Source organism: Photobacterium sp. (genome assembly GCF_057456235.1).
Genome location: NZ_JBVCPH010000002.1, coordinates 1 through 57,671 on the forward strand (window position 1 = coordinate 1; position 57,671 = coordinate 57,671).

At 47.1% G+C, this 57,671-nt stretch carries 47 protein-coding genes (1 of these 47 running past the window's edge); 19 read left to right on the plus strand and 28 right to left on the minus strand.

Going from position 1 to position 57,671, the window contains the following annotated elements; translation table 11 throughout:
- Window positions 1-386 precede the first annotated feature (386 nt).
- From AC2204_RS02730 to AC2204_RS02740, 3 genes are read right to left on the minus strand one after another with little or no spacing between them, the layout of a single operon-like run.
- Complete coding sequence (locus AC2204_RS02730) at window positions 387-1,067, minus strand: 3-oxoacid CoA-transferase subunit B (RefSeq protein ID WP_318923945.1); 681 nt, start codon at window positions 1,065-1,067, stop codon at window positions 387-389.
- Window positions 1,068-1,071: 4 nt separating this feature from the next.
- Window positions 1,072-1,722, minus strand: a complete 651-nt coding sequence (locus AC2204_RS02735; RefSeq protein ID WP_318923947.1) for a CoA transferase subunit A — start codon at window positions 1,720-1,722, stop codon at window positions 1,072-1,074.
- A gap of 15 nt (window positions 1,723-1,737) precedes the next feature.
- Window positions 1,738-2,952 (minus strand): acetyl-CoA C-acetyltransferase, encoded by a 1,215-nt coding sequence (locus AC2204_RS02740; RefSeq protein WP_318923949.1) that lies wholly within the window; start codon window positions 2,950-2,952, stop codon window positions 1,738-1,740.
- Window positions 2,953-3,289: 337 nt separating this feature from the next.
- Between AC2204_RS02740 and AC2204_RS02745 the strand changes: the two genes are divergently transcribed.
- Entirely contained in the window at window positions 3,290-4,039 is a 750-nt protein-coding gene (locus tag AC2204_RS02745) for a sulfite exporter TauE/SafE family protein (RefSeq protein WP_318923951.1), read from the plus strand.
- On the opposite strand, the gene AC2204_RS02750 is transcribed toward AC2204_RS02745, so the two are convergent.
- Both AC2204_RS02750 and AC2204_RS02755 read right to left on the minus strand, forming a co-directional pair.
- Complete coding sequence (locus AC2204_RS02750; RefSeq protein WP_318923952.1) at window positions 4,028-4,912, minus strand: LysR family transcriptional regulator; 885 nt, start codon at window positions 4,910-4,912, stop codon at window positions 4,028-4,030. The two genes, AC2204_RS02745 and AC2204_RS02750, sit on opposite strands and share 12 nt — an antisense overlap.
- A gap of 93 nt (window positions 4,913-5,005) precedes the next feature.
- Window positions 5,006-6,448 (minus strand): sugar porter family MFS transporter, encoded by a 1,443-nt coding sequence (locus tag AC2204_RS02755; protein WP_318923954.1) that lies wholly within the window; start codon window positions 6,446-6,448, stop codon window positions 5,006-5,008.
- A 567-nt stretch (window positions 6,449-7,015) separates the two neighbouring features.
- Between AC2204_RS02755 and iolE the strand changes: the two genes are divergently transcribed.
- From iolE to AC2204_RS02795, 8 genes are all read left to right on the plus strand, one after another.
- Complete coding sequence (iolE, locus tag AC2204_RS02760) at window positions 7,016-7,909, plus strand: myo-inosose-2 dehydratase (protein ID WP_318923956.1); 894 nt, start codon at window positions 7,016-7,018, stop codon at window positions 7,907-7,909.
- 137 nt (window positions 7,910-8,046) lie between these two features.
- Complete coding sequence (gene iolD, locus AC2204_RS02765; RefSeq protein WP_318923958.1) at window positions 8,047-9,918, plus strand: 3D-(3,5/4)-trihydroxycyclohexane-1,2-dione acylhydrolase (decyclizing); 1,872 nt, start codon at window positions 8,047-8,049, stop codon at window positions 9,916-9,918.
- Window positions 9,919-10,032: 114 nt separating this feature from the next.
- Window positions 10,033-11,208 (plus strand): Gfo/Idh/MocA family protein, encoded by a 1,176-nt coding sequence (locus AC2204_RS02770; RefSeq protein WP_318923960.1) that lies wholly within the window; start codon window positions 10,033-10,035, stop codon window positions 11,206-11,208.
- Between the two features lie 12 nt (window positions 11,209-11,220).
- Window positions 11,221-12,216, plus strand: a complete 996-nt coding sequence (gene iolC / locus AC2204_RS02775; RefSeq protein WP_318923961.1) for a 5-dehydro-2-deoxygluconokinase — start codon at window positions 11,221-11,223, stop codon at window positions 12,214-12,216.
- A gap of 210 nt (window positions 12,217-12,426) precedes the next feature.
- A complete protein-coding gene (locus AC2204_RS02780) occupies window positions 12,427-13,299 on the plus strand; it encodes a 5-deoxy-glucuronate isomerase (RefSeq protein WP_318923963.1) in 873 nt (290 codons plus the stop codon).
- Window positions 13,300-13,311: 12 nt separating this feature from the next.
- On the plus strand, window positions 13,312-14,139 hold the full coding sequence (locus tag AC2204_RS02785) for a class II fructose-bisphosphate aldolase (RefSeq protein WP_318923965.1): 828 nt from the start codon (window positions 13,312-13,314) through the stop codon (window positions 14,137-14,139).
- A 77-nt stretch (window positions 14,140-14,216) separates the two neighbouring features.
- Entirely contained in the window at window positions 14,217-15,062 is an 846-nt protein-coding gene (locus AC2204_RS02790; RefSeq protein ID WP_318923967.1) for a MurR/RpiR family transcriptional regulator, read from the plus strand.
- 131 nt (window positions 15,063-15,193) lie between these two features.
- A complete protein-coding gene (locus AC2204_RS02795) occupies window positions 15,194-16,072 on the plus strand; it encodes a DMT family transporter (RefSeq protein ID WP_318923968.1) in 879 nt (292 codons plus the stop codon).
- A gap of 173 nt (window positions 16,073-16,245) precedes the next feature.
- On the opposite strand, the gene AC2204_RS02800 is transcribed toward AC2204_RS02795, so the two are convergent.
- The gene (locus AC2204_RS02800) at window positions 16,246-17,106 is read right to left on the minus strand and encodes a MurR/RpiR family transcriptional regulator (RefSeq protein ID WP_318923969.1); all 861 of its coding nucleotides are present in this window, start codon (window positions 17,104-17,106) and stop codon (window positions 16,246-16,248) included.
- A gap of 565 nt (window positions 17,107-17,671) precedes the next feature.
- Here AC2204_RS02800 and AC2204_RS02805 point away from each other — a divergent pair.
- The 4 genes from AC2204_RS02805 to AC2204_RS02820 all read left to right on the plus strand — a co-directional run bounded on the left by AC2204_RS02805 (window position 17,672) and on the right by AC2204_RS02820 (window position 23,551).
- Window positions 17,672-19,579, plus strand: coding sequence for a bifunctional 5-dehydro-2-deoxygluconokinase/5-dehydro-2-deoxyphosphogluconate aldolase (locus AC2204_RS02805; protein WP_318923970.1), 1,908 nt, complete (start codon window positions 17,672-17,674; stop codon window positions 19,577-19,579).
- 51 nt (window positions 19,580-19,630) lie between these two features.
- Window positions 19,631-21,142 carry a CoA-acylating methylmalonate-semialdehyde dehydrogenase gene (locus tag AC2204_RS02810; RefSeq protein ID WP_318923971.1) on the plus strand — a complete coding sequence of 504 codons (1,512 nt, stop codon included), beginning with the start codon at window positions 19,631-19,633 and terminating at the stop codon, window positions 21,140-21,142.
- 354 nt (window positions 21,143-21,496) lie between these two features.
- A complete protein-coding gene (locus AC2204_RS02815) occupies window positions 21,497-22,198 on the plus strand; it encodes a hypothetical protein (RefSeq protein WP_318923972.1) in 702 nt (233 codons plus the stop codon).
- A gap of 384 nt (window positions 22,199-22,582) precedes the next feature.
- Entirely contained in the window at window positions 22,583-23,551 is a 969-nt protein-coding gene (locus tag AC2204_RS02820; RefSeq protein ID WP_318923973.1) for a hemolysin, read from the plus strand.
- A 378-nt stretch (window positions 23,552-23,929) separates the two neighbouring features.
- On the opposite strand, the gene AC2204_RS02825 is transcribed toward AC2204_RS02820, so the two are convergent.
- On the minus strand, window positions 23,930-24,709 hold the full coding sequence (locus AC2204_RS02825; protein ID WP_318923974.1) for an AraC family transcriptional regulator: 780 nt from the start codon (window positions 24,707-24,709) through the stop codon (window positions 23,930-23,932).
- 218 nt (window positions 24,710-24,927) lie between these two features.
- Between AC2204_RS02825 and AC2204_RS02830 the strand changes: the two genes are divergently transcribed.
- On the plus strand, window positions 24,928-25,914 hold the full coding sequence (locus AC2204_RS02830) for a universal stress protein (protein ID WP_318923975.1): 987 nt from the start codon (window positions 24,928-24,930) through the stop codon (window positions 25,912-25,914).
- A 10-nt stretch (window positions 25,915-25,924) separates the two neighbouring features.
- Here the strand turns inward: AC2204_RS02830 and AC2204_RS02835 are convergent, their stop codons facing one another.
- Window positions 25,925-28,759, minus strand: a complete 2,835-nt coding sequence (locus AC2204_RS02835) for a cation:proton antiporter (protein WP_318923976.1) — start codon at window positions 28,757-28,759, stop codon at window positions 25,925-25,927.
- A gap of 175 nt (window positions 28,760-28,934) precedes the next feature.
- Between AC2204_RS02835 and AC2204_RS02840 the strand changes: the two genes are divergently transcribed.
- Both AC2204_RS02840 and AC2204_RS02845 read left to right on the plus strand, forming a co-directional pair.
- On the plus strand, window positions 28,935-30,785 hold the full coding sequence (locus tag AC2204_RS02840) for an adenylate/guanylate cyclase domain-containing protein (protein WP_318923977.1): 1,851 nt from the start codon (window positions 28,935-28,937) through the stop codon (window positions 30,783-30,785).
- A gap of 40 nt (window positions 30,786-30,825) precedes the next feature.
- Window positions 30,826-31,962, plus strand: a complete 1,137-nt coding sequence (locus AC2204_RS02845; RefSeq protein WP_318923978.1) for an ABC transporter substrate-binding protein — start codon at window positions 30,826-30,828, stop codon at window positions 31,960-31,962.
- An 87-nt stretch (window positions 31,963-32,049) separates the two neighbouring features.
- Here the strand turns inward: AC2204_RS02845 and glgB are convergent, their stop codons facing one another.
- The 13 genes from glgB to AC2204_RS02910 form a co-directional block, all read right to left on the minus strand.
- A complete protein-coding gene (glgB, locus tag AC2204_RS02850) occupies window positions 32,050-34,230 on the minus strand; it encodes a 1,4-alpha-glucan branching protein GlgB (RefSeq protein WP_318923979.1) in 2,181 nt (726 codons plus the stop codon).
- Between the two features lie 159 nt (window positions 34,231-34,389).
- Complete coding sequence (gene glgA / locus AC2204_RS02855) at window positions 34,390-35,916, minus strand: glycogen synthase GlgA (RefSeq protein WP_318923980.1); 1,527 nt, start codon at window positions 35,914-35,916, stop codon at window positions 34,390-34,392.
- Window positions 35,906-37,123: a glucose-1-phosphate adenylyltransferase gene (glgC, locus tag AC2204_RS02860; RefSeq protein WP_318923981.1), complete on the minus strand. Its 1,218-nt coding sequence runs from the start codon at window positions 37,121-37,123 to the stop codon at window positions 35,906-35,908. Before glgC ends, glgA begins: the two co-directional genes overlap by 11 nt.
- A 352-nt stretch (window positions 37,124-37,475) precedes the next feature.
- Entirely contained in the window at window positions 37,476-38,153 is a 678-nt protein-coding gene (locus AC2204_RS02865; RefSeq protein ID WP_318923982.1) for a TIGR00153 family protein, read from the minus strand.
- Window positions 38,154-38,324: 171 nt separating this feature from the next.
- Window positions 38,325-39,182, minus strand: a complete 858-nt coding sequence (locus tag AC2204_RS02870) for a F0F1 ATP synthase subunit gamma (protein ID WP_318923983.1) — start codon at window positions 39,180-39,182, stop codon at window positions 38,325-38,327.
- A complete protein-coding gene (locus AC2204_RS02875) occupies window positions 39,179-40,693 on the minus strand; it encodes a F0F1 ATP synthase subunit alpha (RefSeq protein WP_318923984.1) in 1,515 nt (504 codons plus the stop codon). The genes AC2204_RS02870 and AC2204_RS02875 overlap by 4 nt, the downstream gene beginning before the upstream one ends.
- Window positions 40,680-41,429 (minus strand): F0F1 ATP synthase subunit delta, encoded by a 750-nt coding sequence (locus AC2204_RS02880; protein WP_318923985.1) that lies wholly within the window; start codon window positions 41,427-41,429, stop codon window positions 40,680-40,682. The genes AC2204_RS02875 and AC2204_RS02880 overlap by 14 nt, the downstream gene beginning before the upstream one ends.
- Before the next feature lie 50 nt (window positions 41,430-41,479).
- A complete protein-coding gene (locus tag AC2204_RS02885; RefSeq protein WP_318923986.1) occupies window positions 41,480-41,746 on the minus strand; it encodes an ATP synthase subunit c family protein in 267 nt (88 codons plus the stop codon).
- Window positions 41,739-42,386 carry a F0F1 ATP synthase subunit A gene (locus AC2204_RS02890; RefSeq protein WP_318923987.1) on the minus strand — a complete coding sequence of 216 codons (648 nt, stop codon included), beginning with the start codon at window positions 42,384-42,386 and terminating at the stop codon, window positions 41,739-41,741. The genes AC2204_RS02885 and AC2204_RS02890 overlap by 8 nt, the downstream gene beginning before the upstream one ends.
- 54 nt (window positions 42,387-42,440) lie before the next feature.
- On the minus strand, window positions 42,441-42,710 hold the full coding sequence (locus AC2204_RS02895; RefSeq protein ID WP_318923988.1) for an AtpZ/AtpI family protein: 270 nt from the start codon (window positions 42,708-42,710) through the stop codon (window positions 42,441-42,443).
- 4 nt (window positions 42,711-42,714) lie between these two features.
- Entirely contained in the window at window positions 42,715-43,062 is a 348-nt protein-coding gene (locus tag AC2204_RS02900) for a F0F1 ATP synthase subunit delta/epsilon (protein WP_413466659.1), read from the minus strand.
- 53 nt (window positions 43,063-43,115) lie between these two features.
- A complete protein-coding gene (gene atpD, locus AC2204_RS02905; protein WP_318923990.1) occupies window positions 43,116-44,504 on the minus strand; it encodes a F0F1 ATP synthase subunit beta in 1,389 nt (462 codons plus the stop codon).
- A gap of 199 nt (window positions 44,505-44,703) precedes the next feature.
- On the minus strand, window positions 44,704-45,219 hold the full coding sequence (locus AC2204_RS02910; protein ID WP_318923991.1) for a lipocalin family protein: 516 nt from the start codon (window positions 45,217-45,219) through the stop codon (window positions 44,704-44,706).
- A 661-nt stretch (window positions 45,220-45,880) separates the two neighbouring features.
- Between AC2204_RS02910 and AC2204_RS02915 the strand changes: the two genes are divergently transcribed.
- Together AC2204_RS02915 and AC2204_RS02920 are read left to right on the plus strand one after the other, a co-directional pair.
- Window positions 45,881-47,290: a hypothetical protein gene (locus tag AC2204_RS02915; RefSeq protein WP_318923992.1), complete on the plus strand. Its 1,410-nt coding sequence runs from the start codon at window positions 45,881-45,883 to the stop codon at window positions 47,288-47,290.
- Between the two features lie 64 nt (window positions 47,291-47,354).
- Window positions 47,355-48,374, plus strand: coding sequence for a helix-turn-helix domain-containing protein (locus AC2204_RS02920; RefSeq protein WP_318923993.1), 1,020 nt, complete (start codon window positions 47,355-47,357; stop codon window positions 48,372-48,374).
- A gap of 281 nt (window positions 48,375-48,655) precedes the next feature.
- On the opposite strand, the gene gloA2 is transcribed toward AC2204_RS02920, so the two are convergent.
- Entirely contained in the window at window positions 48,656-49,039 is a 384-nt protein-coding gene (gene gloA2, locus AC2204_RS02925; protein WP_318923994.1) for an SMU1112c/YaeR family gloxylase I-like metalloprotein, read from the minus strand.
- Between the two features lie 485 nt (window positions 49,040-49,524).
- Here gloA2 and AC2204_RS02930 point away from each other — a divergent pair, with 485 nt between their 5' ends.
- Window positions 49,525-51,276, plus strand: a complete 1,752-nt coding sequence (locus tag AC2204_RS02930; RefSeq protein WP_318923995.1) for a sensor domain-containing diguanylate cyclase — start codon at window positions 49,525-49,527, stop codon at window positions 51,274-51,276.
- Between the two features lie 334 nt (window positions 51,277-51,610).
- Here AC2204_RS02930 and AC2204_RS02935 read toward each other — a convergent pair whose 3' ends face one another.
- The 6 genes from AC2204_RS02935 to AC2204_RS02960 all read right to left on the minus strand — a co-directional run.
- Entirely contained in the window at window positions 51,611-51,796 is a 186-nt protein-coding gene (locus AC2204_RS02935; protein ID WP_413466671.1) for a GreA/GreB family elongation factor, read from the minus strand.
- Window positions 51,797-52,592: 796 nt separating this feature from the next.
- Window positions 52,593-53,249 carry an NAD(P)H-dependent oxidoreductase gene (locus AC2204_RS02940; protein WP_318923996.1) on the minus strand — a complete coding sequence of 219 codons (657 nt, stop codon included), beginning with the start codon at window positions 53,247-53,249 and terminating at the stop codon, window positions 52,593-52,595.
- A 52-nt stretch (window positions 53,250-53,301) separates the two neighbouring features.
- Window positions 53,302-53,916, minus strand: a complete 615-nt coding sequence (locus AC2204_RS02945) for a glutathione S-transferase family protein (protein ID WP_318923997.1) — start codon at window positions 53,914-53,916, stop codon at window positions 53,302-53,304.
- Between the two features lie 20 nt (window positions 53,917-53,936).
- Window positions 53,937-54,974: an NADP-dependent oxidoreductase gene (locus AC2204_RS02950; RefSeq protein ID WP_318923998.1), complete on the minus strand. Its 1,038-nt coding sequence runs from the start codon at window positions 54,972-54,974 to the stop codon at window positions 53,937-53,939.
- A 135-nt stretch (window positions 54,975-55,109) separates the two neighbouring features.
- Window positions 55,110-55,706 carry a TetR/AcrR family transcriptional regulator gene (locus AC2204_RS02955; protein ID WP_318923999.1) on the minus strand — a complete coding sequence of 199 codons (597 nt, stop codon included), beginning with the start codon at window positions 55,704-55,706 and terminating at the stop codon, window positions 55,110-55,112.
- A gap of 785 nt (window positions 55,707-56,491) precedes the next feature.
- On the minus strand, window positions 56,492-57,671 hold the 3' portion of the coding sequence (locus AC2204_RS02960) for an alkaline phosphatase (protein WP_318924000.1). 389 nt of this gene lie beyond the right edge of the window; the window shows 1,180 of its 1,569 coding nt (coding positions 390-1,569); its start codon lies off the right edge, out of view; the stop codon is at window positions 56,492-56,494.

A 57,671-nucleotide genomic window follows, 5' to 3' on the forward strand; every position in this document is an offset into this window, starting at 1 on the left:
AGCTTGTTGAGCTAGAGGAATACGCGCGTTGTTCGCCGCCAGAGATGCAGCACGGAAGATTTTGTCAACTTGCTCTTGAGAGAAAGTCGCAAACTCTTTTTGAGCAGCTTTGACACGGGCAACCATTGCATCTAGTTCAGCTATATTCGTTACAGGCATAGTTAACTCCTAACTTAATATTAATAACTTTTAAATCAAAGATGTTTGCTTCAATCCAAAATACAGCAAGCGGTATCGTGGCTTCTGATGGTATTCTTGCAACAGACAGACTCAGTAGACGGGCTCAAGCGTAAATTCAGAAAAGCTCGCCGGGTTCGTTTTGACATCGTGGTGTATTTCCCCCCACAATGCCGCTGTTGTGACAAATAGAAGGAATGGTGATTCACCTAATTGAATGGTACCGCCATGATGGTTAACTGTGGTGAAATCTGTAATTCAGCTTCTGTTGCGGCCTGCACTTCCTCAATTGTTGTATCCGGTGCAATTTCAATCAGCTCCATCCCGGAGCCTGTTAGCTTAATGACACCCAGCTCGGTGATGATCAAATCAACTTGATTGGCCGCTGTCAGCGGTAAAGAGCAGTGCTTTAGAAGCTTAGGCTTACCTTTGACGGTGTGCTCCATTGCCACAATGACTTTCTTTGCTCCAACAACCAGATCCATTGCGCCTCCCATACCGGGCACCATCTTGCCGGGGATGATCCAGTTGGCAAGGTTCGCATGCTCATCGACCTGAAGCGCGCCGAGTACCGTGACATCAACATGCCCGCCGCGAATGATGGTAAATGAATCTGCACTGTCAAAATAACAAGCACCGGTTGTTGCCGTGATCGGCTGGCCTCCCGCATTAACCAAATCAGGGTCAAAACTGTCAGAGTCCGGCATTTCGCCAATCCCGATCAACCCATTTTCAGACTGCAGCAGAATTTCAATATCACTGGTCACTTCATTGGCAACCTGTGAGGGAAGGCCAATACCGAGGTTGACGACATCACCGTCATGAAGTTCCTGAGCGACACGCCACGCAATCATGCGGCGGATCTGATGTTTATCATGTTGCTTAGCCATGCTGCTATTCTCCCTGGTAGATATAGTCGACAAAGAGCCCCGGTGTATGAACAGATTCCGGTTCGATGTCACCGGCTTTAACCAGGATTTCAGCTTCGACAATGACGGTATCGGCCGCGGTTGCCATCAGCGGGTTGAAGTTCTGGGTAGTTCGCTTATAAAACACATTGCCTTTGGTATCGACGATGGAACCACGGATCAGTGCCAAGTCTGCACGAAGGGGCTTTTCAAGTAAGAAATCGGTGCCATCGACGTTGATGACCTGCTTATCTTCAGCCACTAGCGTGCCAAGACCTGTCGGGGTCAATACGCCGCCTAATCCCGCCCCTCCGGCCCGGATCTTTTCAGCCAGGCTGCCTTGTGGAACCAGTTCTACATCCAGCTCGCCGCGGTTCATCTGGTTCCCGGTTTCAGGGTTTAAACCAATATGAGAGGCATAGAGTTTGCTGACGGAACGATTTTTAATAAGCCTGCCCGAACCGGTATCGGGTGTTCCTGTATCGGTACTGATCAATGTGATATTTTTAATCCCTTTTTCGATCAGGATGTCGATCAGGCCTTCGGGGGCGCCATTGGCCATAAATCCGCCAATCATGATGGTCATGTCATCATGGAGAAGCTCGGCAATCATTTGTTTTGTAATCGCTTTTCTCATTGGTGGCTCCTTAATTTATGCTTGTTTGCAACGACGAAGGATCACCGCAGTACCCATTCCGCCACCAATACACAGTGATGCCAGCCCGTACTCATGATCCTGTCTTTCCATTTCGTAAAGCAGTGAGGTAAGAATACGGCCGCCTGATGCGCCAAGAGGATGACCAAGGGCAATTGCGCCGCCATTGGGGTTGGTTCGTTCTTGAATCCACGCTTCGGACACGGCGTGTTGTTCTGCGAGCTGCTTGACCACTCCCAGTGCCTGTGCCGCGAAGGCTTCATTTAACTCAAAGCATTGGATTTCATGAAGTGACAGGTTGGCTTTCTGGAGGGCATTGGCGATGGCGGGAACAGGCCCTAGCCCCATGACTTCAGGTGAAACACCTGCTTGGCCATATTCCACAATTTCAGCTAGCGGAGTCAGTTGATAGCGCTCTACGGCAGACTTTGACGCCAGGATAATCGCAGCAGCGCCATCATTAATACCGGACGCATTCCCTGCCGTGACTGTTCCTTCTTTCTTGAAAGCGGGGCGAAGGCTTTGCAGTCCTTCCAGCGTGGCATCAGCTTTCGGGTATTCGTCGCACTCTACCCGATACTGGTTGCGGCGGAGAGTTACTGTAACCGGCTCTATTTCACTGTTGAAGCCATGGGTTTCTAATGCTGCTGCGGCTTTCTGCTGGCTGCTAAGAGCAAAGCTATCTTGCTGCTGCCGAGTAATATTAAGTTGTTCTGCAATGTTTTCTGCAGTCATCCCCATGTGATACTGATTAAAAACATCGGTGAGACCGTCTTTGATGATGCTGTCTTCAATGGTCTGGTGCCCCATTCGTACCCCCGCACGCAATTGTGCTGACGTAATAAAAGGGGCCTGCGACATACTTTCCATGCCACAGGCGAGCACTATTTCTGCATCGCCGGCGCGGATGTGGCTGGCCGCATCCATGACGCTTTTCATTCCGCTACCGCAAATCATATTAAGGGTATAAGCGGGGACGGTGTCAGGAATACCCGCAGCAATAGCGGCCTGACGACCCGGGCCCATACCGATGCCTGCGCTGAGGACATTGCCGACAATCACTTCGTCAATCAATGTGGCGTCGAGCTGGCACTGGTTCATGGCGCCGCGAATAGCAACAGCGCCGAGCTCTGGTGCCGTCAGAGGAGCCAAAGAGCCGTTAAAACTGCCAATTGGTGTGCGCTTTGCTGCCACGATGTAAATAGGTTCCATAAACTTCAATCCTGTGAATTTTCTTATAGATACCTCATCAGTTTACGAGTCCGCCCTTGGTTAGTGTTATAGCCAAAAATTCAAATCAGATTTGCGTAAATGCAAAACCTGTGTGAGTGCCGCTTCACGAAACGCCCTTCAGGTTTGTAATAGCCTAGGCATTATTTATGTACTGTATTTAGGAAAAGTCGTCAGTTTTTATCAGAGAAAGGATTTTGTTTGTAGTCAGTGGAAGTCTGGTTGCAAGGTAAAGGTTTGATCATCGCGGGAATAAAACGATGGCAATAAGAGTCGCGCTTTCTTGCGAGAAAATGGTTTATAGGAGTCACCTTTAAGTATGTTTATCACCGATCCTTGGTTCTATCTAACGGCTATTCCTGCAGTACTGGTTTATGGGATCGGTAAAGGAGGCTTGGGTGGGGCATTGGGAATTATTGCTGTCCCGTTGATGGCGCTGGCAGTTTCTCCGACCCAAGCGGCCGCAATATTGTTACCGACCTTGTGTGTAATGGATGTATTTGCCGTCAGGCAACATTATAAGAGTGCAGACTACACCGTGATAAAAAGGATGTTACCCGGTTCGCTGCTCGGTATCCTCTTTGCCGGCCTTTTTCTAAGCATTACCCCAGAGGCAGGGCTGAAACTGCTTATAGGTGGCTTGTCGCTACTCTTTTGTATCCAATATATGTTGCAACGTGGTACTCGCCAACATCCAGCAGGGCTAGTTGCTGCGTGGTGGTGGAGCACGCTCGGCGGTTTTTCCAGTACTGCCATTCATGCCGGTGGCGGGCCTGTCAGCATCTATCTATTACCACTTCGATTAGAGAAAGTAACACTGGTGGCGACCATGGCTGTACTGTTTGCGGTTATTAATCTGGTTAAGCTGATCCCCTATGCCATGATCGGCGGATTCGATACCACCAATCTCATGACGGCATTGTTACTTACCCCGTTGGCACCTGTCGGCGTTTACATCGGGATCTGGCTCCTTCACCGGGTCAGCCAAGATTGGGTATACCGGCTATGTTATCTGTTTCTGTTTATCTCAGGGCTCAAGTTATCGATTGATGGCGTCTCAGTTTTCTAAGAGGTATTGTTTGAAATGCATGGCAACAGCTGACGCCGTCGTCGTTGAGTGGTAATACAGATTCAAGCTCCAGATACTGGTTTCAAATTCGTCCAGCAAGGAAACCAGTTCCCCATCATTGATCGCTGTTTCGACAAGAAAAGCGGGCAGGTAGGCAATGCCGGCCCCCATTTTTGCGCTTTTCAGCAGCAGATCACTGTCATTCACTTCAAGCGATTTAGGTACTTTTATCATCTGAGTCTCGCCTTTTTGGGTAAATATCCAGTCATTACTGCCTGTCAGTGTTGTCGCGAACAAGCATTGGTGCTCTGCGAGATCGGCGGGCACAACCGGAGCAGGCTTATGTTCGAGATAGCTTTTCGCTGCAACCACAACAAAGGGGCTTTGCATGATCTCTCGTCGTACTAAATGGAGATCTTTCTCTCGATAGCCCTGATAGCAGGCATTGGCACAGATGATTAAATCGCTATCGGCAATATGGTCAAGAGCCCATGGCGTTATATTGAGGTTGAATGTGACCTCTGGATTGGTGTTGAAATAATTGCTTATCTTCTGCATTAGGAAATGGTTGGCAAAAACAGGTGTACAGGCAATATCAAGATGGCCTTTATCATGATGCTGAAAATCTTGCATGGTGCGGCAAAGATGCTCTGCATCGTTGACCATCGGTGAGAATTCATCAAACAGCTTTTGCCCGGCAGGAGTGGGGGTGATTCTGCGGTTACTGCGGCGGCACAAGCTGATGCCAAAGCTCTGTTCTAGATCTTGTAACCAGCGACTGCCGGCCGACACCGATACCTTGAACTTGCGTGCGGCCGCTGAAATTGACCCTGTGCGGATCACATAGATGAAAAAAGCCATTTTATCTAACATTTTATTTTCCCCACGCATTACCGTTTGTTGAAAAAAAACAGGCTTATCAAGAGATAAGCCTGTATAAAGCGTTAACCGAAATATTTCAAATCGTTAAGCGTTGGATTCAGCAGTATGAACAGACTGTTTCTTGCCAAGTTTGGCGGCCATGACTTCTTCCATCTTTTCTAAGCTGACACCTTTCGTTTCAGGTACGTACTTAACGACAACGACCATACAAATGATAGAAAGAACCGCGAAAATCCAGAAGCTGAATGCACCATTAAAGTGCTCTTTCAGGAAGGCATTATCGTTTAGCATCGGGAACGCTTGGGTAACGATAAAACCTGTGAACCATTGTGCACCAACAGCGATTGCCATTGCGCGTGAACGGATGCTGTTCGGGAAGATTTCTGAAATCATCGTCCAACATGCACAGCCCCACGACGTCGCGTATGCCACAACATATAAACACAGTGCGAATAATGCAGCGTAGCCTTCAGTACCAGTGTAAAGCACATAACCGACAATTGTCATACCAAGAGCACAACCTAATGTACCGTATTTCATGAGTGGCAGACGGCCCACTTTATCAATCAGGTACATACCCAAGGCGTTACCCAGGATAAAGACGACACCGACAAATGTGGTCTGGAAGAGGGCATTTTCAGTACCGCCAGCAATTGGCTTCAAGATTTCAGGTGTGTAGTACATGATAACGTTGATACCGGTTAGCTGCTGGGCAGCGGCAACAAAGGTACCAATAAGTAAAATAGAGAAAAGAAGCGGAGAGCGCAGGCTTACCTTATTCTTATTCGCTGAATTGAGATCTGTTAACGATGCTTGAATTTCACTGATTAAACGGTCGGCATCTTCCGGGTTTGAAATACGGGATAGGGTTTGTTTGGCTTTACCTAGCTGGCCCTTAAGTACTAACCAGCGTGGCGATTCAGGGATCATGAAGAGCAGAACTGCGAATAACAGGGCGGGAATAATTTCAGAACCGAGCATCCAACGCCAGCCTAAATCAACCAGCCACTCTTCAGACATACCTTTTGCAATCAAATAGTTGACATAAAATACGCCCGTCTGACCAACAACCGCTGATTGTTGGAACATACTCACTGCCCGGCCACGGAAGTCTGCTGGAGCCACCTCAGACATATACATTGGCGAAACCACACAGGCCAGGCCGACAGCCACACCCCCTACAATGCGAAGCAAAACGTAGAGAATGAAAGTCGGTGCTAGGGCAGAGCCTACGGCCGAGATGGCAAATAAGATAGCGGCGATTAAAAGTGTGTTTCGACGACCATATTTAAGGGCACTCCAGCCCGCGCTGATAGCACCAAAAATACTACCGAGTACGACACTCGATACGGCCCAACCGGTTTGAGCGGACGTTAAGCCGAAGTACTCACGAATGGGCCCAATAGCACCAGAAATTACGGCGGTATCGTAGCCAAGTAAAATCCCTCCTAAAGCTGCGATACAACAAATTCTAATAATGTAGGCGAAATTATGTTTCTGGGACGGTGTCCTGGTATTGAGTGACATCTTCTACTCCTTTATTAAGATTCCCATCTCTTTCTCAACCACCGAATAAGTTTGAGTTGGGTAGTTATCCGATATCCATATGTCTGTAGGGTATTGGTATCGGGTTGCGTCATTTGCCAAGTATTTTAATAATTATAAATATTTGTTGAAAAATATTTTCCATTTGGCGTTGTTTTAATCATAGGGATTCAAAATGAATCCGGCTACCATTTAAACTTACTTTTCTCGAAAATGTTACCTTGGTCAAATTGTGGAAAATATTTTTCAAACGATAAATTCCATATAAGTCATTGTTTTTTAATGTGGTAGTCATTGTTGTGATCTTGTTCAAAAAGCTCGTCAGGCCGCGTTGGCTCTGTGTTTTTTCAGAAAATAATGGTTGTTTGAAAAAATGCTTTTGGCGTGAAAAATATTTTTCATTTCGTTCTTATTCGTTTATATTGATTTCCAGTGAAGCAAAGTGATGAAGATTGAACCGGTTTTTTGCGAAGTTGTGCAAAAGACATCATCAATAGGACCAGAGAGTCAATCTCATCTTCCTAATACTTAAAAATTGTGGAGAACAACATGAGCAAAGTGCAATACGGTATCAGCCCTTTGACCTGGACTAACGATGATATGCCAGAGCTTGGCGGTGATATCCCACTGGAAACGTGCTTGAGCGAAATGGCGGAAGCTGGATTTACCGGTACGGAACTAGGGACTAAATACCCACGTGAACCTGAAGTGTTAATTCCCCTACTGGAAAAACACGGACTGGTTTTGGCTTCTGGCTGGTACAGCGGCAACCTGATGACGCTGACTGCTGACGAAGAAATTGCGGCAATGCAAGAGCACATCAAATTACTAAAAGCGGCAGGTTGTAAGGCGATGGTGTTCGGTGAGGTGAGCAATACTGTTCACGGTGATATCAATACACCGCTGTCACAGCGCGTCATCCTGACCATGGATGAGTGGAAAATATACGCTGAAAAATTAACAACCGTAGCGGATTATCTGCTGAACGAGCACGGTATCAAGCTCTCTTTCCACCATCACGTTGGCACCATCGTCGAAACAGAAGATGACATCAATCTTCTGATGGAACTAACGGGCGACTCCGTTTATCTGACGCTGGATACCGGCCACATCACATATGGCGGTGGTAACCCTGTCACCATGATCAAACGCTGGGGTCACCGTATTGGCCACATGCACTTCAAAGATCTTCGTTTGGAAGTGATGAAGGCAGCCCGCGAGGCAGATAAATCATTCCTCAACGCAGTTCTTGATGGTGTATTTACCGTTCCGGGTACTGGCGATGTGGATTACGACGATGTCTTCGCAGCACTGAAAGAACGTAACTACGAAGGTTGGTTATTGGTTGAAGCTGAGCAGGATCCAGCTAAAGCTCCCCCATTAACATTTGCCAAGACTGCCTACGAAAATATCACCGGCTATGCAACAAAATATGGCCTGTAAGTAGCAACATTCAGTTCTGTTGGGGGGCGCTGGTTCCCCAATTAAAACACTGGCTGCAATTAAAGCAGGAAAACACACTGTAGCCGGGGCAAGGGCAAGGAAGCCATTATTTTGTGTGTCGAAGATCGAGGAAGAAGATGAAAACTGTACGCCTGACTGTTGCTGAAGCGCTTGCTAAATACCTTGCAGCACAGAAAATAGACATTGATGGTAACCAAGAGCAGCTTTTCGGTGCTGCATTTGCCATCTTTGGTCACGGTAATGTGACATGCTTTGGTCAGCAACTGAAAAACATCGAAGATAAAATTCCAACCTGGCGTGGTCAGAACGAACAGTCGATGGCAACAGCAGCCATTGCCTACGCCAAGGCTAATCAACGCCGACGTATTGGTATTGCAACCAGTTCTATTGGTCCAGGTGCGACCAACATGGTAACGGCAGCCGGTATTGCTCATACTAACCGTTTACCACTACTGCTTATTTCGGGCGATGCGTATGTAAGCCGCTTGCCTGATCCCGTTCTTCAGCAGCCGGAAAACTTTGAAGATCCGTCTGTGACGTCAAACGACGCCTTTAAGCCGCTAACTCGTTACTGGGATCGTATCTTATCGCCGACTCAGTTGATGCATACTCTGCCTCAAGCGTTGGATACGATGCTAGACCCTGCAACTTGTGGCCCGGTATTCCTCGGTTTACCACAAGATATTCAGGGTGTGGCGTACGATTTCCCTGAAGTGTTTTTTGCTGAAAAACTGCACCGTATTCGCCGTCCAGAGCCTGAAATGGTGGTGTTGGAAGAAGCGAAAGAGATCCTAATTAAGGCTAAGCGACCACTGATCATCTCTGGTGGCGGTGTGCATTACTCATTGGCAACCGATGAGTTGGCTGACTTTGCGGCTAAGCACAATATTCCAGTCGTTGAAACGATTGCAGGTCGCGCCACTATGCTGCAGGACAACCCATTAAATGCTGGCCCAATTGGTGTTACGGGATCAGATTCAGCTAACCATATGGCGAACGAAGCCGATGTTGTTCTGGCTATCGGTACTCGCCTGCAAGATTTCACCACCGGCTCCTGGACAGTATTCAAGAACCCGGACATGAAGCTGGTCAGCATTAACGTGGCGAAGTTTGATGCTATCAAGCACCTCTCTTACCCGGTACTGGGTGATGCCAAAACCTGTATGACCAAGCTGTCTGGCTTGCTGGGTGACTGGCGTTCAGGTGATGAGTGGTCTGCAAAAGCGAAAGCAGAAGCCGATGAGTGGAAAGCCCTGGTCCAGCGTCGTACCCATCCGCAAGAAGGTGATTTGCTGCCTGGCCTGTCTTCTTATGCTGAAGTGATTGGCAAGCTCAATACCTCAATGGAGAAAGGCGATACTGTGCTGACTGCGGCAGGTGGTCTGCCAGCTGAGCTTTCAATGAACTGGCAGAACTACCAGATCGGTAAGTTCGATATCGATTTTGGCTACTCGTGCATGGGATATGAAATTGCCGGTGGCTGGGGTGCCAAGATTGCGAATCCTGATAACGATGTCGTGGTACTGGTGGGTGATGGCTCTTACCTTATCCAAAATTCAGACATTTACTCTTCAGTGTTAACTGGTCACAAAATGATTGTGGTGGTGTGTGACAACGGCGGCTTCGCAGTTATCAATAAACTGCAAAACAATACCGGTAACGAGTCATTCAACAACCTGCTTGCAGACTGCCGCCGTCCAGATGGTGAGGTGGCTCGTGTGGATTTTGCCAAGCATGCCGAAGCACAGGGCGCTATCAGTGAGAAGCTGACCTCTGTCGATGAGTTTGATGCTGCCTTTGCCCGTGCAAAAGAAGCTGATCGCACGTATGTGATTGTTGTCGATATTGATCCTGTATCACCTGCGGCCTGGTCGAAATGTGACTGCTGGTGGGAAGTCGGTCTTCCTGAAGTGACTCGCAATGAAGAGACCGCGAAGAAAGTCGCTGACTGGGAAGAAGGTCGAGCCACACAACGTCGCGGTGTGTAGCCCCGAATCATATAAGCAATAAAGATAACAATTTTTCATTTTCCTCAACCTATACGCAGGCATCACCGAAAGCACAGCCTAACGTGGTCGTGATGCCGGCAAAGGAGCAAAGCTATGTTTAATGAAGAACGTCATTTTGACCAACCAATCCGCTGGGCAATGGTCGGTGGTGGTCGTGGAAGCCAGATTGGTTATTCACACCGTAATGCAGCACAGCGAGATGGTTTGTTCAAGCTGGTTGCGGGTGCTTTCGATTTAGATCCTGAGCGTTGCCGCGATTTCGGTACCAACCTAGGTCTGGATAGTGACCGTTGCTACGCTAACTACAAAGAAATGTTCGAAAAAGAAGCTCAGCGTGAAGACGGTATTCAGGCGGTCTCTATTGCCACACCAAACTCAACCCACTACGAAATTTGTAAAGCGGCATTAGAAGCAAGCTTGCACGTGGTGTGCGAAAAGCCAATTACCTTTACCACGGAAGAGGCGGAAGAACTAAAAGTGCTGGCTGCTCAGAAAAACCGTGTTATTGGTGTGATGTACGGCTATAGCGGTTTCCCAATGGTTCAGCAGGCACGTGAAATGGTTCAGCGTGGTGACCTTGGTGACGTTCGTGTTATCAATATGCAGTTCGCGCATGGCTTCCACAACGAAGAATATGAAAAGAATGATCCGGGTCTGAAATGGCGTGTAAGTCCTGAAGTTTCTGGCCCAACCTACGTGCTTGGCGATATCGGCACCCATGCGTTCTATCTGTGTGAAGTAATGACAGGCCTGGAGGTAGACCGTCTATCTTGCATGCGTCAAAGCTTTATCAAGTCTCGTACGCCGCTGGAAGATAATGCGCACGTCATGATGGAATTCAAAGGTGGCGCGGTCGGTACGCTCTGGGCATCAGCGGTTAACTCTGGCTCTATGCATCAGCAGAAAATTCGTATAGTCGGCTCAAAAGCTTCCATTGAATGGTGGGATGAGCAGCCAAACCAGCTTCGCTACGAAGTGCAGGGCGAACCTTCGCGCATTCTGGAGCGTGGCATGGGCTACCTGCACCAAGATGCTCAAGGTGTGGCGGCTAACCGTGTTGGCGGTGGTCACGCAGAAGGTTACTTCGAGTCTTGGGCAAACCTCTATCACCGTTTTGCGTTGGCATTTGATGCCGCAGATCGTGACGACCAAGAAGCGCTGGCGGGGATCTGGTTCCCGGGTATCGATGCGGGTATTGAAGGCGTTCGCCTTTGTGAGAAGTGCGTAGAGTCAGCAGACCAGAACGCCGCTTGGGTTGAATACAAGTAATAGGAAATTACGATGACAAAGATAGCACTTCAGCAAGACCGTCAGCTGGATGCCATCGTGTTAGGTCGCGCGGGCGTTGATTTATACGCCCGTGAATCAAACACGGATATGGCTGATATTTCAGGGTTTAATAAGTTCGTCGGTGGTTCTGCAGCCAACATTGCAGTGGCGATCAGTAAGCTAGGTGGCAACGTCGGCTTTATTGGCTGTGTCGCTGATGATGCTTTCGGCGGCTACGTAAAAGGCTATATGAACGAACAGGGTATCAACCTTGATGGCATGATGACTGACGATTCGGGTTCACGGACTTCTGTTGCGTTTACCGAGATGAAGCCAAGTGATTGTACGGTTCTAATTTACCGTAACAAAGCATCAGATTTAACCATCAAACCAGAACAGGTTGACCCTAACTATATTGCCAGCTCGAAAGTGCTGGTAGTAACAGGCACAGCACTATCAGAAAGCCCAAGCCGTGAAGCAACGTTAATTGCAATGGAGCATGCTCGCCGTAATAACACCGTTGTCGTTCTGGATGTGGATTATCGCCCTTATTCATGGCGAACCGATGTTGATGCCTCTATCTATTACGGCATTGCTGCAGGCCTGTCGGATATCGTTATCGGTAATCGTGAAGAATTCGACATGATGGAAACCGTGTTGGCTCCGGGTAACAAAGACGATGATGCAACGGCAGAGCGTTTCTTGCGCGCCAGTACCCAGGTGGTAGTGATCAAGGCCGGAGAGCTGGGCTCGAAAGTCTACTGCCGCGATGGATACCGGTTTCAGCAGGGTATATTTCGGGTTGATGTCCAGAAGCCCTTCGGCTCTGGCGACTCATTCGCAGGTGGCCTGATTTGGACGTTGGTAAACGGCGGCGATCTTGAAACGGGTGTCAAGCATGGCTCGGCGGCGGCGGCCATTAATGTGAGCGGCAACAGCTGCACCGAAGCGATGCCAACCAAAGAACAACTGCTTGATTTTATTGAGGCCCGAGAACAAAACCTTTGATATTTCATCTTCGGACGAAATGAATAGGGTTATTTAGGTCAGTCGGGCCAGTATTAACCGTCAGTATGGCCAGATAGGCCATCGCGGGCAATACATACCATCGAGGCCCGGCTTTTTTATCGACATTTTTAATAAGTCATTATTCAAAAATAGAATTTCTATTGCTATGCAGGTCTGATCCCTTGCGTGGCAAGTGAGGAGAAAGTGACAATGGGTAAACATATCCCACCATTTGATAATAAAAATCAGCCAATCATTGATATCAACGACGAAGTGACACCTTTGTGTTATTTCAATCAAGTTCGCTTAAGCCAAGGTGAGACACACCTGCACACTGTCGAAGGCTATGAGTCGGTGATTGTGCTGGCTGGCGGTACTTGCTGTATTAAAGTGAGTAATGGTGATCAGCAAGAAACGGTATTTGACAACATTGGCCAGCGAGCCTCAGTTTGGGAGGGAGACCCAGAATCTGTGTATGTCCCCGTGGGCTATACCGCAGTCATCGAGTGTGTGAGTGACACGGCTGACGTGATGATTGCAGGTGGCCGTTTTGAAGAATCCCTCGAACCATTTTGTATCCGCCAAGATAGCGTAGACATGATTCAGTACGGGTCAGATGACACCAAAACACACCGTAAAATCAAGCATGTGCTGGGTCAGAGTAATTCCGACAAGCGTGGGCGTTTACTGGTCAGCGAGCTGTTTACGGTCGGTGCGGGTGGCTGGTCGGGTTTCCCGCCACATAAACACGATGAAGATCGCACCAAGCCAGACGGCAGCAAAGAGACACTCTATGAAGAAGTGTACCAGTTCCGCTTTAATCCCGATTTTGGTTTCGGTGCCCAGTTCCTGTATGAGCATGAAGATGACTTCGGCCCGGTATACCACGTACGTACCGGTTCGGTGATTGCGATCGATAAAGGCTACCATCCAAGTGTCGCGGCACCGGGTTATGAAATGTATTACTTCACTATTATCGTTGGCAAAACATCCAAGTCACTGGTGCAGCACTTCGACCCGCACCATGAGTATCAGGTCGAGACCATCCCTGGCATCAAAGACATGGTTGCCAAATTCAAATAACAAGGAGCAATTATGCTGGTTAATTTAAATGATTTATTGCCACAGGCAGCGGCGTCTAACTATTCCGTTCCTTGTTTCAATATCTTTGGTTTTGAAGATGCGCGTGCCGTTGTTGAAGCGGCAGAAGAAGTCAACAAGCCGGTGATTCTTGCATGTAACAAAGATGTCGTGGATTTTTATGGTGTTGAAACCGCCGCAGCGATGTTTCTGAGCCTTGCCCATAACAGCACGGTGCCAGTTTGTTTACACCTGGATCATACCTATGAGGAAGATATTGTCTTTCGGGCATTGAAGGCCGGTTTTAGTTCCGTGATGTTTGACGGCTCACAGCTACCACTAGAAGAAAATATTGCACGAACACGTAGAGTGGCTGATGTTGCCCATGCACTGGGTGCGTCGGTTGAAGGTGAGATTGGTTCGGTACCTTACGAAGAGGGGCGTGATCATATAAAATCTATCTATACCGAACCGTCTGATGCCGCTAGGTTTGCCGAAGAAAGTGGTGCAGATTGTGTCGCGATATCGGTGGGGAATGTCCATCGTCTGACAGAGCCTACGTGCACCATCGATTTTGGCCTGCTGGATCGTATTGCCAACAAGGTCTCGATTCCATTGGTGATTCACGGCTCAAGCGGTATTTGTGATCAAGATATGGAGAAACTGAAGCAAAGCAGGGTCTCGAAATTTAATATAGGCACCTGTTTGCGTCAGGCATTAGGGTATAATTTGCGCGATCACATGAACAATGAGCCAGAAAAGTTTGATCGTATCTACTTTATGCAAAAGGCAATGCCCTTTGTGAAACAAGAAGCGATCCGCAACTTTCAATTACTATCCTAAAATACGTGCCCCAAGATGCTTCGCCTTGGGGTATGATCATTTTACTCAATAGCTTTCTAACGGGAGAGCAGCCAGATATGGAAGCTGAAGATATCCAATTACAACAAATGCCAGCCGATCTGGATACGCTACGAGAATTAATTGTAAAGCGTTACGATAAGTTGAGCCTGCGACTTCAGCAAGTCGCTGATTATGTGATGGCCCAGCCAATGTTAGTCGCAGTCGAGACCATGGCGACGATTGCCGAGCAGGCCAATGTACCACTATCGACCTTAAGCCGATTTTCTAATGCCATGGGTTTTAGTGGTTTTAGTCAGATGCAGGCATTATTCCGTGATCAGTATCTGAATCGACCAAGAGACTACAAAGAGCGTGTTCGTCAGGCTCGTGAGCAAGACACTGTGGGGCCTGAATCGCCGACTGCGATTTTTCAAGATTACGGCACCGCCAATATTGAAGCCATGGAGCAGCTCCAGATCTCGATATCACCGCAAAAGCTTGATCGCGCCGTCGCACTGATGGATAAGGCCGATACGATTTATATTCAGGGTATGCGTCGCGCCTATCCCGTCGCGTTTTATCTGTGGTATGCCTTGATGAAATCCGACAATAATGTGGTGTTGCTCGACGATCATGGTGGAATGCTGACCCCGATGACACGTCGAATGAGTGACAACGATGTATTAGTGGCGGTGACTTTTGCGCCTTACGCTCCTGAAACCGATGAGCTGATTGAAAAAGCCTTCGACAAAGGTGTGCCGATTGTTGCTATTACCGACAATCAAATGACTTCTCAAGGCAGCAAGATGGATGTTTGCTTTGAAGTCGAAGAAGGTGAGGTCATGGGATTTCGTTCACTGAGCAGCTCGATGTATCTGGCACAAACCCTGGCAGTCAGCCTGATGTGCCGCGAAATAAAATAACCCACATTTCAGGCCAAAGAAGTTGGCGTAGGTCAGCTTTTTTACTCCCCGTCATACCTAATAACAAGAGAATAACCATTATCCACCTTTATGCCGTCTGGTATTTACTCTCAATTTAACTCAGGAACGCTATGACGCAGGAACGCCGCGCAGATTTTATTTTAGTCGTGACCACCATGCTGGCTGCCGCCGGATGGATTTTTTCCAAACAAGCCATACAAGGGCTCCCCCCGTTTGGGTTTATTGGCTCACGGTTTGTGTTGGCCTCACTATTTCTATTGCCATTTAGCTATCAGGCATTAAGAAAGGTCAGCCGCGGTGATCTTGTTCGCGCCATGAGTGTTGGTTGCTTGCTGGGGAGTGCGTTATTACTTTGGATCTATGCCATTTCGGTGAGTGATACGCTCGGGGAAGGGGCATTTATCATGAGCCTTTCCATGTTATTTGTTCCTCTGGTTGCCTGGCCGTTGTTTAAACAGCGACCTCCCCGAATGTTCTGGCTCTCCTTACCGATTGCGATTGCCGGATTGGTGCTGCTGTCATCGGCCTCTGGTTGGCAGCAGTCAGCAAGCCAGATATGGTTTGTGTTGGCTGCCGTTATGCTGGCGGTGCATTTCAACTTCAACAGTCGTTTCGCCCAGCGTATTCCGACCTTGCTTCTGACCAGTATTCAGCTGTTTGTCACCGGCGTTATGGGGCTAGTAGCCTCACTGAGCTTTGAAACCTGGCCAGAGCAGATCAGCATTGATATCTGGGGCTGGTTTGCGATGAGTGTGCTACTTGCCACCAGTCTGCGCTACGTCATGCAAACCTCCGGACAGAAACATACTACCGCCGCCAATGCAGCGATTATTATGGTGCTAGAGCCGGTCTGGACAGTGGTACTGAGTATGTTGTGGTACGGCGAGCAGATGCCGATAAATAAATTGCTAGGCTGCGCCATGATTTTATGTGCTCTGTTGGTTTATCGAGGCAGCGCGAGGGTAATGGCAAAATTGCCAGGAGGATAAAAAATGGTCTCTAATTCAGAAGCCATTTGTTATAACCTGAGTGCGGATCTATGCCAATTTGTTAGCCCCCAAGGCACGAGCTCGATACGGTAAAATTGCTTATGACCCGAAGGAAAAATCCAGCTTCAGCCTTGCGAAGGCAAGGCTTTTTTTGGGCGTGCATTTATGACGAGTTAGCCGGAAAGAGCGTCTGTATCGTCACCCTGTTTTTTCCCTTGCCTGAAAGCAAGTGATACAGCCAGCGTTTGAGCCAGGCATAGTGAGGCAGACTGAGAGCGGAAGGCATCAACTTGCGCTTCTTTAACAACAAAACACACATCGCTGAACGAGGCGAGAGGGCTGATCTGGCTATCTGTAATGATAATTTGCTTGGCTCCCGCCTGAGAGGCGACTTCGCTCAGCATGACAGTTTCTGGTGCATAGGGGCTAAAGCTAATTGAAATAACCGCATCATTGGGTCCAATCATACTTAACTGTTCTTCAAACATTCCACCCAGGCCATCAATCAGAAAGGCTCGGCGTTCGACGTGACGCAAAGCATAAGTCAGGTAAGACGCGATGCTGAAAGAGCGGCGTAAACCGATAATGTAGATATTCTCGGCACTTGCCAGCATCTCAATAGCTTGCTCCATCTTGTCTGGAGAAGTTTGAGTCGCCAGTTGTTGCATCGCCTGGGCGTTGGCCCTTGCAAATTCTTGCAAAATGTCTTCGGGGCGCTCAGGCGGCTTCTGTTCAGTTTCTAGCTCTTTGAACAGGCGGGCTCTGTCAGTATAGCTTGCCGTTTCTTCAACCAAATTACGGCGGAATAACTGTTTCATTTCGTTGAAACCTTTGAAATCAAAGGCGTTGGCAAAACGGATCAGGGTTGATGGTGGTACACCTGCCTGTTTGGCGATAACGGCAACGGTATCGAAGGCAATGCTGTTAGTGTTGTCCAGCATATATTGAGCAACTTGTTGAAGGCGCTTGCTCAGATCACCGTATCGTGAACGGATCTGATCCTGCAGTTCGGTTAGGTTAGTCGCAATAGGCATAGAAGGCTCCCTGATTTCTACATTTTCTGATTGTAGGGGCTTGACGAACAAGATGAAACGTTTTTTTCAATAATGTCTATTTAGCTTTCATGCCGAAATATACATTTCGAAACAAATTACAAAACCAGGGCAAAAGCCACGACGCCTGAAAGAGCCGCTGCAAGCTATACGCTATCCACCCAGCAGCAAAGTAAACCCCGTGTTGCTGGTTGATGGCGTTGTCGGCTCTTTTTCCATTTTTACATCCCGTCCGGTAACGTATTTCCGCCATGTTAAACACCTCACCGCTACGGCCGTTATTTTTCCTGGCTATGGCTTAACTCCTTGTTCCGTCGTCAATCGGAATCTATTTCATGTTGCTTGAGAAAGACTATCAAGATCACAAAGAGGTTTTTTTGTTTCAATTTACATTGAAAATGAAATATTTGTTTCGTATAAGGGTGTTGTTGAAACAAAAACGTTGAAGCAATTTAGCGCCGATGCCTGGCCTGCCTCCTTATATTAGGAGGCTGGCCACTAGGGTTCAGGGCGACTTGTTCAGTGATCCGAGGAAGGAGTAAAAAGGATGAATACCAGCAATAAGAAGCTCGATCTTATTTGTATGGGTCGTGTGGCTGTTGATTTATACGGACAGCAAATAGGTACCCGCCTGGAAGATATGGGGTCGTTTTCCAAGTATCTTGGTGGTTCATCAGGGAATGTTGCTTACGGTACTGCACGACAAGGTCTCAAGTCGTCAATGCTGGCTCGAGTGGGCGATGAGCACATGGGCCGCTTCCTCAGGGAAGAGTTGGAAAGCGTGGGTGTCGATACCAGCCACCTGATCACAGACAAAGATCGCCTAACCGCATTGGTGATTCTGGGTATTAAGGATGAAGAAACGTTCCCGCTGATTTTCTATCGTGATAACTGTGCAGATATGGCCATCACGGCTGATGACGTTTCAGAAGAATACATCGCATCGGCCCGTTGTTTGGCCATTACCGGTACTCATTTATCCAATCCGAAAACCCGTGATGCTGTTCTTACTGCTCTCAAATATGCCCGCCGTCATGGCGTAAAAACAGCACTCGACATTGACTACCGCCCGGTACTGTGGGGATTAACATCACTGGGTGATGGCGAAACCCGTTTTATTGAATCGGGGCCGGTAACTGAGCAGTTACAGGAAGTATTGGGTTTGTTTGACCTGATTGTCGGCACGGAAGAAGAATTCCATATTGCCGGCGGCTCAACCGATACTGTTGAAGCTCTGTGCGCAGTACGCGAAGTAAGCCCGGCGGCATTGGTGTGCAAGCGTGGTCCGTTAGGCTGCTCGGTGTTTAGCCATGATATTCCCAATGATCTGGATGAAGGGATCACCATCGAGGGAGTACGTGTCGATGTGCTCAATGTCCTGGGGGCTGGTGATGCCTTTATGTCAGGGCTACTGCGTGGCTACCTGAATGGCGAAGGCTGGGAGCAGGCTTGCGCCTATGCCAATGCGTGCGGTGCACTGGTGGTTTCCCGCCACGGCTGTGCACCGGCGATGCCCTCCAAAGAAGAGCTGGATGATTACCTTGTCCGGGCCAACGAGGTACCGCGTCCGGATCGGGATCAGCGACTCAATCACCTCCATCGCGTGACAACCCGAAAGACAAACTGGGAAGAGTTATGTGTTCTGGCGTTTGACCATCGTATTCAGTTTGTCGATATGGCACGTGAAGTGGGAGCAAGTACCGACCGCATCTCTCCCCTGAAGCAATTGATCCTGAAGGCGAGCCAGGAAGTCGCTCAGGAAGCAGGGTTAGAAGGAAAAGCCGGCATTCTGTGCGATAGCAGCTTTGGTCAGAATGTCCTGAATGAAGTTACAGGCTCAGGCTGGTGGATCGGACGTCCGGTTGAATTACCGGGGTCGCGCCCGCTCCGTCTGGAGCATGGCAACATAGGATCACAGCTTATCGGCTGGCCACTGGAGCATGTTGTTAAGTGTTTAGTGTTCTTCCACCCGGAAGATCAGCATACCCTGCGTCTGGAGCAGGAGAATATGGTCAAAGAGGTGTATGCCGCTTGCTGCCAATCTGGCCATGAAATGCTGCTGGAAGTGATTTTACCGGCAGATATGGAACGTAGTGATGAGCTATACCTGGGGGCGATGACGCAGTTCTATAACCTGAATGTGAAGCCGGACTGGTGGAAACTGCCGCCATTGTCTGCACAATCCTGGGCAGAAGCCAGTGCCTTGATCGAAGCACGAGATCCGCATTGCCGTGGTGTTGTCTTACTCGGACTCGATGCACCAGAAGCCGAGCTGAAAGCGGGGTTTGATGCGGCTGCCAGTAATTCACTCGTTAAAGGATTTGCCGTTGGGCGCACTATCTTCGGACAACCGTCTCGAGATTGGCTGGCTGGAAATATAGATGACAGCGGATTGATCGAACAAGTAAAAAATAATTATCACAATCTGATCACGCTTTGGCGTCAGCGCGGTTAATCCGGGCTGTTTAATAGCAACCGCAATCAATGATTACAGGAGTAAAGAGTCATGGAAACCGTTCAGAATTATATCAACGGCCGGGTAAGTGAAAGTCACGGTAACCGCTGTGCCCCCGTATTTAATCCCGCGACCGGCGAGCAAACCCGTCAGGTTGTTTTGAGTTCGGCTGCTGAAACGGCAGAAGCCGTTGCAGTGGCAGATAACGCTTTTCCAGCATGGGCAAAAATATCCCCGCTGAAGCGGGCGCGGGTGATGTTTAAGTTTAAAGCCTTACTTGAAGCGAATATGGACAAGTTGGCGCGTATTATTTCCAACGAACACGGCAAAGTGTATTCCGATGCGGTCGGTGAAGTCACCCGCGGGCTGGAAGTGGTCGAGTTTGCATGTGGTATTCCTCACCTGCTGAAAGGCGAGCACTCTGCCAATGCCGGTACTGGTGTTGACAGCCATTCGTTGATGCAACCGCTTGGTGTCTGTGTCGGTATTACCCCGTTTAACTTCCCGGCAATGGTGCCGATGTGGATGTTTCCGATTGCGCTGGCAGCCGGTAATACCTTTGTGCTTAAGCCGTCTGAAAAAGATCCTTCTCTTGCCCTGATGCTAGCTGAACTGTTGAAAGAAGCAGGCCTGCCCGATGGTGTCTTCAACGTCGTTAATGGCGATAAAGAAGCCGTTGATGTGTTGCTAACGGATCATCGAGTCCAAGCCGTTAGCTTTGTCGGTTCAACACCCATTGCAGAATACATCTACAGCACAGCGTCAGTGCACGGTAAGCGCTGTCAGGCACTCGGCGGGGCGAAAAACCATTGTATCTTGATGCCCGATGCCGATGTGGATATGGCCGCCAACGCGATTATGGGCGCAGCTTACGGCGCAGCCGGTGAGCGTTGCATGGCGTTGTCAGTCGCCGTTGTCGTCGGTGATGAGACAGGCGATCTGCTGATTGAAAAGCTACAGCATTACATCGGTGAAATGAACGTCGGCCCAGGTCTTGTTGAAGGGAAAGAAAACGACATGGGGCCGGTCATTTCAGCCCAGCACAAAGCCAAGATCTGTGACTACATCACCTCAGGCGTTGAACAAGGCGCCTCGCTGGTTGTTGATGGCCGCGAGCTGGTGGTTGACGGTCATGAAGAGGGGTATTTCGTCGGGCCAACACTGTTCGATAATGTGTCGCCAGATATGGCGATTTATCAAGAAGAGATCTTCGGCCCGGTTCTGGCCGTGGTTCGTGTTTCTGATTACCAGACTGGATTGGATTTGATCAATCGTCATGAGTACGGCAACGGAACCGCTATCTTTACCCGTGATGGCGAAACAGCACGTCAGTTTAGCGAAGATGTGCTGGCGGGAATGGTCGGGGTCAATGTGCCCATTCCAGTACCAATGGCATTCCACAGCTTTGGCGGCTGGAAACGCTCGGTGTTTGGTCCGCTAAATGTTCACGGTAATGACGGGGTGCGTTTTTATACCCGAATGAAGACCGTGACCAGCCGCTGGCCGGCCAGTGTGCGCTTAGAGCAACATACCAGTGCTTTTGTTATGCCAACGATGGAGTGACATATTAATTTCGAACTAATCAAAAGGGGGCTGAGTCATTGATTTTCGAATCATATAGGTATGGCGAACCTGGCCTTTTACAAAAGTCGCCATAGGCGACTTCAGTACGCTTGTGCTTCTGTATAACTTAGCGACACAACCTTTCAGAGATTCATCGTTCGGGTGCTATGGCAGAGATGGCCTAAAACCGCCTAAAACCGCCACTTTACAGGTGGCGGTTACCCATCTTGCTGGCTTGCATCAAGTCGCAGAATTAAATAGGGACCATCTGTTCAGACTCTGGATTGATCAGCAAAGTCATGTAAACTATCGTTTTATAAAATTATTGTAAAATCGAAGGTTGGGAATATGGAAATGGCGTATTCTGAAGTAATGGCACTGCCAGCAAAAGAGCGGGGGCCTTTGCTTAAGCTTCTGGCAGAGTCCGGAGATAATGATGCCTGCTTAGAGTATGCAAAGTTGATTTTTGCCGACAAATACAGTGGCACGCCTTCTGCGGGACAATCGAAAGATGAAGCAAAAGCAGAAGCACGTTCAGTCGCCGTAACCTTTCTACATGACGCCGCTCTGCGGGGGCACCTGCCAAGCATTATTCTGGGACAGGATGCCGTCTTTTTAGGTCGTCATGGCGCATTTAACAAAGTGCTCTGCAAGGTGAGTTACACAAAGGCGATTGAGTTCTTAGATCTTTGGCTGGCACAAGAGCCGGAACCGAATGATCGCGCACTGGCACTGTTTCGAAAAGGTCTGTGTCTGAAGCTTATGAATGCGGAAACGCCTTGGGATGAAGTTAAGTCACTTTGGGAGCAATCAGCCAACCTAGATGGAGAGCATGGTATTGCAGCCGCGGCACAACTCGGAGTCTGGTATTATGACAATGGACGCTATGACGAAGCGATCCCATGGCTTGAAAAAGCCAAAACCACATCTATGATGGCAGCATCACACCTGATGTTGATCCACAAAAAACATACTAAGTCTGAGGATGATTATAAAGTGTGCTCAGATATTTGCTTAGCGCTGTGCAGCAGTAAAGCCAAACCGGGCCAAACTTAGACCGCTCTATTCGGAATGCTTGAAAATATGGACGGAGTGACTGTACCCCACTCAATATGCGGATGTTCATTCCAGTTTGCTACATAGTCCCTGAGAGACTAGTTTGTACTCACGATAGTTTTTAACACGTGGTGTGCTTGTTAAAATGATGGTGTTTGGCGTTAACATAACACTTACTATGCGGCGGTGAGAAAGATAACGGATGTGGCCAAGATATTCCTAGTAGCGTTTATTGCCAAATTCTGATTAATATCAGGTCCATATATCACCGTGACATAACTTTCTAGTTTTTCATTCTAATGGCACGTTCGGTTGATTATACTGTTGATGCTCTGTAATCAGCCTGCTATTTTATGGGAACACTCCCATAAAATAGTAGGAATAATGAAAAGAGTATTAGCACCCGTTCTTTTGGGGCTTACTGCTGCGGCATCGGTATCAGCAACTGAGATTGTAGAAAGTGTTATCGTTGATGACGTGAGCTTAAATGGGTATTCAAAGAAGAGCTATGAGGTAGTGCTCGAAAACGAGTCTGAAAATTCATCTTATGCTTTTCGTGGAAGCAGGGTTCAAATGAAATTGCTTGTCGAGCTGTTTCACAATTCAAACAATGGAAAAAAAGCAGCACGAGTTGTAACACTCGGCAGCGGTTATGTACCAGGGAAATCAGGGGTAAAGCAGACTTATAACTCCCCATTGCTTGCCCGGTTTACGCAAACATATCCTGTTGCATTTGACTATAGTATTTACCAAGCTGGAGGTACGTCGATTTTTGGCGATGACTATTCTCCGCAAAATGAAACTAATGACGTTTCTGTGTCGTCTACGACGGTTGCACCATCTATTGGTCTGACTGTGACGGCAACACCAGGAGCGATGCCGAGCTTCTCCGGTACACTGGGAAGCCAGCTGGGAGTAAGCTATACCTCTCGGTATACAAGCAAAGATTATGTTACGGCAGTGGTTCCACATGTCGGTGCTGGACGTGGCACCGGGGTTAAATGGGAAACATCACTAAATCAGCTTTATACCAATGATTACCAGTATTACGGTAAGTGGGCTGGGGTCTACCACTATACTGACTGTTATAATGAAAACTTGCTGCCCGAAGAAAACCTACCCCGCCTGATTTATGGATTTAAGCCGAAATTCCAGTACGTGTTCACGCCAGAACCTGAAAGTGGCACTGAAGCCAAAACTGAGATGATTGTCCGGGCCGGAATGAAGGAAGTAGAAGAAGGATTTAGCCGCAGTGCCTGTACCTGGTCTGACTATGGAACAAAAAACCATTACACAGAGGCACAGGTTCGATTCACCATCGACTGGGATAAGTTGGCCGTAAGCCAGTTTTAACAGAAAGAGTGAACTATATATATTTAATTAATATTAGTTAAGCAAGAGCGGCAAATCTACAATTGCCGCTCTCCTTTTTACAGTTAAGTCTGATTGGACTCGCCTTCTTAAACAATACGAAATTCGAATGCCAATGTGTTAGCGCTACATAATATCAATGTCCAACTCTGGTTGGCGGGGAAGATGCTCAACCTGGTTGAAGTGTTATTTGAACAACGTAGTTGAATAAAGCCATACTCGCCAGCGAGGAGCTGTAGTCGATGATTAAAAATGGGCAGCTCGATAACCTCCATCTGGGATGAGTTTTACGCGTTGGAAGACTAGTAGTATCTGGAAATCAGTACGATTGTGCTTCTGTATAACTTAGCGACACAACCATCATTCCAGCTTTTTACGATACTGCTCTGGCGTACAATGTGCGTGTTTCTTGAACAGGGTAATAAATGGCGAGGCCTGATGGTAACCCAAGGTCAGGGCTATTTCTTTGACGGATAAACCCTTGCGCAACAGGTGTAAGGCGTAGATAAACTTACGCCGTTGGCGCCATTCGGTAAAACTCATCCCCAGCTTATTCTGACAATGCCGGGCTAACGTACGTTCAGTGGTGTGAATCTCTTTTGCCCAGCGGGCCAGAGTTTTGTTATTGGTCGGGTCGCGTTCCAGTTCGGTCAAAATGGGTTTTAATAACTTATCTTCACTGCCTGGCAGAAATTGTTCGTGCTCATTGGCACAAAGCACCTGATCGAGAAGCACTCTCACCATTCGTTGATCTTCGCCGGTGCTGGGCACCGTAATACGACGTTCGCGCAGATCATTAATAATTGCATTCATGATCGGGCTGACTTCTAACAAGCATGCATAATCCGGCAGATCGTCGGCAAAGGGCCTGACGATATTCATCGAACAATAGTTCATGCTGCGACGCATATAACTCTCATGTTCAATTCCTGCTGGTACCCATACCGCATATTGTGATGGTGACAAAAACCGTTTGCCTTCTGCATTCAGCTCCAGAATACCGCCATTAATCAGCTGTAGCTGACCCCAGGAATGGTGGTGCTTCTGAGTGGTGCTATTAGGCAGAAAAACGTCATGGCCAAAAAAGATATCGCCTGGCGGGTTGTCGTTATCAAACAGTGGTTGATGGACATTTTTCATAAGGGCTGCTTATTATCAGAGATGGTCAGTGATGGCTATCTTACAGAAAGTTGTCATCGTTGAAGATCAAAAGGGGCAACTTTGCTGGGTAAACCGTGAAGAAATCGGCGTATATGGCAAAGTTACTTGATGATACTCAGCTAAGATTATATCAACAGAAAAGTGCCTTGATGAATTCAGTTTTACATAACCTTGAATATAAACTGGAGGACCGTGACATGGAGAGATTTAAAAATATAATTGTCGTCGCAACAGCCGAGGCGGCCAACGAGGCGGCATTGGAACGTGCCGCCGATCTGGCGAACAACAACCAGGCGCGTCTTACCGTTGTTGAAGTCATTGAAAAAATACCGACCAACCTGAAGTTATTTCATAACGACCTGTCCCCCGAGATCCTCCAGGCGAACATTGTTGCCGAGCATGAAAAAAGACTGGCAGAGTTGATTGCGCCGTGGAGCAAAAATATCGATATTCAAATCAAAGTGCTTATAGGTATCCCGTTTTTAGAAATCATCCGAGAGGTGATCCGAAATGGACGTGATCTGTTGGTCAAAGCCGCAGGCTGCGATGGATTGCGGGCGCAGGTTTTTGGCAGTGACGATATGCACTTGTTACGTAAATGTCCATGTCCGGTATGGTTAGTCCATTCGAAATCCCCGAAAGCATATCGCCGTATTCTGGTGGCGGCCGCGGTGGATATTTATAGCTCTTTTTTGCCGCAAGAGTCAGAGACCAAACATCAGCTTGATCTTCAGATCCTCGACCTGGCGGGTTCCTTAGCGCTGTCTGAATTCGCCGAGCTGCATATCGCGCATGTATGGGAGGCTATTGGTGAAAGTTCGCTGCGAGGCGGGTTTATGCACAAGACGGAAGATGAGGTTGTTGCCTATGTCGAAAAGGTCAAGCAGCAGCATCAGCAAAACTTGAATGAATTAGTGGCAGAGTTCACCAATCATTTGGGCAATCACGCCTGTGCCTATCTCAAACCTAAAATTCATTTGCTAAAAGGCTCACCACGCAAAGAGATCCCGCTTTTTGCCGATAAGATTGAGGCCGATCTTGTGGTTATGGGGACCGTGGTTCGCACGGGTATTCCCGGGTTCCTGATGGGTAACACGGCAGAAACGATACTCAGCCGAATCGACTGTTCGATACTTGCGGTCAAACCGCAGGGGTTTGTCACGCCGGTTACCCTCGAGGAATAGGTATAACGGGCTAACGGATGCAGATTCGGTCTTTCAGCTCAGGGTTTGACTCAAGGAGCCGGTGGAAGTCATCGCCCTGCAATACCAGCACCTCGCAGTAGCTGGCAGCAGTGACGTCGGCATTGCGCGGTCCCTGAGTCAGTAGTGCCTGTTCACCAAAGAAGTCGCCTCTGCCCAAGCGGACGGGGGCATGATTGTTCGTTACGTCAACTGAGCCGGCAGCAATAAAATACATCGCATTGCCTGCCTCTCCTTTATGTACCACCTGTTCGCCCGGCGCGACGAGAAGCGGTTTAAGGTGTCCGGCGATTTCAGCAATATGGCTGCTGTCCAATGGTGCAAATAAAGGGACCTTTGCCACCAGATCTTCCGGATCCAGACGCTTGCTGGCAACCTGGGTGATACGCTCCTGCAGATAGGGATGGGCTGAGGTTATTTTTTGGAAGTCTTTTACCGGCAGGACAAGCAGCTGGCAATAGGCAATTGCGGTGACAGTGGCACTGCGGGGTTCCTGGGTGAGCAATGCCAGCTCGCCAAAGAAGTCGCCGCTGCCAAGGCGTATCGACTGGTGCTTTGTTGCGGCTTCGACTGCACCGCTGGAGATAAAGTACATCGCATTGCCTGGTTCATCCTGAGTGACGATCCGTTCGCCCGGCACGACCAGCTGCGGGGTGAGCATCGCGGCAATTTCGCTGATACGGTGCGAACCCAGCTCAGAAAAGAACGGGACTTTGGCGACCAGCTTGGCGGGCTCGAGCCCGAGATCCAGCCGCGGCTGGCGATCCATGATGCGACTGCGTTTGTCGATCTCCCGCCCCAGCTCATTAAACACTTCCTGACTGATGATATCTTCATCAAGCATACGGCGGTAACTGGCTTCCTCTAGGCGTAAGGCCACCCGGACAAGGTGGCGCTTCTGGAGCGTTTCTGCGTATTCCGGATATTGTAAGTGAAGCGCTTCCAGCGCCTGCTGGGTGGTTTTGAGGCGGGCGGTTAATAATTGTTCCAGTTCATGGGCGGTGCTCTCGCCAAATAGTGAAGGGATTGTCTCCCGACTATAGCGGATAAGCGCAGTGACCACGGTATCGGTAACTTGCAGCACTTCAAAGCGGTTGGCCAGCTGTATGGCCAGGGGGCGAGAAAGCCCCAGATGCCGCTGCAGCAGCATGGCAGTATGAAAGAGGGGGCCGAATTTCAGAGCGGCATTGATAGTCTCCTGATAGCCGCCTAGCTTGCCAATTTTCAGCCCGTCTTGCAGATCATCGGCGTGAAACATCAGCGTGCGGGTGATTTTGGCAGAATCCAGCCCGTCGCCGAAACGTTGTAGGTAGAGATGACGTTCATGGTTGATCAGGGTGCTGAGTCCGACACAGAGGGTGATGGTATCGGGTTTCTGGCCAGTGCGCGCCATCGAGTGCTCGATCCTGTGCAGTCGCTGCTCATAAATATCAGCCACCCCGGTGGCGATGGTCGGATTGATTTTATCCTCCAGCGCAGCATGTTCAAGCCCCTCACGGATATGGCCTATCGAGAGTGCCATGACCCGGTTGCGAATTAGTCGTTCTTCGGGGGGCAGCTGATCAAGTCCAAAAAAACGCATCATCATGCCCATGGTCGGTGCGTTTACAAAAAGCGTGAACAGCACAAAACCGGTAACCAGCGAGGCGACAAAAGCCTGAATGTCAGGGGCAATGCCCGGCGTTTCGAGGATCACCAGCGCCAGTGCCAGCGAGACGGCACCGCGTAATCCTCCCCACAGCATCACAGTGCGAAAGGCCATGCTGATTTGCTGTCCCAGTCCGAGCCTATTCAGCGACGGCAACACCAGGTAGAGCACCACAGCACGGGCCATGAATGCCGCAATGATTAAGGCGAGCAGGGCGAGTAGCTGGGCTGAGGTAAAATTGACCAGGACTTTGGGAACCAGCAGGCCCACCAGAAAGAAGATCAGGGAATTGGCCCAGAACACCAGCTCTTCCCAGGTTTCGGTCAGCGTGTGCCAGGTATGGGGCGAGATCTTGGTACGTCCGAACGAATTGATCACCAAACCGGCTGTGACGACAGCCATCACACCGGATACATGCAGGTAGTGTTCGGCTAGCAGAAAGCTCAGATAGGCCAGACAGATGGTAAGAGTGATCTCGACCAGAGGGAGATTACGCAGCTGGCCGATCAAAGAAGCGACGAGCCAGGAGGTGATCAGGCCGACCAGAATGCCACCGAAAAACACTTCGATAAATTTGCCGGCCGCAGCCAGCATGCTCTCTTCTGCGCCACTGATCAGCATTGTCACCAGAATCGTAAATAGCACGATAGCCGTGGCATCGTTAAACAGGCTTTCGCCCTCGACCAGGATAGTAAGCCGTTTGGGGGCCCCGAGGTTTTTGAAGATGGCGACGATGGCGACCGGATCGGTGGCCGATACGATAGCGCCAACCAGTAAACAGGCTACCAGGCTGATACCGGAAACATACCAGACGGATAAGCCGACAAGCAGGGTGGATATCAGCAGGCCGATCACCGCAAGCAGGAGGATGGGGCCGAGATCCGCTACCAGGTGGCGGGCATTGATATTCAGTGCCGATTCGAAAATAAGCGCGGGCAGGAAAACAAAAAAGACAGCTTCGGAGGTAATATCCAGCGCTTCAAGTGAAGCCAGAAAATCCCCCAGTATTCCGGGTGCCTGAACGCCGCTCATTGCCAGTACGATGCCACCCAAGAGGCTTCCTGCGGCGGCCAGTAACACCGTATAGGGAAAATTGATACGGTTGGCGATGGGCAGCAGAAGACTTGCAATGGTAAGCAGGCCGACGAGCCCCAGGACCAGGAGAAATGTTTGATGCATGGCAACAGCCTCTACGATTGATCGTTTCCTGTCATACCAACCGCTCCGGCGGCTTGAAGTAAACGTCGGCGGCTGAACTTGGCATATGGCGTGAGAAGGTATCGCTCCCGGAAATGTTGACTCATCAGCCCACTCCTGAGCGCTGGTGGAGCAATATATTTAGGTTAGCTCAAAAATGGGTATTGAAGTCTATACTGACTTTGTGAGGAGCATTTTTTATTTGTTTTTCAGGGGGATTCCAATGGGGCTTTTGCAAAAGAGCCTGAAGGCGCGGATGACGGTCTACTTCTTGCTGGTTTCGGTACTGGTTGTTGTTGCGCTGGCGGCAGTGACGTATTTTCTTTCCGCTGAGACTCAAAAGGAGGTGGCAATCGCGCAGTTTGAGGTTATTGCTGATCACAAAGAATTTGAAATTAATCGGTTTGTTTCCGAGCAGATTGCCATTGCGACGAAAATTGCCGGACTGGATGAACTCCGTAAAGCTGCTGATTCACTATTGTCGAAGGAGTTTGATAGTGCACAGTACCAAGCCGCATATTTGGAGTTGGCCGAAGTCTTGTTTTTGTCCACGTTTCTTGACTATGGTTCAGCGAGCGCCTCTGATTTGACGGAAATTTTATTGCTGACAAATGTAGGCGGCCGGGTTTTCTTCTCCACTGATCCGTCTCATGAGGGGCAATATCGGCTCAGCGATCAGTATTTCACCAAAGGGCGTCAGGGAACCTACTTGAGAAAGGTGTATCCGGGAGCCGAGAGCGGCGTCCCGACCCTGACGGTGTCGACGCCGCTTCTGAGTCCGGCAGGAGAACTGCTTGGCGTGCTGGCAGCCCATATCCGGTTGTCAGTTCTGGTCGAGATTGTCAGCAGGCGAACCGGGTTGGGGGAAAGCGGCGAGGCTTATTTGATCGATGCCCACAACCGTTTTATTTCAGCCGAACGCTTTGGCGATGAATCCTACCCGCGGGGTGTACACAGCGTGGGTATCGAAGCGGCCCTGAAGGGGGAAAACGGAGCGGGCTTCTATGACAACTATTCCAACGTACCGGTCATTGGCAGTTACCGCTGGCTTCCCGATCTGGGCCTGGCGCTGATCACTGAAATTGAGGCTGCCACTGCCTTGGCACCTGCTAACCGTCTTGGCGGGATGATCCTGGGCGTTGGATTATTGGCGGTTGGGGTACTGAGTATCGGGATTTACCTGATTGCCTTTCGGATTGCCCGACCTATTTTGGCCGTAACGGATACCACCTTGAAAATCGCCGCCGGGGATCTCAATCAGACGGCGCCGGTTCTGACCCAGGATGAAACCGGGGTACTGGCGAAAAACTTTAATATTATGATCGAGCGGCTTAAAAGCACCCTTGACGACTTGGCCGAGGAGCAGGAAAAGTCGGAACATCTACTGCTTAATATTCTGCCGGCACCGATTGCAGAACGTCTCAAGCATGGCGAGGATACCATCGCAGACAGCTTTGCCGAGGTTTCGATTTTATTCGCTGATATCGTCAACTTCACCCCCATGTCTGCTCAACTGTCTGCTGCCGAATTGGTCGGGCTGCTCAACGAAATATTCTGTGAGTTTGACCGCTTGAGTGAGCTGCGGGGGCTGGAAAAGATCAAGACCATCGGGGATGCCTATATGGTTGGGGCCGGGATCCCCATCCCGCGAGATGATCATGCCCAGGTGGTTGCGGAGATGGCACTGGACATGATGGAGGTGATTGAGTGTTTCAACCGAAGGCATGGTAGTGATCTGAGCATGCGGATTGGGATCAACAGCGGGCCGGTCGTGGCAGGGGTAATTGGTACGAAAAAATTTGTCTATGACATCTGGGGAGATGCGGTGAATACCGCCTCCAGAATGGAGTCTCAGGGGCTTAAAGGAGGGATCCAAGTCACCGAAGCTACCCACAGGCACTTGCGGGATCAGTTTGTTTTTTCCGATCGCGGGATGATAGGCATCAAGGGTAAAGGAAAAATGCACACCTATATTTTAAAAGGGCGTAAAGAAGAGGCGATCAGTTAGGTTGCTTTTGTTATGCAGGGCTTGAATGAAGGATACTTACATGAAGTTAATGATTACCTTGCTGATGCTTGCCAGCCTTTTTTTGAGCGGTTGTAACGATCGGCAATCCAGAGTCAGGGAGTTCAGGATTGGCTTGATCGCGCCGATAAGCGGTCATATTCCGGAAGTAGGACTGGCCACGGTAGAAGCTGCGCAACTGGCTGTGCAGGAAGTCAACGACAGCGGCGGTCTGATCATTGACAATCAACGCTACCGGGTGGAACTGCTGATTGAAGATAATGAGGATAAGGCCGAGCAGGCTATCAGTGCTGCTCTGCGATTGATCAATCAGCAAAACGTCAGCGCCATTGTTGGTCCTCAGGCCAGCCGTAACGCGATCCCTGCAGCAAGATATGCCGAGTACGCCCGGATCCCTATGATCAGTCCCTGGTCGACGAATCCGGAAACAACCCGGGATAAAAGCTGGGTTTATCGTGTCGCTTTTGTTGATACTTTTCAGGGCCAGGTGATGGCAAGTTTTGCCTACGATGAACTGGGGTATAAAAAGGCAGCCGTGCTGTATGATATCTCCAGTGAGTACAACCGTAATCTGGCAGAGGTTTTCAGAACTGCTTTTAAGGCACTGGGAGGCGGGATCGTCGCCTTTGAGTTCTATACCCGCGACACCGAGGATGTTACTAAGCAGTTACGCCGGATTCAGGCCGCCGAACCCGAGGTGCTGTTTCTGCCCAATTACTACAATGAAGTGCCAGGCCAGGCCCGTCAGGCAAGAAAGATGGGAATAAGCGCCCAATTGCTCGGTAGTGATAGCTGGACTCAGATACCGGCAATTCAGCGTGATGCGATTGAGGGCGCTTTTTTCAGCACCCATTATGCCGTTGATACTTCCAATGACGAGACGATGAACTTCAGGGCGCGTTATCGTCAAGCGTTCAACAGGGAGCCTGACGATGTGGCCGCCCTGACTTATGATGCCTTCGGGATGTTATTCGAGGCCGCGAAACGTTATGGCGGGGTTGAACCAGAAGGGATCCGCGATGCGCTTAACAACCTCGACGTTTATAACGGTGTTACCGGGAAAATTAAGTTTCGTGATTCCGGTGACCCGATCAAAAGCGCTGTGCTGCTTGAGGTCAAACAAGGCGAATTTTCATTCAGTATGCGGGTTGAGCCCTGACGTCTCACGGTCACACACTCTTTTTGCAGTGTTTGAAAAAGCCAGCGGATTGCTCCACTGGCTTTAACTTGACTCTTTATTCGACATTCAGTTTTTGCTAAAGACCAAAAATTGGGTTGATAACGGCGGTAAAGTCACCTTGACGGAATACGGCAGGCCATGACTTGGCTCTTCCACCGCTTCAATACATTCATCGACGGCATAACCGCTGCCCCAGTAGCAGGTGGCATCCGTATTGAGTACGAGACGGTATTGCCCTTTCTCTGGCACACCCAGGGTATAACCGTTGCGCGGTTCTGGCGTGAAGTTACTGATCACCAGCACTTTGTCGCCATTGAGCGCGAAACGCTCATGGGCCAGTACGCTTTGCTCGGCATCATCTTGCACTCGCCATTGAAAACCTTCCGGCAAACAGTCGAGCTCATACAGTGCCGGAACACTGGTGTACAATCGGTTTAGGTCTCTCACTAAAGTTTGCACCCCTCGATGGCGAGGATACTGCAGCCAGTGCCACTCAAGCTGACTGTCGTGGTTCCACTCGGCACTCTGGGCAATTTCGGTTCCCATAAAGTTCAGCTTTTTCCCCGGCTGGCCATACATATACCCCATATAGGCACGCAGGTTGGCGGTTTTCTGCCACTCATCCCCCGGCATTTTATTCAGCATCGATCCTTTGCCGTACACCACTTCGTCGTGAGAAAGCGACAGAACGTAATTCTCACTGAATGCGTAAATCATGGGGAAGGTGATGGTATTGTGGTGGTATTTGCGGTGAATCGGTTCTTCTTTGATGTATGACAGACTGTCGTGCATCCACCCCATATTCCACTTAAAGCCAAAGCCCAAACCACCCATTGTCGTTGGTTTGGACACACCGGGAAAAGCCGTAGACTCTTCGGCAATGGTCATCGCATTGGGATAATGGCGATACACTTCTTCATTCATCCACTTCAGCAGGCTGATGGCATCATAGTTTTCATTACCGCCATCCTGGTTGGGGATCCATTCACCGTGCTTACGGGAATAATCGTGATAAAGCATGGAGGCAACCGCATCGACCCGCAAGCCATCAATATGGAAATGCTCAAACCAGTACAGCGCATTCGATACCAGGAAGCGGCGGACATGATCCCGGCTATAATCGTAGATATAGCTGCTCCAGTCCTGATGCCAGCCACGCCGCGGATCCGGGTCATTGAATAACGCGGTACCGTCAAAGTTTGCCAAACCGTGATCATCGGAGGGAAAATGTGCCGGCACCCAGTCAAGCACCACACCCAGACCGGCCTGGTGACACTGATCAACAAAAAACTTGAAATCATCCGGTGAGCCAAAGCGGCTGGTAGGAGCAAACAGGCCTATCGGTTGATAACCCCAAGAGCCATAAAACGGATACTCTGACACCGGCATCAGTTCAATATGGGTATACCCCATATCGGTTAAATAAGGGATCAGCTGTTGCGCCAACTCCCGGTAAGTCAGAAATTCACCGTGTTCATTCCTGCGCCATGACCCGACATGCAGTTCATAGAAAGACAGCGGCTGTTGGTGCTTTGATGTGACTTCCCGGGTTTGCCATGCCTGATCTTGCCACTGGTACTTGGCCTGATCAAAAACAAGCGACGAGAAAGACGGGTACTGCTCGGCATGGTAACCCCATGGATCGGCTTTATGGGGCAGGCCATTGCCAGCACGGTCTTTCAGCTCAAACTTGTAACACTCACCCTCGGCAAGCCCGGGAATGAATAATCCCCACAGGCCATGAGCCATGCGTTGCAAGGGATGGCGGCGGCCATCCCAGCCATTAAATTCACCGACGACACTGACAGCAGAAGCATTGGGTGCAAAAACCAGAAAACGAACACCTGACACCCGCTGGCCAGCTTTTTCCAGTGTGATGAGTTGTGCACCCATTTCTTTGTACATCTGTGACGGGGTGAAAAGTGCCTGGTCAGAAGGCAAAATACGATGATACTGATACGGGTCATTAATCGATTGCTGGCCGTCCGGCCAACACACCTGCAGCTGATAATTTGCCGTGGTCAGGTCTGTTTTTTCTTTCAGGATAAAACCACTGGCGGATTCACGTTCCATCGTGAAGCGTTCGCCATATTCGAGCTCTACCTCAACCTTTTCAGCTCCTGGCATCCATACCCGAAGTGAGATCTCTTCAGAATGGTATTGTGGCCCTAGAAAGGAAAAGGGATCTGAAAATGCGGCTCTCTCTAGCTGGCGGTATTCCTTTTCACCCTGTATTTCTCTGTTCAACGAAGTACTCCTTATTTAATCATTGAAGAGCTTTTGCTCGCACTTCTGCTAAGTGTGGTGTCAAATCGATAATTTCCTGATGGACAAAGACATCATCTAAAGCGGCAATGGACCTCCGAAAAGCCCTAATATGCGGGCTTTCGAGGTTAGAACGGCTGATTAAACGCCGGATACAGACTCTGTAGCTGTAGCGGATGGCAATCCGCGACCATCAAGGTACATCTCAAGGTACTGCTGTGCCGATTCCTGCCAGCTGAACTGGCAGGCTATTGCATTTTGTTGCAAGCGTTTAAATTCCTGTGGCTTTTGGCAGTAGAGCAGAAGGCTACGTTGCAGTTTAATCAACAGAGCCTCTGGGGTCGGATCGCTAAAGATAAATCCGGTCGCGACCTGAGGCTTGTCGTCATAGTCAATAACGGTATCAATCAGTCCGCCAACACCGCGAACGACGGGCAATGTACCATACGCCAAGCTGTACATTTGATTCAGGCCGCAAGGCTCAAATTCAGAAGGCATCATAAAAAAGTCAGCCCCGGCGGTAATACAGTGAGCCAATGGGTTGCTGTATGCCTCAACAAACGCGAATTGATCGGCATGCGCTTCGCTAATTTGACGTAAAGCCGACGCCAAGGCCGGATCGCCGGTTCCGACAATAACGACCTGAACCTCATTGACCAGGAAGTCGTTTAATATCGGGATCAGATACTGGATACCTTTTTGTTCGGTCAGGCGACACACCATGCCGTACACAGGTAGATCAACAACCGGCAAACCCACCTGTTGCTGCAAGTCTTTTTTGCAGGCCTTTTTGCCCCGAGCGAGGCTGATTTTATTTGCTTTGAATTTTTGCTTGATATAAGGATCGGTTTCCGGATTCCAATCGGCATAATCACAGCCATTTACAATGCCAGATAAATCACGGATTCGGTTTTGGAAGTCAGCCTCCATACCGTGTGAGCCGAGATGAGTCAGCAATTCTGAGGCATAGTTAGGGCTCACCGCATTCACTTTATCAGCATAAGCGACACCCGCTTTTAGCATACTGATATGGGAGGGATCTATTTCAGCATTAATGTAACGGTGCTGGATCAATTCTGGGATCAGGCGATACTGGTCGTAATTGAAAATACCTTTAAATACCGCATTATGAACAGTGAGCACACTCTTCGTATTAGCAAAAAAATCACTCTGGGCATAACGGGTTTTTAGTAAAAACGGCACCAGGCCGGCATGCCAGTCGTTACAGTGAATAATGTCTGGCTGAAAGTCGACTTTTTCACACATATCCAGCGCCGCTGCACTCAAGAAGGCAAAGCGCTCACCATTGTCTGGGTATGCCTGATTATTTTCGGCATACAATTCAGGGCGATCAAAGTATTGTGGTGCATCCAGCGCATAAACGGGCACATCACCACTTTTCAATTGCATGATCTGATACTCAACGGCAGCAGGCTGCGATTCTACGTATAGTGCTGTTGTAAGTAACGAAACCGCCTGGTCACGTTCTGTAACGGTCTTATAAAACGGCATGACAATTCGAACATCGTGCCCCATCTGCTTTAAAGCGGCCGGCAACGATTTAGCGACATCGGCAAGGCCGCCGGTTTTCACCAGCCCCTCTACTTCAGATGAAACAAATAAAACCTTGAGCGGCGCTGTTGGTATTACTTTCTTTTTAGTAGCCAATTTTCGCTCCTTTCGGGATCACAACAATACCGTCGTCAGATACGTGATATTTCTTTTTATCTTCTTCAAGATCCTCACCAATCACCGTACCCGGGGCAATCTGCACATCTTTATCGATAATCGCACGACGGATTATGCAGTTTGCACCTATTTTTACATCACCCAAAAGGACAGATTCAGAAATTGTGCTGTTGTGATCAACATTGGTGCGGAAGCCTAGTACTGATTGATAAATTTTAGCGCCTCGAATATAGCTACCGGCTGAAATCATGCAGTTATTAATATCTATCTTACAATTTTCGGTATCGAGAATTGTCGCGGGTGGCAATGGAGGATAATGAGTATGGAGCTGCCATTGGCGGTTATACAACGAAAAAGGGGCATCTTCAGAAAGCAGATCCATATGTGCTTGCCAGTAGGCTTCGATGGTACCGACATCACGCCAGTAGCCATTACTTTTCTCACCAGGGATAATGTTTGAATTGAAATCATAAACAAACACTTTTCCCAGCGGAAATAACTTAGGAATAATGTCTTTACCAAAGTCATGGCTGGAATTTTCGTTAGCCGCATCTTCATTTAATTCGGCGCACAAGGTGTCAGTATTGAAAATATAATTCCCCATTGAAACCAAGGCATGACCAGGATCACCCGGAATAGATTTTGGTTTGGCGGGTTTTTCTTCAAAACCAATCATGCAGCCTTTTTCATCGACTTCAATAACACCAAAGGCACTGGCTTCGTGAAGAGGCATACGCAAGGCAGAAACTGTCAGTTCAGCCTCTTTTTCTTTGTGGAAATCCAGCATTTGTTTCACATCCATTTTATAGATGTGATCACTACCAAAGATACAGACTTGGTCCGGTTCAGCCAGTTCAATAAAACCAATATTCTGATAAATAGCATCCGCTGTGCCATCATACCAGCGCTTGCCCATTCGCATTTGTGCCGGGATCGGGTCAATAAAACGGTCGGTGATACCTGTCAGGTTCCATCCCTTTTTCATGTGGACATACAATGACTGAGACTTAAATTGAGTCAGTACATATATCTTCAGAATATCGGCATTCACAAAGTTGTTTAATGCAAAATCGATAAGCCGGTAACTCCCGCCAAATGGAACCGCAGGTTTAGTCCGTTTATCCGTCAAAGGGCGTAATCGAGACCCCTCGCCGCCAGCCAGTATCATTCCTAAAACGCCAGACATCCTATACTCCATTATTACTATGCCGTTAATGCATGCGCAATTCGTATACATCATATTGGTTTATATCATATGGTGTATTTAATTTGAACTGTAAAATTAATAAAGGTGAAGTCATGTATACCTACATCACAGGTTATATTCTTTATGCAAATTCTTCACATTTTTAGCCATGACTAATGAGTCTATAACAAACGATCTTAAGGCCCAGAGTCTATGATGGGTAAAATGACGCTAACAGGATAAAATAAAGTGTTTATTGGCTTTGGGGAAGCGGTGGGTCAGAGGTATCGCAGATGGTCGGAACTGTACTTTTAGCTCGCAGTTATTCATTATTTACAAGCGGTAAACAATATTACCGAGCCAGCATGATTTCTAAACGTGCACCAACACGTTCGGCTAAATCGGCAAGTTCGCCGACCCATTCGATAATTTGATATAAAAATATGGCATCAATGGGATTTAAATCGGCTTCTATTGCCAATAAAGAACGGCGCAACTCAATTTGCATAGAATCGGTGCCATCTTCAATTGTATCGAGCTGATTGATCATTTTGTCAACCTGATCCACTTCGCGACCCTTAAAACCCGTTTCTAACAAGTCATCAAGTTCGTTGATCGCATCGGCGGCTTTTTCGGCCGCATCAATGCAGAGGCTTAAGTAATCAAAAAACTGTTTAGATAGTTCGTTGGGGATTTGTAACTTACGGCCGATTACCCGGCCTGAAATATCTTTGGCTTTGTTGGCAATCTTATCCTGCTGAGTCAGCAGTTCAAGCACATCGGTACGTTGTACCGGCATGAAAAAATTATTGGGTAATTCAAGACGGATTTCGCGCTTTAACCGATCGGCCTCTTTCTCTAGTTCCGATATCTGCTTGCGGATCTCTTCGGCCTTTCCCCACTCATTCTCGACACAAGCATGGAAAAATGGTTTTAATTGATGACAACATTGAGTAACCAGTCGAATATGCTTCTCTAATGGTTTCAGTGGCGATTTAGCAAAGACATCCAGTATCAAATTTCTTGTCATAGTGTGATCCAACGAAGTGATAGCTTCATGTTCAAATTTCAGACTGTTGCATGATGAGAACACGTTAGCTTATAAATTAGATTGTAAACAAAACATTGGCCTTCAGTCCTAATTATATATCTGGTTCTCGGTAATGTTATTATTTTACAACTTTGTTGTATTAAGAATAACTTATTTTCGTTTATGCCAATCATCATCAAGATTACCGGTATTAAGCAAAATGACCTCAATTTCTTCGATGATCTCTTCCCGGCGCAGGACATTAAATTGCTGGGTCAGTTCATCAGATAGATTGTCAAGGTGCTTGACTGCGCCTTCAAGATGTATCATGCGACGGTGGTTTTCCTCTATCAAAGAGGTATAGAGCAATTCATGCAAAGCAGCAAAAAGATACTGTTCGGTCAGATCGAACAGAAACCTTTTGGGGGGGAGGTTGAGTATCGGCGGATACGGAAAGCGCGGAGATTGCTGCCGGTTATGCTCAAAAGGCGGTAATAATTTTTTCGTGACTATACCTTCCTCGCCACTATGGTAAACACTATACAAACTTATTACCGTGTGTTGCGCCTGCAAGTCAGCGAGAGCTTCCACGGCACGGTCGAGAATGGCGGGTACTTCCTCCACGACGCTCGGGCCATCAATTCGGGCAAAGACGTGCATATCGTCTTGCATTAGGTTGTAAAGCTTGCGTCCGACCACAATTAAGGTTGGCTGCATGCTCGGGTGGGCCTTTAAAGACTGCTCAGTATGACGTATTACGGCTTGGTTGAAATCACCGCAGAAGCCCCGCTCGGTTCCGATCAGAAGGTAGACCGGGGTCGCCTCCATGGTTTCTGGCAGTGCTTCGGGGTGAAAGCTAATAAAGTCGGCGGCCACTTCCGTTAAACCTTCAACGACCTTGTGCTGAGAATCAAGAAACGTGCTGAGCTTGCGGCTTTCCATGTAGGCCAGAGTTTTCATGGCGTTCAGAATATTTCTGATCTCGTGCAGGCTATGGCGATGATGTTGTAAGTCTTGGCGTCGAGTCATCGGGCATTTTCCTCGGCGTTTACCTGATCGGTTGTGGCGGATGACAGCCAATCGGTTACCGCATGGCTCCATTTGTCCCTCGGGCTGTCAAGCGTCAGGCTGGTTTTTTGTGCCTGGTGCTCGAGGATATCAAGAAGTGAGCGAATTTTTTTCCGCTCGATATGATTGAAATGACCATCGTTAAAAGCCACGAGCCATGCCAGTTGAGAAGCTTCATCGAGCGGTGAGAATTGTTCTTGCTTGAGGATCTCTCTTAATATCAGGCCGCGTTCAATCGCCGCTTCCATGGAGGCCTCCAGGCGAGCGCCAAAGCGGGTGAAGCTCTCCAGCTCGAGGAACTGCAGGTAATGTAGTTTCATACTCCCCGCTTCCTCCTTGATGCGAGGGTGCTGTGCTTGTCCGCCAATACGAGAAACCGAACGGGCAATATCGATCGCAGGACGGAAGCCGCCGGTGTACAGGTTGCGTTCAAGGTAGATCTGGCCGTCTGTTATCGAGATCAGGTTGGTGGGGATATAGCCGGCGATTTCTCCCTGCTGGGTTTCGACAATAGGCAGAGCGGTCATGCTGCCGCCGCCATGTGCCGGACTCAGGCAGGTGGTGCGTTCCAGCAGTCGGGCATGTATCGAGAAAATGTCGCCGGGATAGGCTTCTCGTCCCGGTGGCCGCCGCAAAAGCAGCGACAGCTCGCGGTATATCTTAGCGTGAGTACTGAGATCGTCATACACCACCAGCGTGTCGTGGCCTTGCTGCATCCAAAACTCGGCAATTGCGCAACCGGAAAATGGCGCCAGGTGTTGTAAGCCGGGCAGGCTGCTCGCCTCTGCAACCACCACTGTTGTATAGTCCAGCGCCCCATATTCGCGCAGAATGTCGATGGTATTGATCACGGTAGAGCGTCTCTGACCGATGAGTACATAGACGCAGCGTACATTTTTATTGCGTTGGTTAATCAACGTATCCAGCGCGAGTGCACTTCGGCCCAGACCTTCGTCTCCAATGAGTAACTGGCGTTGCCCCTTGCCGATGGGGATCAATGTATCAATGATCTTGATCCCCGTATACAAAGGCGAATGAACAAAGTCGCGGCTGATAATGGGCGGGGAAACGCTATTGATACGCTGCCATGCTGAAGCGTTCGACGCGGCTTTGCCATCAAGCGGGATGCCCAGCGGATCGACGACCCGGCTGAGTAATCCGTCACCGACAGGTACGCTTAAAGAGTGGCAGGCACGGTGGACCGGCGTACCCGAGGTCAGGTTTTTTGTTTCATGCAATAAAACGGCGCCGACCTGATCGTCGGTCAGATCAAAGACCATTGCTCGGCTACCGTCCTCCAAGGTGAGGATATCGTCCATTGCCGCCGAAGGAAGCCCTGTGATCCTTGCGATGCCATCACCGACCGATAGCACGATGCCACGCTCCTCGATGCGCAAGCCCGATCGAAAATCCTTGAGCCACTCGGCTTGCTGCGAAAGCGGACTGCTGAGTTCGTATTCATTTACTGGCATAGGCAAATTCCGCAAAACCTTTTAAGTCATCCTGTACATTGGCATGTAATCTCCAGGCGCCGATAGTGATTCGCAATCCCGCCAACAGCTCAGGATCCTGGTCATAATGTACCGGTACTGATAATCCGGTGATGGTTGCGATCACGCTCTCCAGCTGTTGCCGCTTGTTCTCGGGTAATGGGTACACGCTGGTGATCGTAATCGATTCAGGTAACTCCCCCCATTGCAGCCGCAGGGCGGCGGTATCGTCACGGGAGAGTGTGGATAAATCGTTCAGCAATATATCCAGCAGACGTGCTTCCAGTTCGGGCCCGGAGGCTCTACTGAGCAGGGCGGTGGCGAACTGCGCACTCTGCTGTAATGCCTGGTACTCTATCTCACGAGTGGCTTCCATCCGTTGGCGAGATTCGGCTACCTTGGCTTTTTCTCTTTCCTGTTCAAGTGTCTGTCTCAGCAGATTTAACTTAGATATCCGCTCGGCGTTAAGCTCCTCCATCAACTCGGTTCGTGCCAACTGACACTCATGCTCCCAATTCGCCAGGCGGTTTTTATATTCTTTTTTTAATACTGTGGACTCATCATTAAGGCGCTGGGACTCGGCGAGTTGTTCCTCAATACTGGTACGACGCTGGGTGATCACCGCCATAACCGGTTTAAAAAGAAAGTGCTTGAGAATCCAGACCAAAACCAGGAAATTGATGATCTCCAGCAGGAAAGTAGACCAGCTAAACTCCACAACATCACTCCTTCATGGTGGCGTGCTATCAACGTCGTTGCCTGCTTGACCTATTTAATAAGGTATTCCAGCAGCGGATTTCGGAACAATACGATCAGCACGATAACGAGTACGTATATCGCGAGTGACTCAATCATGGCCAAGCCGATGAAGAGGGTGCGCATTATTGCTTTCTCCGCCTCGGGTTGACGCGCTAATGCATCCATGGCTCGGCTGACAGCCCACCCCATCGCAACCGCCGGCATCATGACACCCAGTGATATACCGAATATTGCTGCAGCGGTCGATGACGTGACGAAGATAGATAAATCAGGCATTCGATTTTCCTTCTTGTTGCTGCCGCTGGTGTTGATATTGCAGACCGCCGGCGACATAAATGAGTGCAAGCATGCCGAAGATGTAGGCCTGTACCAGCGCTTCGATGATGTGAAGCATCAGGATTGGCACCGGTGCCAGGAATCCCGCCACCATAAGAAACATTAAGGCTGCCATTTCCAGGCTCATCATGTTGCCAAACAGCCTCACCGCCAGAGCCACTGTACGGGTGATTTCCGCGATGAGGTGAAACGGCAACAGGATTGGACTGGGTGTGATGTAATGGATCAGGTAGCGCTTCAGGCCCTGAAGCCGGATGCCGTACCAGTGTGTTGAGAGGAAGACGATAATTGCCAGCGCGGAAGTCGCCGACAGGTCACGTGTCGGGGAATGGACCCCCGGGATGAGTCCGCTGAGATTGGCGATAGCCAGGAATACCCAAAGGCTGCCAATGAATGGCATCAGGCGTCGGGCGTGTTCAGGTGCGACCTCCGCAATAGCATCCTCAATACTGACGATGATGCCTTCAACGGCGGTTTGCACCAGTCCGGGACTGACACATAACCGGCGCGATAATAACCAGGCGAGCAGCCATACGACGCCGATGATTATCCATGTTGTGACTACCGTGCTGTCTATCATACCAAGCGCAGCATGAAGTCGGTTGGTGCCGGTAAGCTCTCTTTGTTCATGGCACTATTCCTTTATAAAAAGATAGACGTTTACTGCTCCCAGCATTACGCCGAGCAGGATCAGGCTGGTTGTCCAGCGAATAGAGTAACCGTCCATCATGCCGTCTAGCCAATGGCCCAGATAGGCCCCACCAACAATGGGCAACACAAGAAGCAGACCTAAGGTACCAATGTAGATGGTCTGACCGATAAGCGTCTCTCGCTCGCGCTCCGCTTTCTTCATGCGGTTTGCCTGACGTTCTATTTTTTCTTTCAAACCATTAAGTCTGGGCATAGTATTAAACCGACTCTTTTTTGCCAATTTCCCAAAACCGCTTGAACACTTCCTCTTCCATATGATGAAGGCTTTCTTTGAGCTTCTGTAACATCTCTTCCTCTGCGAGCAGTTGTTGTTGTAGAGCCTGGCTTAAGCGCATGTAGTCATCGTCCAGCAGATAGCGGTAGGTACACAATGTGAGTATGTTGTGGTGAAAATAGATAACACCGCCAGGTACAGCCAGGTATTTCCAGCGACCGCTGCCGATTCGGTACTTCGTTATCCCGATCGACATAATCGTCATGAAACGCGCGTGATCTGCCTGTATTCCGAAACTGCCGGAGGCGTCTTCACCAACAAAAGAGGACACATCCGCTATTTCCTCGGAATGAGTGGCGTCCTGTAGCTGGAGCCTAAATGCCTTCACCGTACCAAATCCTCCATCACGCCCCGCATATAACAGCGCTCTTCGGGGATCTCATCGTAGTGACCAAGCAGGAAATTCTCGCAGTCGGTAAGCGTCGATTCCAGCGGTACCGACACGCCGGGGATCCCGGAGTGGACGGCTGTCGTCCAGAAAGGTTGAGTCAGATAACGTTGAAGCTTGCGTGCCCGCATGATGATTTTACGATCGGCAACCGAGAGCTCTTCTACCCCTAGCATCGTGATAATGTCCTCCAGCTCATGGTAGCGGGCCAGGTGTTCCCGAACACCTTCTGCAATGCTGTAATGGCGTGGTCCGAGGGTATGGCGATCCATCAGCTTGTTGCTTGACTGCAAGACATCAACCGCGGGATAGATACCTTTACTGGCTTGGGCTCGCGACAAGATCACGGTGCTATCTAAGTGGCTGAGGATAGTGCTGACTGCCGGATCTGCCATATCATCGGCAGGTACATAAACCGCCTGTACTGAGGTGATTGAACCGTTGTGGGTCGAAAGGATCCGGTCTTGCATTTCGGCGACATCCGTCGACAGGGTGGGCTGGTAGCCTACGGTCGCCGGCATACGGCCGAGAAGGCTGGAGACCTCGCTGCCGGCCTGGACGAAGCGAAACACGTTATCCATTACAAACAGGACATCTTTTTTCAGGGCATCACGCAGATACTCGGCATAGGTCAGCGCCGAAAGCCCGACTCGGAAGCGGACGCCCGGCGACTCATCCATTTGCCCGAATACCATCAGCGTCTGCGGCAATACCCCGGCGTCGCGGATCGCGTGCCAAAGCTCATGACCTTCGCGTATCCGTTCGCCTACGCCAGAAAAGACCGAGACTCCCTTGTGGAGTGTAGCGACGGAGTGCATAAACTCCATGATCAGAACCGTCTTGCCAACGCCTGCCCCCCCGAACAGCCCTGTTTTACCGCCTTTGATAAAGGGGCAGAGCAGATCGATGACTTTGATCCCGGTCTCTAGCACTTTGCCGACTCCCACAGACTCATGGATCGGAACGGGCTTGCTATGGACGTCACGGTATTCCGTTGTATTAAGCGTGCTGCCGCCGTCAAGCGGCTCGCCGAAAATATTCAGTAAGCGTCCGAGGCAGTCGGGCGTAACCGGGACATGGAGTGACGCGCCAGTGTCATAAACCGTCATGCCCCGGTGCAAAGAGGCATTTCGGTGTAAAATGATGGTGCGGATATGGCGCTTATCAAGGTGTTGGTGGACTTCGAACAGGTAGGTTTCTTCAGCAATGTTGGCACACAAGGCCTGATGCAGAGGCGGTAGTTTAACACAGTCGATGACCGCCACTGGGCCGTGGATCTCAGTAATAACCCCTATAGGTACCGGCTTCCTTTCTGCTTCAACCATGAACGCCTCAGCCACAAATTGTGTGTCGAACGATTAATTTGCTTGTATTTTTATGCTTTATATTCTCATCGTAGCAGAATTGCCCAAGATTGCTGTATGGCCTGTGTGGTTGACCTTATGTGTCACGTTATAACTATTCTATTGACTGCAGAGGGTTGGGGGACTGAGGCTTAAAGCCCCTCGGTGACTTGGACAGGTATTATTTCTGTTCAACTAAGATCAGTTCTTTTGTGTCGAAACCTAATTCTTCAGACAGGGTAATAAATCGTTGCAAGATCTCAGGTGCGATGTCTGGAGTTCGGGATAGCAACCATAAATACGACAAGTCAGGACCTGAGACGAAAGCATACTGATAATTCTCTTTATCCAAATCGAATACGACGTAGGAGCCATAGAACGGACCAAAAAAAGATACTTTTAAATAACCTTCATCCGGTGATTTTACAAAGTACGCTTTTCCTTCTGCTTCTTGCCATTCACCTTCTGATTCAGAGAAGCCTCGATTAAGAACAGCAACACCACCATCTTCTCGCAAATTGTATTCAGCAGTAACGTTTGTTAGACCTCTTTCAAATGAATGGTCGAGTCGAGCTATTTCATACCACTTACCGAGGTAATTATTAATTTCGAATTCATTTACCGGAGTTACTCGCTCTGGCATACCAAGGCAGCCACTTAGAAACAACAATGAGATAATGCTCAGTATCTTTTTCATGTTTTCTGGTACTCCTGATTTCTAAAGCTAATAATCAATAAGTGAAGGACACTTTACGATAGTTATGATAAACGAAGAAATCACTTAATGCTTTTTGCTTTGTTTTATTAGAAACCGTTCTAACTAAACGTTTTATGTTTTCCTTTCTAATCGAGGGATTGAACCTTTTCCTGAGTGATTTAATACCACTGTTCCCGTATGGTCCGTCCAATGTTGGGCATCCTATTTTCGGCTCTAAAGCTCTAGTGTTCGATCTTTTAGCGGTGCCTCGCTCCGCACATTGCGCATATCGATAATTATATCTGGATAATACTTAGTCTTGAATGTTGTGCATTTAGTGGCACTAAAACAAAGTTTGTATTAAAAAAAGAAAATAAAAAACAACAGTGTTCAATAGTTGCAGATGTGGCGCAAAATGACAGGATATTAATGACTTTATATATATGATGAATACATCATGCGAATCTCAATCACAATATAAAGCAACAAATATAGGTAGGCATTATTGTTTATAAAATAATGTTAATTAAAAGCGTGTAATTTGAATGTTATGTGTGACTGATTTTCAACTAGTGCCGTTCGTTTACAATTTTGGTCTTAAACAAGACTGCCAATAATGATTTAAGAAGTCGTTCTAAAAATAATAGAAGGTTTAAGAAAAGTGAAAGATTTAAGAACATGCATATTATCCGCTATAATTTCTTCTGCCCTTATTGGTTGCGGAGGTGGTGGCAGTGGTAAATCAAATGTTGTCATCGACGATACGCAGGCTGTATCCTATGATATCGAAAATATTGTTGAAGCATTCCTCAATTCAAATATTGAATATACGACATCATATAAGACAGAGGGTTATTCTAGCGAGCTTGAAAAATTCTATGACAAAAACAACAACATTATTGACTTCAAGATCCCAACCAATACAATCGCTAAAGATGGCTGTAAAGCTGAGCCATTAGCCCTTGATAATAGAAGTGTTAACCTGAATGGCGCTAGCTTTAATGTTGAGCCTATTAATGACAGTCGACGCTTAGTCAGCTTTACATCGTTACCAAAATCGTTTGTTAATACCGCTTTTGGTAACAAGATCTGTATATATAGTAATTTTTCTTACACCGGAAATTACATTATCGGAAACTCTAACCAAAAGTTAGTTGATCTAAGTAAAGATGAAAGTGTATTTAAGTCAACAGGTTTTTCCAATTTATCAACAATGAACCGATTGTTTAATACCGATGCTCAAACCATAGTCAAAGACGCAAAAGTATTGCTTAAGCCATATGTTTCCGCCAAGGTAAACTATGCCGAACATGAGTTTATTGTTAATAAAAACGGCGAGGTGAAGATCTTTGACAGCGCTACCGGGCAATATGTTGCGCTTCCAGATACAACGGGAGAAGAATGGCAATTCTTTAGTGACAAATACATTATTTCAAAACCACGTGGTGGCTCGGTCTCTGTTTATGATATTACCCTAAAACAACGAGTCAAGGCCGCATCTATTTCAGCGCTCCAAAACCTTGAAACCAACCTGAATAATACTGAAACAGCTACATTGAGCTATGGCATATGGCCAGGTCTTGATGATATCAGTCACTATGGTATACCTTTCAAGCTTATTTCTGAAGATTATGGTAATGAGTCTAACTTATACTTATGGGATGAAGGAAAGTGGGTCATAGTCACAGTAACCGATTTAGCCAATGCAAAATTGTATAATGATCTGAAGCAATCAATAAGCGCTATCCAAGCAGTAGCAAAGAGCACTGATAGCAATATTTATTTAAACCAAAAAACTGATCAGTTTATTGCTGCTAATAATGTATCAAACAGCGGATTTAATCTTGTTTCAGGAAAAACATCCAGTCCATTTGGTGCTGTAACTATTCCAGACTTCGCTCATTATCTAAATAATGTAAATACGATTAATGGCAAAGTCGTCATTGAAGCATCTGATAAAATACTCAACAATGAGCATAAGTCATTTTACCTACTCGATGGCGATAAGAAGCAAATTATTGGCAATGCGAGAGAGAATATTACCATGATCAGATCTTCATCTCATAATTGATCGATAACAATTATTGATAGTTAAGCCCGAGGCATCGTATTCGGGCTTGGTTTGATGCTATATTATGTATGATGAAACTAATAAAGAGCGATGGGAAATGATCGGATCACTTTCAGCACTGCCTTTGTCCAACGCCTTGGCATTATTACCGTTTCTGAATTACTATAATAAAATCGGTTTTAGTGAAATAGAGTTATTAAGTAACTTCAGTCTCACTCGTAATTATATTCATGGTAATTGCTATCTTCCAACTTTTCATATTTACAATATAATTAATGAAATATCAAACACGATTAATGTCGACAATATAGGCATAATGATACCAGTTCCAGATAACTATTTACATTTACCTCCTGTTATTAAAGAAAATATACTGGAGTCCGTAAGCTTTTTTGATCTATTTATTTTCGTATCATCTAACCAAAGTCTTCTCGGTTCTCATTTGAATATATGGTTAGAGCACGATAAAGATACCTTTTATATCTGTCATCAAAGAACGGCTCCACATAAAATTCAAGGGTTGTATCAAGGGGAATATCATAGAACATTAACAATAATTAATATTATTCGACGTTTTCTCGGTGATGATTGGAAACCTGAAACTCTGTATTTGGCATCCTGCATAGCGCCGCCGCATGGCATCATAACAATGACAAGTTCTGGTAAAGTCTTTAATAATCATATGTATGGATGTATCCCTGTTAAAGTTAGTGTTGATGATATCGCTGAAAAAGTAAAGATCGGTCAGATAATATCCCCAAATAATTCTGACCCTCTCGATAGGATCAAAGTTGCTGTAGATACATTTATTGAAAATGAAGATCTTGATTTATCTTTTTTGTCTGATATTTTCGGCTGCTCAAAACGGAGCATTCAACGAATACTTAAATGTCATGGCACCACTTTTCAGAATATTATAACGCAGCAAAAAACAGCGCATGCTATAACGCTACTCAATAGAGATATCAGTATCATTAATATTGCGCAAAAACTAGGTTACAGTGACCCAGCAAATTTCACCCGTGCATTCAAGAGACACACAGGATTATCACCGTCTTCATTTCGTCGGGAAGGCACTGTCTGACATAAAACCCGAAAATAAAATAATTATATTTATCCTCATGAATACCAATATGGTTTTATCAACAAATATTAGTTAAATAGCCATGAGGCCTAATATAGAAATAAAAAGGCTTTCAGAAACATCGAATTAGTATCTAGCTTCATAGATAATCAACAACCTGCGTCAATTCTCTACTTTCTTCAACAATAAGATAATGTTAGATCCATACGACTACTGATCCACTGCTAAAAAGCTGAAGGAAATCTCGGTCTGTGCTTACCCGGCTGCATAATCATATATATTCATAGCTCATACAGTTCAAGGGGTAATCCATCAGGATCGTTGAAAAATGTAAACATTTTACCGGTAAGTTCATCAATCCTGATTGGTTCAACGGCAATATTAAAGCCCTGTAAATGCTGAGAAACAGATTCGACAGAATCAACTTTGAATGCAAGATGCCTCAGTCCCTGGGCTTCAGGATAATTGGGTCTTGGTGGTGAATTTAAAAATGAAAACAACTCAATTTGGCTACCATCCGGCAACTTCAAATCAAGCTTGTAGGAATCACGATCTTCTCGATAATTTTCACCGATCACTTCTAGGCCAATAATTTCAGTGTAAAAATGTTTGGATACCTCGTAATCAGAGCAAACAATTGCAACATGATGAATACCTTTAAACATAATGATCCTTACTATTAACAACTAGAAGAAGGTGTACGATACTACCGCCCTAGTCAAAGTTAAAATTTTAATGACGAGAATGGCTATGTGAATTGATTTTATTCTTGCCTATTCTTCTTTATTACCTATCATTATGTGTGCTGGTGGGCGTTAAGCTATTGCATTATTTGAATAAATAGCAAAAAAACAGCTCCCTGAGTCTCAGAAGGCTAGTTTAAGTCGATTGATTAAGCTTAGGGGGCAACTTATGTAAAGCATCACTTCGCCAACAAGACTGAATTCGTACGAGTACTCGGCATGACAGAGGAAGTTGTAACAGAAACGGAGAAAAGATATGGCGTTTTATTTGTTGATATGGGTCATCAGATGTTATGCCTGCTCTTTCAATTAGACGCTAAGTTGACAGTTTTTTGACGCACTACAATGTGTAGTCAAGGAAAACTGCAGGGATAAACTAGGACTGCTGAGAAATGGGAACATGTTCGTTGCGTTGGTTGATTATCAGCCCGTTTTTTGTATTAATGCTGATATCTGGATTCGTCTTGTATCTATTTTCAACGGTTACAATATCAAATGTCGCCAACAGTATTGGAACCCAGTACATACAAGAAGTTGAAAGTCGAATATATGATCGAATCTCTGACTTTACAGCTCCACTTAGTTCTATTGTTGAAATTAACCGCAATGCTTTTTCCTATCAACCAACACGACTTGATGATCTAACAGCTGTTTCTGGTCGGTTATACGAACAGGCGATTCCTTATCCTCATATGACTTTTGTATCCATTGCGACTATTGATGGACGCTATATCGCGTCATCAAGAGACCCTATCGGGGAGATTCGGCACAACATTGCAGCAAACTATGTTAATCAAGCTTTCATGATGGAAGGGTTTGAGTATGACCCTGTTAACTTTATTGGAGATAAGATTCTAACCGATCCGAGTTTTAGTTATGATCCCAGAACGCGGCCGTTTTATACAGATGCCGTGAAAAATCGGGGGATGACTTGGAGTCCAATTCACCCGTATTACGGGTTTCCAACTCTGGGAATTGGTTTAGCTGGTCCAATATATAGCCAGCAAGGCGATCTGTTGGGAGTCGCAGCCGCAAGCATTGCTTTAATCGAGCTGGATGAATACTTAGAAGCCATCGACCTCGTTGAGAATGCTTATACTTTTATTGCAGAAGAAGATGGCGCTTTAATCGCAACCTCTGAAAGGGATGAGCTCTATAAGATCGTTGATGGTGTGGTGACTCGAATCACGCTAGCTACCCACGCAAATAAGTTATTTAATACTGCAAATCAATATCTTGACAACGGTGAACATAGTTTTGACGTCGACGGGGACTTGTACTTATATCGTGTACACCCGATCACTCTTCCCTATGGTAAAAAATGGTTGATAGGGATCATTATTCCTGAGTCTCACCACAAAAATTTACTAGCAGAGTATTCTCACTCCTTGGCTGCAATTACACTCGGCATCTTTGTTTGTATTGGCTTGGTCGGTTCACTCATCGCCCATTACATTAGCAAGCCTATACAACAACTAAATCTAGCCGCTAATGACAGTAAACTTGAAAGTATTCAGAGGCTTCCTCGACCAATAAGTCACATCTTTGAGATTAACTCTCTTGCCCAAGAATTGCAGAAAATGGCCAATATTTTGTCTGATATTATGCAAAACCTTGAACAAAAAGTGGCACAAAGAACCTCTTATTTACAAGGTGAAAATCAAGATCTGTTAGAACTGAGTCTTAAGGATGAACTTACCGGACTTTATAACCGACGAGGGTTCAACCAAATATTTAGTGAATCTTTAGCTTATGCAGAAAAGAATCATAAAACAGTCACATTTGTTATGTGTGATATTGATTACTTCAAACATATCAATGATAACTATGGGCATAACGTTGGAGATCTCACTCTCATATACGTAGCAGAAACCTTTAAGAGCCATGTGCGACCGCACGACATTGTGGCCAGATATGGCGGGGAGGAATTTGCATTAGTGTTTGTCGATATCGAGATTACACAAGTTATCTTGAGACTCAACCAAATTCGTCAATCATTATCAGAGAACCCAGCAATTGAAAATCATCATATTACGTTAAGTTTTGGTGTCACAGAACAAAAAGAAGTTTCACCCGCTTCATTTGAGGAGCTAATAAGTAGCAGTGATGGAAAACTCTACCAAGCCAAACACTGTGGACGAAATAGAATAATCAGTTAAATGTTGACTCATTCGGAATCAGCAGCTTGGATAGCAAGCTGAGCGGGGCTGTTGATAATAATATGAGAATTGTACTTAACCACGAAATAAAAAATCTTTAATCTGGTTGATGAAGGGTCAATAACAAAGGTTATAATAACCCCTCCCCCTTTTGACATGTTAGGGGAGGGTGGAAATTAAGTTGACATTATTTGTCACGACGTTTCCGTTGCTTTTTTACTATTTTTTCTATTGCTTTATCCTGCTTTATTTTCCTCTTTTCTTTGAGGGTTGCTTGAGGTTTCTTCATTTTATTCTTACTCATTTTACACCTTCAATATCATGGTTGTAAGGTTTATAATATTGTATTATTAATTGTTTTTTCAGGTGTTATTTTTGTTATTTCAAATTGATATAACTCACCTAAAACAAAAACATTAAATTTGTTATTTAATTCAAGCCCAAGTAAAGCCCCCCCTAAATAAGAGTAAATAGAAATAAAACCTTGCTTTGGATTGTTGTGGATAGAGCTAGCAATAATAACTTAAAATGGTTTATTTGTTTTAATGTTAACAAATTCAACTCTGTCACCAATAGCTATTCGATGATTACATGGTACATCTCTAGAGTACTCATACTTATCTAAAATACTTTGCAAAAACAATGGCGAATGATATGTGATTATATCACTCGTTAATAAAAAACTTTTCAGGGAGGTCGTTCCACTCCGAATTAAACGAAAAAACATTCCCAATTTCCCATTATCATAAAATACTGAGTTAGTGCCTTACAGGACCAACTTCAGACTCTACCTAAAATATAAATTAAAGCAATTGATGAAATAATAATGAAAAACACAAAATGCTTAGAGTAAATTTATTTAAAAATAAAGTTAACATTTCCCAGATTAAAGCGAAGCATAAGGCCAAATTAAAGCGATTTCCCAGAATAAAAAATCATTTGTAACTAATTGTGTTGGCTCTGTTCGGAAACGAAGGGGCGTAAGAAGGCACGTCGCTATCAATGCATCCCCGGATAGCCTCTTCGAGGCTGCCGATGAAAGTCACATCAAAGTGAGGTGGGGGAATACCAAAGCAAGCTTGATCAACCGCCCGGAATTTCGAATCATTACGGATGTTGAATAAAGACAGGATGTTATTTTTACGGGATGAAATTATGCTTGTTATTTTCAGGTCAACTTAAATAAATCGATAGGGTTTTACAGTTTGATGCTGGTTTTTTATTAAACAGCATAGCCTCTATTAACGCTATGCTGTTTATAAAAACATCAGAAATGGACTGATGTTTCTCCATTAAGTGTCTGAAGCCGAAATATTTTATAGCCTTACGATGACATCTTCCATCGCTAAGCGAGACTTGGGATATTTAGCATTATAGTCCATATTCTCGTCACGATAGCCAATGGCAAGTGCAACATGGCAAACATGTCCATCAAGCTCTTTAGCAAATTCCTTACTAATCATTTCACTATCAATGCCTTCCATTGTTGTCGAATCGATACCTAAACGAGCAACAGTGTGCAGCGTATTGCCAAGGGCAATGTATGTTTGTGCTTTAGTCCAAACTTCCGTGTTACCTGTTTCATCAGTATTTATCTCGGCAAATACAAAACCACCGAATGCACTTTCTTTATCTTCAGCCTTGGTACGCTTGTCTTCAATCGCTTTATCAACAACAGCTTCATAATTTGCACGTGTATATGCAGGGTTATGAGCAAAAAGAATAATGTGTGATGCACCGAACACATGTGGTTGGTTAAATTGAAACTTATTAATAAACGTATCATGCATACGTTGCTTTGCTTCATCACTCTCGATAACAATAAACTTCCAAGGTTGAGAGTTTATTGAAGAAGCCGATAAGCGAATAGCTTCCAGTATTACATTGAGGTCTTCTTGAGAAATTTTCTTCGACGAATCAAATCTCTTTGTCGTGTAACGAGCATTTAAATCATTGATAATTGGGTGAGTCATTTTCTATCCATAATAATAATTATACAGCCTAAGGCGATGGAGGAGGCTGCTATTAATAGCTTGCTTCTATCTTGTCAGATTTATGATAATGAGGGTGGATTTCTAGCTGCTTAGCATAAGCGGCGATATTGGAAAAGTTATCTAGTGCACCGCTGTTATGCAATATCTCAACAATAAAAGACATCATAATGTCAGCACCAGTCAGCTTATCTGCCACCAGATATCGCTTACCTTGTAACGCCTGGTTGAAATAGCTCATCACTTTTGCCGTTTCTGTATCGGCATAGCCGGCGAGAAAATTGGTTTCGCAGCCATCTTTGACAACAAACATCTTCAGCAGTAGCGGAAGAATGGCTGAGCTCTCGGCAAAGTGCAGCCACTGAGAATACTCGACGTAATCTTGCGTACCTCTCTCTGGGGACAATCGCTCGGCGCCATATTTATCGATAAGGTATTCTGTGATTGCACCTGATTCAGCAATCACCATCCCCCCGTCTTCAATCACCGGCGATTTACCCAAGGGGTGAACCGACTTCAGCTCTGGCGGTGCAAGAAAAGTAACACTATCACGTTGGTAAGGTGTAATTTGGTAGTTCACGCCTAACTCTTCCAATAACCAGATAATTCGCTTCGAACGGGACTTATTAAGATGATGTAAGGTAATCATTACAGGGTTCCTTTTGCTGTTTATAGCGGCTGATTGATTTGGATAACAAGCTTACCGAAGTTCTTACCTTCCAATAGGCCAATAAAAGCTTCAGGCGCGTTCACCAGCCCTTCGACCAAATGCTCACGGTATTGAATTTTGCCTTCAGATATCCATTGAGTCATATCTTGAGCAAACTCATTGTAGTGGGATGCATAGTCTTCAAAAATGATGAACCCCTGCATCTTAATGCGCTTGGCGAGGATAATGCCCATCAACATAGAGGTGCGGTCTGGGCCCTCAGGTAGAGAGGTCGCGTTGTATTGGGAAATCAAACCACATACCGGTACGCGAGCACTTGTGTTGAGGAGTGGCAGAACCGCATCAAATACCTTGCCGCCGACATTTTCAAAATAGATATCAATACCATTGTCACACGCTGTGGCTAGTTGCAGCTCAAAGTCTTCTGCCTTGTGGTCGATACATTCATCAAACCCCAATATTTCTTTTGCGTAACGACACTTTTCTTCGCCTCCGGCAATACCGATAACGCGGCAGCCTTTTAGTTTACCAATTTGTCCAACGGTTGCCCCGACAGGGCCTGTGGCTGCTGCCACCACCAACGTATCCCCTTGCTTTGGCTGGCCAATGTCCAATAAACCCATATACGCGGTAAAACCAGGCATTCCCATAATGCCTAATGCATAAGATGGGGCTGTCGGTTCTTTCCCAAGCTTGAGCAGGCCTTCGCCGTCAGAAAGACCGTATTGTTGCCAACCGGTATAAGCAAGCACCCATTCTCCCACCTCAAATTCTGGGTTATTAGACTGTTCTATCTGGCAAACCGTTGATCCAAGCATAACATCCTCCACGGCGAGAGGTTCAGCGTAAGATTTTGCGTCACTCATACGTCCGCGCATGTACGGGTCGAGAGAGAGATACACAGCGCGAAGCAGCACTTCACCGCTGGCGGGTACAGGTTTTGCCACAGTCTCTAAGCGAAAATTATTTTCTGTAGGTGCTCCTACAGGTCGTGAAGCTAAAACAATACGTGAGTTGGTACTTTGTGTCTCTGTCATAAGGGAATTCCTATTTGAGCCATTGTTAATGTGTTGATCAGACAGCCTGGACATGATTTTATTAGACCGGTCGTCTAGTCATTGTTTGAAAAAATCCCCGTCACCGAAATGACGGGGCGAACGATTCGATATATCTTAGTTTTCGGGATCGCCAACCAGGATCTGCTTGGTTGTTTTCATTGCCTGCTCTAAGCCGGTTTGATCTTGACTTAACTTACTCATCAAGCTTGCGCCAAGCCAAAGGCTGTAAAGTAGCTGAGCCGTTTCCTGGCTATTTTTTACTTTTATAGAGCCGTCACTATTACCCTCTTCAATACACTGGCTGACAGACGAAATAATTTGGGTGGCGCCTTTCAGTAGAGCTAAACGCATTGAGTCAGACAGATCTGAAACTTCTGCACTTAGTTTCACCACTAAGCATTTTTGTGCACCACAGGTGCCTTGTTGATCATCAAGCCAATGCTGCCAATAACTGATGAGGCGGTCGTAAGCACTTCCTGCCTCACTGCTAAATAGGGTATTTAACCGCCCAGAGTAGTTGGCAAAATAGTCATTGATTAAGGCTTCACCAAACTGCTCTTTCGACTTGAAATAGTGATAAAAAGAGCCTTTTGGTACTTCTGCGTGTTGTAGCAGTTGTGACAAGCCAACATTTGAGAACCCTTTAGCGACGATCAAGTCGTAACCGGTATCAAGAATATGTTGGCGAGTTGCTTTAGTTTGTGTGTTCATGGTGCAAGGATAGAGTAAAATAGACTAGTCGTCTAGTCATTAAGCAAGGCTGGGCTGATATGATTGGTTTTGGGCGTCCGTTGGTTTCTGCTCCGGATTTACCCGGCCGTATTGAAAAGGGTTGGGACTGCACGGCGCATCAAGCTATTTTTCTATTTTACGTGATTAATTGAAATTGACTCAAAAAAGTTGAGGCTTCCCTCTGGGCGATACCCCCGTTTTTTTGTGGTCAGAAGGTTACTCATCCCTCTTCTTTGTGGCACGGAAGAACTCGTAGTGAGTAGCGTGGCGTCACATTAAAAGCCTTTTACTATTACTGGGTTACTTTATTTTTGTGACTGTCGGTGATAGGTTGGATTGTATTTTATCTCGCCATGTACAGGTGCTGAATTTTTTTGTTAGGCTGAAATAAATTAGAAAATCGGTAATAAAGTGGTTGTTTCACACGGTTAATTATTGACGAGTAAAATCAAATTTACCGCTAATCATTAAATTATTTTTTGATTTAATCAAAAAATATGATAAATTGGCCGCAGATTTGAGTGAATCAAATTGCCAACACTTAGGCAGTTTTCCTTTTTGTAGGAAGGAAAACTGCAAAGGTCTAGGGAGCGACATGACGCCGAATAGATCTTGCTGGGGGCACCCAGCTTACCCTGCTTGGAACACAGGATAATTACGGAACGGAAACGGCCCTGAGCAGATGCTCAGGGCCGTTTTTTTGTTTCTATGTCTAGATGTCAGGGTGCTTATCGAATACCTACAGTGTGCATAGCCGTGGTAACTTACTCCACCATGCCTTTTATGTATTCGCCTAGCTCTGAGTGGTGCATGATTTTTGAGACAGGAATGATTTCTTTCAGTGGCCCCCACGCAAAGACATTGACTGGGGTATGAGTGTGGGTACCCGTTCCCCACACGGTGTTTTGGCCTGTGGCGTGTTCGCGAGCCAGCAAGTTGCCGCGATCGTTGTAAGGGAAGAAGGCATCAAAATCGTTGATTGCGGGCACCTCTTCCTCCGCTAGATACTGATGGTTATCTTGGTGGTATGGGTTTGGCTTCGTCGTCATTATGTTAGCGGCTTGAGCTACTGTGATGGGGAAATCGCTATTTGCATTGACGATTTCAGCAAGTTTCTCCGGTGTTTGCTGCGCTTTATCAAACTCGCTGAACATCGTGGCGTAACTCATCTTCTGGTTGTATAGACCATCCAGGATGTCAAACTTGCCAAAGTTGAAATTAGGGGCGTAATCGCGTTTTTGAAATGCTTGGCCAGAGCGTTTTTCCGGTTTTGGCAAGCCTTGCGAAGAGTAGCTAAAGCCGAATGAGCCTGTTTCGTGGTCTGCGGTAACGATGATCAGCGTATCATCTCGATCTTTGGCCCACTGGTAAACAGACTGTACCGCTTCGTCGAATTTGATCATTTCATGCAGCATTGTACCGGCATCGTTACTATGCCCCGCCCAGTCGATTTGACCGCCTTCAACCATCAGGAAGAAACCGTCTTTATCTTTGGAAAGCAGGTCGAGTGCTTTTTCGGTCATCTCTTTTAGCGCAGGCTGAGTACGGTTTGGATCATTTCTCGATTTGCTATAGGCAATCCCGTCATTCATACCTGAATAGGAAAACAGACCAAGCAATTTTTCGCCTTGCGCTTTATCTAGCATCTCTTTGTTAAACGCCAGGCTATAACCTTGGCTTGTCGCTTCAGTCAGTAGGTTGCGGTCATCTTTACGCTTAGATTTCAGGTATACATCCCCTTGAGTAAGTTTCTCAAGCTCCTTATAGATTGCTCCTTTATCGTTAGTTGATTTTGGAATCCAGTGACGAAGCCCACCCGATAGCATGACATCAACGCCCGTTTCCAGCATGTCAGATGCAATCTCGTTTTCTAATGAGCGATGCGGTTGGTGAGCGGCAAATGCTGCTGGCGTGGCATGGGTAAGGCGAGTATCAGAAACCAAA

Bases quoted from the DNA above. Each gene is read 5' to 3' on its own strand.
- AC2204_RS02870 (WP_318923983.1), bottom strand. From the start codon at position 39,182: ATGACTCGACGCCAAGACTTACAACATCATCGCCATAGCCTGCACGAG.
- AC2204_RS02865 (WP_318923982.1), bottom strand. From the start codon at position 38,153: ATGACAAGAAATTTGATACTGGATGTCTTTGCTAAATCGCCACTGAAA.
- AC2204_RS02815 (WP_318923972.1), top strand. From the start codon at position 21,497: ATGGCGTATTCTGAAGTAATGGCACTGCCAGCAAAAGAGCGGGGGCCT.
- AC2204_RS02735 (WP_318923947.1), bottom strand. From the start codon at position 1,722: ATGAGAAAAGCGATTACAAAACAAATGATTGCCGAGCTTCTCCATGAT.
- iolE (WP_318923956.1), top strand. From the start codon at position 7,016: ATGAGCAAAGTGCAATACGGTATCAGCCCTTTGACCTGGACTAACGAT.
- AC2204_RS02840 (WP_318923977.1), top strand. From the start codon at position 28,935: ATGGGTATTGAAGTCTATACTGACTTTGTGAGGAGCATTTTTTATTTG.
- AC2204_RS02955 (WP_318923999.1), bottom strand. From the start codon at position 55,706: ATGAACACACAAACTAAAGCAACTCGCCAACATATTCTTGATACCGGT.
- AC2204_RS02750 (WP_318923952.1), bottom strand. From the start codon at position 4,912: ATGTTAGATAAAATGGCTTTTTTCATCTATGTGATCCGCACAGGGTCA.
- AC2204_RS02895 (WP_318923988.1), bottom strand. From the start codon at position 42,710: ATGCCCAGACTTAATGGTTTGAAAGAAAAAATAGAACGTCAGGCAAAC.
- AC2204_RS02835 (WP_318923976.1), bottom strand. From the start codon at position 28,759: ATGCATCAAACATTTCTCCTGGTCCTGGGGCTCGTCGGCCTGCTTACC.
- AC2204_RS02820 (WP_318923973.1), top strand. From the start codon at position 22,583: ATGAAAAGAGTATTAGCACCCGTTCTTTTGGGGCTTACTGCTGCGGCA.
- glgC (WP_318923981.1), bottom strand. From the start codon at position 37,123: ATGTCTGGCGTTTTAGGAATGATACTGGCTGGCGGCGAGGGGTCTCGA.
- atpD (WP_318923990.1), bottom strand. From the start codon at position 44,504: ATGGTTGAAGCAGAAAGGAAGCCGGTACCTATAGGGGTTATTACTGAG.
- AC2204_RS02875 (WP_318923984.1), bottom strand. From the start codon at position 40,693: ATGCCAGTAAATGAATACGAACTCAGCAGTCCGCTTTCGCAGCAAGCC.
- iolD (WP_318923958.1), top strand. From the start codon at position 8,047: ATGAAAACTGTACGCCTGACTGTTGCTGAAGCGCTTGCTAAATACCTT.
- AC2204_RS02885 (WP_318923986.1), bottom strand. From the start codon at position 41,746: ATGCCTGATTTATCTATCTTCGTCACGTCATCGACCGCTGCAGCAATA.
- AC2204_RS02825 (WP_318923974.1), bottom strand. From the start codon at position 24,709: ATGAAAAATGTCCATCAACCACTGTTTGATAACGACAACCCGCCAGGC.
- AC2204_RS02805 (WP_318923970.1), top strand. From the start codon at position 17,672: ATGAATACCAGCAATAAGAAGCTCGATCTTATTTGTATGGGTCGTGTG.
- AC2204_RS02950 (WP_318923998.1), bottom strand. From the start codon at position 54,974: ATGACAGAGACACAAAGTACCAACTCACGTATTGTTTTAGCTTCACGA.
- AC2204_RS02780 (WP_318923963.1), top strand. From the start codon at position 12,427: ATGGGTAAACATATCCCACCATTTGATAATAAAAATCAGCCAATCATT.
- AC2204_RS02740 (WP_318923949.1), bottom strand. From the start codon at position 2,952: ATGGAACCTATTTACATCGTGGCAGCAAAGCGCACACCAATTGGCAGT.
- AC2204_RS02745 (WP_318923951.1), top strand. From the start codon at position 3,290: ATGTTTATCACCGATCCTTGGTTCTATCTAACGGCTATTCCTGCAGTA.
- AC2204_RS02755 (WP_318923954.1), bottom strand. From the start codon at position 6,448: ATGTCACTCAATACCAGGACACCGTCCCAGAAACATAATTTCGCCTAC.
- gloA2 (WP_318923994.1), bottom strand. From the start codon at position 49,039: ATGTTTAAAGGTATTCATCATGTTGCAATTGTTTGCTCTGATTACGAG.
- AC2204_RS02770 (WP_318923960.1), top strand. From the start codon at position 10,033: ATGTTTAATGAAGAACGTCATTTTGACCAACCAATCCGCTGGGCAATG.
- AC2204_RS02845 (WP_318923978.1), top strand. From the start codon at position 30,826: ATGAAGTTAATGATTACCTTGCTGATGCTTGCCAGCCTTTTTTTGAGC.
- AC2204_RS02830 (WP_318923975.1), top strand. From the start codon at position 24,928: ATGGAGAGATTTAAAAATATAATTGTCGTCGCAACAGCCGAGGCGGCC.
- AC2204_RS02730 (WP_318923945.1), bottom strand. From the start codon at position 1,067: ATGGCTAAGCAACATGATAAACATCAGATCCGCCGCATGATTGCGTGG.
- AC2204_RS02945 (WP_318923997.1), bottom strand. From the start codon at position 53,916: ATGATTACCTTACATCATCTTAATAAGTCCCGTTCGAAGCGAATTATC.
- AC2204_RS02795 (WP_318923968.1), top strand. From the start codon at position 15,194: ATGACGCAGGAACGCCGCGCAGATTTTATTTTAGTCGTGACCACCATG.
- AC2204_RS02890 (WP_318923987.1), bottom strand. From the start codon at position 42,386: ATGATAGACAGCACGGTAGTCACAACATGGATAATCATCGGCGTCGTA.
- iolC (WP_318923961.1), top strand. From the start codon at position 11,221: ATGACAAAGATAGCACTTCAGCAAGACCGTCAGCTGGATGCCATCGTG.
- AC2204_RS02800 (WP_318923969.1), bottom strand. From the start codon at position 17,106: ATGCCTATTGCGACTAACCTAACCGAACTGCAGGATCAGATCCGTTCA.
- AC2204_RS02910 (WP_318923991.1), bottom strand. From the start codon at position 45,219: ATGAAAAAGATACTGAGCATTATCTCATTGTTGTTTCTAAGTGGCTGC.
- AC2204_RS02920 (WP_318923993.1), top strand. From the start codon at position 47,355: ATGTATGATGAAACTAATAAAGAGCGATGGGAAATGATCGGATCACTT.
- AC2204_RS02940 (WP_318923996.1), bottom strand. From the start codon at position 53,249: ATGACTCACCCAATTATCAATGATTTAAATGCTCGTTACACGACAAAG.
- AC2204_RS02790 (WP_318923967.1), top strand. From the start codon at position 14,217: ATGGAAGCTGAAGATATCCAATTACAACAAATGCCAGCCGATCTGGAT.
- AC2204_RS02785 (WP_318923965.1), top strand. From the start codon at position 13,312: ATGCTGGTTAATTTAAATGATTTATTGCCACAGGCAGCGGCGTCTAAC.
- AC2204_RS02810 (WP_318923971.1), top strand. From the start codon at position 19,631: ATGGAAACCGTTCAGAATTATATCAACGGCCGGGTAAGTGAAAGTCAC.